This is a genomic window from Deinococcus sp. AJ005, assembly GCF_009017495.1.
Lineage (GTDB): Bacteria > Deinococcota > Deinococci > Deinococcales > Deinococcaceae > Deinococcus.
In genome coordinates, this window is sequence record NZ_CP044990.1 from 1,728,932 (window position 1) to 1,783,703 (window position 54,772).

Sequence of the window (54,772 nt, forward strand, 5' to 3'; positions counted from 1 at the left end):
GCGACAATCCTGGCACTGGTCATCGGCTCCTTGCTGGGGGTACTGGCCGGGTATTTCGGCGGCTGGTTGGACAATGTGCTGGGCTATCTGAGCGACGTGATGCTGGCTTTCCCCAGTATTCTGCTGGCCATCGGGTTTGCCAGCATTTTCAGCGTGGACAATCCGCCGCTCCTGATCGCGGCGATGGACCGACTCTTCGCACTGAACAGTCCGCAACTGGTCACGGCCATGCTGGCGGTGTCGCTGGTGCAGGTGCCAGTGTATCTGCGTCTGGCCCGTGCCGTGGTCCTCAGCGTGCGCGAGCGCGAGTTCGTACAGGCCGCAGGCGCACTGGGCGCGTCGCAGTGGCGCATGATCTTCCGGCATGTGCTGCCCAACAGCCTCTCACCGCTGATCGTGCAGGGTGCGCTGAGCATCGCCACCGCCACCATTGAGGTGGCCGCGCTGGGCTTCCTGGGCATCGGCGCGCAGCCCCCGCTCCCGGAATGGGGCACCATGATCAGCGATTCACGCTCGTACTACGTGGATTACCCGTGGACCATGATCTTCCCCGGCCTCGCCATCTTCCTGACGGTGCTGGGTTTCAACCTGCTGGGCGACGGCCTGCGGGACGTTCTGGACCCGCGCAGCACGCAGTAAAAGGCGTTCCTCCATGCTTCCCCTCTTCTTGACGGAGAGGGGTTTTTCAGTTATGCCAGCGCTTACGCCAGTGCCGCCACGGCTCCAGTCAGTTCCTCAGGATGGAAGCGCTGGCCGGTGGCGTGGGCCAGTTGGCGGACCAGACGGCGGGCGTACAGCTCGGTCATGTCCAGCAGCGTTGCGCCGCCGGGAGCGATGCGAAGCTGGCCGGTCAAATCGATAATCGTGTGGTACGGCTGGGCCAGACCCGCCGGAAGATGCCCGCCCGTCAGCACCAACAGGTCCGCACGTTCGGCCAGTCCCTCCAGCGCAGAGTCCTGACGACTGACGGGAAAGGCGCGCACGCCTGCGGGCAGGTCACGCGCCGCCCGCTCGGCGTCCGGGGTACTGGCCGCCGCCACACCCACCGCCGAGAAGCCCATGCGGGTCAGCGGCAGGGCCAGCGCCAGATCGTGCATGTCAGTGCCCAGCAGCAGCGCACTGGCCCCACGCGAGGCGTAACCGCTGGCCTCCAGCGTGTCTCCCAGGGCGTCGGCCAGGGCAAAGGTGCCGTGCGCGCCCGCCGTGAAGGCCACCGCGTCCACCCGGCCCACGCGGCGGGCACCAGCGTCTGCCTGGGTGGCGTCCAGGACGCGGGCCTCCTGACTGCGGTGGATCAGCGCGCCGCTGAAGCCCAGGGTCATGCAGGCGTCCATGACTTCTTTCAGATGATCCGTGGGGGTAGAAAGTGCCACCAGCCCCAGCTCCCGCAGAGCGCGGGCAGCGGGGGCTGGATAGCCGATCAGGGCCAGGGGCGTGTCAGACGCTTGCATTGTGGGCAGTGTAGCAATGGATAGGACTCAGGGGCGCCGTGGGCCTACAACGCCATCCTTCCCTGACGCATCGCGCGCAGGCCAGCCAGAACCACCAGCACGGCTCCAGCGATCACGCCCACCACCACCAGCAGGGTGTCCGGACGGGCCAGATACACACCCAGGAAGGCCCACAGCAGCACGGCGGCAAACGCGTAATCGCGGTAACGCAGCAGGAAGAAGGTGCCCACCAGACCTGCAATCACCACCAGCAGCGCAGACCACAGTTGCGCGCCGATGCCCAGTACGCCGCCCGTGACGCCCGCGCTGACCAGAAACGCCGTGATATTCGCCATCGTCGCCACGCTGATCCAGGCCAGATACAGGCTGGCCGGGACTTGCAGCGCCCAGAACTCGCCGCTCAGGGGTTGCAGGCCGCGCACGGTCAGGTACAGCGAGATCAGGCTGCCCAGCAGCAGCAACATGATCACCACGCTGATGCCGAAGTTGAGGCTCTGAAAGGCGAACAGCCACGCCACGTTCAGCAGGTTGCCCAGCAGATATGGCCAGAACAGGCGGTCATAGCGCGGGCCACGCTGGGCGGGCAAAGCCTGATACACCGCGAACACCGCCAGCCCCAGGAAGATTGGCCCCCACACCGCGAAGGTCAGCCCGGCAGGCGTGAAGGCATTGGGCAGCGAGTCGCTGATGCCGCCATTGGTATTGCCAAATAGCGGCAGCGCGTTGCTGAGGTAATTCATCACCAGGGTCAGCACTGTTGCCAACACCAGCGTCACTTGCCGCGCGATTCCTGTCATGGACCGATCATACGGGGCGGAACAAAAAACATCCGTCGCATGGATGACGGATGAAGAGGTGAGGATGGGTTGTTCTGGACCTTACGCTGCGCCGGGATAGCTGCTCTCAAACTCCAGTTGATGCTCCAGCTCATCCAGCGCCTGAACGTACAGTTGGCCGCCCAGGTGAGGCAACACCGCCAGAAAAGTCGCGGCCTCGGGCAAGGAGTCGTGGGCGCTGCGGTGCGTCCATCCCGGCCCCTCCGCCATCAGGCAGACACGGCCAGAGGCCAGGAGAAACCGTACGCGGCCCTGGTCTGTCCGCGTGTCGCTGAAGTGGCGGGTAACGTTCATAACACAGCATATTCCGGGCGGCCTGACCGTTTCGTCACCTGAAATGATGAGACCTTTAGATACGGGCAGAGCAGAACCACCTCGCGCACTTTATCTCAATACTTATAGAAGCCTTCCCCACTCTTGCGGCCCAGCAGCCCAGCTTGCACCATCTTCTGCAGCAGCGGTGAGGGGCGGTACTTGTCGTCTCCCAGCCCCGTATGCAGCACTTCCATGATGCTCAGGCAGGTGTCCAGGCCGATGAAATCCGCCAGGGTCAGTGGTCCCATCGGGTGGTTCATGCCCAGTTTCATGATGCCGTCGATAGCTTCGGGTTCGGCCACGCCTTCCATGACGCACTGGATGGCCTCGTTGAGCATGGGCATCAGGATGCGGTTGGACACGAAGCCGGGGAAGTCATTGCAGGTCAGGGGCGTTTTGCCCATCTGCTCGGCGGTCTGCGTGACAAATTGCGCCGTCTCGTCGCTGGTGGCGTAGCCGCGAATCACTTCCACCAGGGCCATCAGCGGCACCGGATTCATGAAGTGCATACCGATAAAACGGTCCGGGCGGCCCGACGCGGAGGCCAGCACCGTGATCGGAATGGAACTGGTGTTGCTGGCGAGGATGCCCGACGGCTTGACGATTCCGCCCAGTTGCTCGAAGAGGGCGTTCTTGACCGCCTGATTCTCCACGATGGCTTCCACCACCAGATCGCAGTCGGCGAAGTCCTGCATATGCGTGGTGAATTTGATGCGTCCCAGCACGTCGGCGAGCGCGTCGCTGAGTTTCCCCTTCTCGTGCAGCCTGGCGAGGCTCTTTTCAATGACGGCCCGGCCCCGGTCCAAGTATTCCTGCTGAACGTCCTGAACGATCACGTCAAATCCACTCTGCGCGGCCACCTGCGCGATGCCGCCGCCCATCTGCCCTGCTCCGATGACTCCGAATTTCATTTGTGGTTCTCCTTATAAATAATCTAAGTAGTCAGGCTGCTCAATCACCCAGTTGCGAATGATCTTGCAAGAAATGAGAAACGAAGGGAGATAACTTTGATCAGTGCCAAAAAAACCATCAAATTTTCCACTATCATATTTAACGGCAAAAGATACGCGGATTTTTCCCGAACCATTACCACTCAACCGCAAGACAATTTCATCCCCAAATTGCGGCATAGGGGCAAGCATGGCCTCTCCCGCCAGACTTTCGTTCAAAGAAATTAAATCATCTACAAAAGCACTGAAGTCGCCAGGATGAAACCAAGTGTCGGCAGATACTTTTGCCCAATTCATATCAACTTGAAAAGCAATGAGAAGTGGGTCAACGCTATCACCCATGATCTCAAAGGTAAGTCCGCCTAAATGAGCGGTTTTCTCATCGTCCATCACTCCACCAGCACCACACCCTCAAGCTCCAGCGCCCGCCCGCGCTTGACGGGCGTAAACGGGGTGTAGGCGTACTCCGAGCAGCCTTCCAGCACGAAGGGATCATCCTTGAAGATATCGCGGAGCTGTTCCTCGCTCTCGGCCTGCGCCACCAGAACGCCGCCCGTGTTGTCCAGCTTGCGCCCGGAGGTCAGGAACACACCGGAGCGGTAATGCTGGTCCAGCCATTCGCGGTGGCGGGGCGTGACGGCGGCCAGCTCGTCGCCGGACTTGGTGTAGCGGCTTTCAATGATCCAGAGGGTAGGCATGGAAGGAAGTCTAAGGGTCAAAGGGTCTGAGGGTCTAAGAAAAGCCCTTGCGCCCTTCCTCAGACCCTTCGACTCTTGATCCTCAGACGCGCCGCACGGCGAGCGCCAGCCCATTGCCCCCGCCCATGCACAGCGTGGCAATCCCAGTTTCTTTGTCCTGCTGCTTCATGGCGTGCAGCAATGTAACCAGAATGCGTGCGCCAGACGCGCCAATCGGGTGTCCCAGCGCCACCGCACCGCCGTTGACATTCACCTTATCGGGATTCAGGCCCAGTTCGTTCATCACGGCGATGCTCTGAACGCTGAACGCCTCGTTGAGTTCCCACAGGTCCACGTCTGCCGCGCTCCAGCCCAGCTTTTGCAGCAGCTTGTTGGTAGCGGGAACGGGAGTCATCATCACCCATTCGGGGGCCAGACCGCCCGTCGCATAGTCCACGATCTCGGCCAGGGGGGTCAGGCCGTGGGCGGCGGCGGCTTCCTCGGACATGATCAGCAGGCTGGCGGCGGCGTCATTCAGGCCGGGCGCGTTGCCTGCCGTCACGGAACCGTCCGTCTTGAAAGCGGGTTTCAGGCGGGCCAGCGTTTCGGGGCTGGTGTCACTGCGCGGCCCCTCATCGGTGTCCACCACTGTGTTGCCCTTGCGGCCCTTGACCGTCACGGGGACGATTTCATCCGCAAAGCGCCCGGCCTGCTGGGCGGCAATGGCCCGCTGGTGGCTGCGGGTGGCGAAGACGTCCTGTTCCTCGCGGCCAATGCCGTACTTGTCGGCCACGCGCTCGCCCGTCAGGCCCATGCCCTCGTCGTTGATGCTGCACCACAGCCCGTCGTGCATGTTGGCGTCCAGCACCTGCGCGTGGCCGAGGCGGTAGCCCTTTCTGGCCCCCGGCAGCAGATACGGCGCGTTGCTCATACTTTCCATGCCGCCCGCCAGCACGGCACTCTGATCGCCCGCGCGGATGCTCTGGGCCGCCAGAATCACGGCTTTGAGGCCGCTGCCGCAGACCTTGTTGATGGTAAGTGCGCCGACTTCATTGCTCAGACCCGCCTTGAGGGCCGCGTGCCGGGCCGGGTTCTGCCCGCTTCCGGCCTGCACCACCTGACCCATGATGACTTCCTCAATCACATCTGCCGGAAGGCCCGAACGCCGGAGGGTTTCGGCCAGCGTGATGCTGCCCAGTTCCACGGCGCTCACGTCGGCCAGCGCCCCCAAAAACTTGCCCGTCGGCGTGCGAGACGCCGCCACGATCACTGCTTTGTTCATACCTCGCAGGATAGCGCGGCCAGCCTAACGGGCGTTAGGTTGAAGGCAGCCATGCCCGCTATCCTCTGCCGATGGGTGTGGACTTCATGGATCAATGAGTGGCGTGTTTCTGGGCCTGCTGGCGGCGCTGGCGTGGGGCTTTGCAGACTATCTGGCGCAACCGGCCTCGCGGCGGATGGGGGCCATGCGGGCGTCCTTTGTGGCGCAGGGCTTCGGCGTGGCGGCGCTGCTAGTCTTTCTGATCGTCACCGGCACAAGCCTATTTCCCACGGACGCGTCAGCATGGGCTTGGGCGCTGGGCGCGTCCACACTAATGACGGCGGGCGGGCTGGCCTTTTACCAGTCGCTGGGGCTGGGGCAACTGGTGGTGGTGGCCCCGATCATGGGCAGCTACGGGGCCGTGACCACCGCGCTGGCATGGCTCAGCGGCGAACGCCTGAGCCTGCTGACCGGCCTGGGTCTGCTGGGCGTGCTGGTGGCCGTAATTCTGGTCTCGCTGCCACAGAAGGCAGAGGGATTCCAGTCTACCCCGGCGCAGATTCAGGGCGCGTGGTGGGCCATCGTCGCCGCCGTGACCCTGGGCGCATGTTTCTTCGTCATCGGCTACGGCCTCACGCCCCGCGTGGGCGGCGTTCAGGCGACGTGGATGCTGCGGCTGTGTACCCTGGTCTTCACCTTCATCACGCTGAGCGTGTGGCAGAAGCGCCGTTCTGGACTCCGCCCCGCCGATGGGCCAGGAGCGCTGAAATACGCCGGATGGTCTGGGTTGCTGTCCACCGGAGCCATTCTCGTGACTGCGCTGGGCCTGGGGCGCGGTGAGGACAGCATCGTGACTGTACTGGGCAGCATGTCCATCGTGCTGACCACGTTGCTGGCGCTGCTGCTGAACCGCGAACGCCTGGGCGGCGTGCAATGGGCAGGGGTGGGGCTGGCCATCCTCAGCACCGTGCTGGTGGGTCTCAAGTAGAAGGAGCTTCCCACCACAGGCGGGCCGCGAAACCGCCACGTTCCTCTGCCTTCTGTGCGCGCATGGCCTCCAACTCTTCCCTACCTACGCCGTCCAGTTTCGCCAGCGTATACACCACTTCCAGCACGTCCGCCAGCTCCAGCACCTCGCCGGATTCCAGATACTCGCCCACCTCCTCGCCCAGTTTTGCGCAAAGGGCAGAACGAAATTCAGCCGGGTTCAGGGGGCGGGATGTGCCGCCGAAGAGGTCTGGAATGTGGTTCCGCACGAGTTTGCTCATAGACCGAGAATAGCGGGCAGCAAGTCTGTCTCCACCTCACTGAAAGCGCCCGCCCCGGCGTGGTAATTTGCCCCCATGTTTGAGTCGCTGGGCAACAAGTTGCAGGACATCCTGGACCGCGTGGGCAAGGAGCGCCAGCTCACCGAGTCACAGGTCAAGGCCGCCATGCGCGAGATTCGGATGGCACTGCTGGAAGCCGACGTGAATTTTGGCGTGGCTAAGGAATTCGTGGCCAAAGTTTCCGAGAAGGCCGTGGGGCAGGAGGTCTCGGGCAGCCTGAACTCCGGGCAGACCGTGGTCAAGCTGGTCCACGACGAATTGATCGAGACGCTGGGCGGCAAATCCATCCAGCCGGAGCTGAAAACCGAGGGCAACGTGTGGTTCATGGTGGGCCTCCAGGGGGCGGGCAAGACCACCAGCACCGGCAAACTGGCCCTGCATTACAAGAACAAGGGCCGCCGCGTGTTGCTGGTGGCCGCCGACACCCAGCGCCCCGCAGCACGTGACCAGTTGGAAGTGCTGGCCAATCAGGTGGGCGTGCCCGTGCTGAAGGTGGCCGACGGCGAAACCCCCGCCGAGACCCGCCGCCGCGTGGACGAACACCTCAAAACCGACTTCCGCGATCTGGTGATCGTGGACACGGCAGGCCGATTGCAGATCGACGAGACCCTGATGGACCAACTGGCAGACCTGCAAACCGCCATGCAACCCACTGAAACGCTGCTGGTGGTGGACGCCATGACCGGTCAGGAGGCGCTGAACGTGGCGCAGACCTTCGACGAGCGGGTGCAGGTCTCGGGCCTGATCATCACCAAGATGGACGGCGACGCGCGCGGTGGGGCGGCCCTCTCGGCGCGCAGCGTGACGGGCAAGCCAATCTATTTCGCCGGGACCAGCGAGAAGATTTCTGGTCTGGACGCCTTCCACCCGGACCGCGTGGCCGGGCGCATCCTGGGCATGGGCGACGTGCTGGGGCTGATCGAACGCGCCGAGATGGCCGACATCAAGGCGATGGAGGTCAAGAAGCCCGGCGACTTTGACCTTGAAGACCTGCTGACGCAACTGCGCCAGATTCGCAAGATGGGACCGCTAGGGGACCTCCTGAAACTGATCCCCGGCATGAGCCGCGCGCTGCCCGAGGGATTCAACGTGGACGAGAAGCAGATTCAGCGCATCGACGCCATGATCTCCAGCATGACCCTCAAGGAACGGCGCAACCCGAAAGTGATCGACGGGCGGCGACGCAAGCGCATCGCAGCGGGCAGTGGCCACAGCGTGCAGGACATCAACAAGCTCCTGAAGATGCATGAGCAGATGAAGGGCATGATGAAGATGCTGGGGGGCATGAGCGGCAAGGGACCGGGGGGCAAGATGCCCAAAATGCCCAACCTGCCGCCGAGCGCACGGCGTTAGGTTCAGTGGGAGGGCAGCTTAACATTGACACCCAGGGCCGCCCTCCGTATACTCATCCCCGCTGCAAAAACGTCCTGCAAAGGTGCGGCGTCAGGATCGTTAGCTCAATCGGTAGAGCAGCTGACTTTTAATCAGCGGGTTCTCGGTTCAAGTCCGAGGCGATCCACCATCATGTTCCTCGCCTAGCGCGGGGAATTTTCCATTTGCCTCCGCTGTTCGCCTGGGCTGACTGGGTCCTGGCCACCACGTTGTCACCACGGCACAAGTTTCCGGTGGGCTGACAGAAGCCGTGTTGAGCGGCTTGAACGAGACCAATCCTGCTCCGTTACGCCCCTAACAGAATCAACCCTGATAGACTCCTTCGGTGACTTCCGTGCCGGACCAGACTGACCCCAACCACAGAGACCTGCTGAGCCAGCTCAACGAGACCCAGGCGCAGGCCGCCGACCATTTTGAAGGTCCAGCCCTGGTCATTGCCGGGGCAGGCAGCGGCAAGACGCGCACGCTGATCTACCGGATTGCCCGCCTGATCACCCATTACGGCGTGGACCCCGGCGAGATTCTGGCCGTGACCTTTACCAACAAGGCCGCCGCCGAGATGCGTGAACGGGCCGCCCACCTGATGCCAGGAGCAAACAAACTGTGGATGAGTACCTTTCACAGCGCAGGCGTGCGGATTCTGCGTCAGTACGGCGAACATATCGGCTTGAAACGCGGCTTCGTGATCTATGACGACGACGATCAACTGGACATCTTCAAGGAAGTGATGGGCAGCATTCCCGGCATCGGCCCGGACACCAGCCCACGCGTGCTGCGCGGTATCGTGGACCGGGCCAAGAGCAACCTGCTGACGCCCGCCGATCTGGCGAGAAGCGGCGATCCATACATCAGCGGTCTGCCACGCGAAGCTGCTGCCGAGGCATACCGCATCTACGAGAGCCGCAAGAAGGGCCAGAATGCCATCGATTTCGGAGACCTGATTACCGAGACCGTGCGGCTGTTTCATGAAGTGCCCGGCGTGTTGAATGCTGTTCAGAGCCGTGCCAAATTTATTCATGTGGACGAGTATCAGGATACGAACAAATCGCAATATGAGTTGACGCGTTTACTGGCAAGCAGGGATAAAAACTTGCTTGTCGTCGGCGATCCAGACCAGTCGATCTATAAATTCAGAGGCGCAGACATTCAAAATATCCTGGATTTCCAGAAAGATTATTCCGGCGCAAAAGTCTATGTTCTGGAACACAACTACCGCTCCAGCGCCAGCGTGCTGAATCTGGCCAATAAACTGATCGAGAACAACACTGAACGCATGGACAAGACCCTGCGGGCGGTCAAGGAAGACGGCCACGCGGTCATGTTCCACCGCGCCACCGATCACCGCGCCGAGGGCGATTTCGTGGCCGAATGGCTGACCCGTCTGCACAACACCGAGGGCCGTAAATTCGCCGATATGGCGATCCTGTACCGCACCAACGCCCAGTCGCGCGTGATGGAAGAATCGCTGCGGCGCGTGCAGATTCCGGCGAAGATCGTAGGGGGCGTGGGCTTCTATGACCGCCGCGAGATCCGCGACATTCTGGCCTATGCGCGCCTGTCGCTGAATCCATCGGACGACGTGGCCCTGCGCCGCATCATCGGGCGGCCCCGACGCGGAATCGGCGATACGGCGCTGGCACGGTTGATGGACTGGGCACGCATCAACAACGCCTCCCTCCTGACCGCCTGCGCGCGGGCCGAGGAAGACCAGATTCTGGACCGGGGGGCGCAGAAACCCGTGGAATTCGCCAAGCTGATGGCTGCCATGAGCGACGCTGCCGAGAACTACGAACCCGCCGCCTTCCTTCGCTTCGTGATCGAGACCAGCGGTTACCTCGATCTGCTGCGCCAGGAAGGTCAGGAAGGCCAGATTCGGATGGAGAACCTGGACGAATTGATCAACGCCGCCGAGGAATGGTCCGGCGACAACGACGGCACCATCGGCGATTTTCTGGACGAGGCCGCCCTGCTGTCCAGCGTGGACGACATGCGCTCTAAAAAGGAAAACAGAGACGTGCCGGAAGACGCCGTGACCCTGATGACCCTGCACAACGCCAAGGGGCTGGAATTCCCGGTGGTGTTCATCGTGGGCACTGAGGAAGGACTGCTGCCCAGTAAGGGGGCGCTGACCGAGGCCGGGGGCATCGAGGAGGAACGGCGGCTGTTCTACGTGGGCATCACCCGCGCAATGGAACGCCTGTTCCTGACCGCCGCGCAGAACCGCATGCAGTACGGCAAGACCAACGCCGCCGAGGACAGCCGCTTTCTGGAGGAAATCGAGGGCGGCTTCGACACCGTGGACCCCTACGGCCAGGTGGTGGAATACCGTGCCAAGACATGGAAACAGTACCGGCCCACCGTGCCCGTCACCCCCAGCTCGGTCAAGAATACCAGCCCGATGACGGCGGGCATGGCGTACCGGGGCGGCGAGAAGGTCAGGCATCCCAAGTTCGGTGAGGGGCAGGTGCTGGCGGTGGCTGGAATGGGCGACAAGCAGGAAGTGACGGTGCATTTCCCGACGGCGGGGACGAAGAAACTGCTGGTGAAGTTCGCCAACCTCAGCGCGGTGTGAAGCCGCGTCTCCCCCGCAAAATGCCGAGCGTCGGCCCTGACCGCCCGCTCACAGCTCATTTGCTATCCTGACCGTTATGAAACTCGTTCTCGCGGTCATTCAGGATGCAGACGCCACGGCGCTGGTGCGCATCCTCTCGGAAAATGCCTTCGAGGTCACCAAGCTCGCCAGCACCGGCGGCTTTCTGCGTGAGGGCAACACCACCCTGATGATCGGCGTGGACGACGCGCGCATGGACGACTTGAAGCGCTTCGTGCGCCAGACCTGCCGCACCCGCAGCCGGCTGGTGGCCCCCAGCGTCCCGATGGGCGAGCAGAACGAGGGTCTGGTCAGCGATCCGGTGGAAGTGCCGGTGGGCGGAGCCGTGATGTTCGTGATGGGCGTGCAGGAGTTCGTAAAGGTCTGATCGCCTCCCCAACTCACTGCACGCCCAGCGCCGCCAGTTCCTCCCGGAGCTGCGCGGCGTCCCGGTAATGCACGGCGCGCATGCCCACCGAGCGGGCGGCCTCAGCGTTCTGGGAGCGGTCATCGATCATGACGGCCTCGTCTGGGCGCACGTTGGCGAGTTGCAGGGCCAGACGGTAAATCCTGGGGTTGGGCTTCATGACGCCCAGGTAGCACGAGGTAAAAAAGCCCAGCAGAAACTCGTGCAGGCCAAAGGTCTGGATGCGGTGGTCGTTCAGGTCATGGCCCTCGTTGTTCAGCGAGTACATGCGCCAGCGCCCGGACAGTTCTCCAGCCAAAGCCAGGGCGCCCCCATGCGGCTGGCTCTCGGCCTCCATCGCGGCGCGGAATTCTTCGGGGGAAAAGTCGCGCGGGGTGTAAAAGAGGGTCTGCTCCAGGTACTCGTCCAGCGTCATGCGGCCCAGCTCCAGCTCCGGCGCAGCCAGTTTGTGGCGCTCGGTGAACTCGGCAGGGTCTAGCCCGAAACGCCCCAGCACATCCGCGCGCTGCTCACGGTCCCAGCCGTTGGTCAGAAGTACGCCACCGATATCCCAGAACACTGCTTTGATGGTCATGAACTTCAGCCTAGAGCATTTGTCCGAATGGCAGCATCAGGAAAAACAGCTTTCGATGCTTCCATTCTCTCCTTCGGAGCTGTGCTGATCACAAATGCTCTGAGTGATAGACAGTGACCGTCTGTCCGACGTGTACTTTTCAGATAGAGATGGTCAGGACGCCGCCGATGCTGCGGAGCGAAATAAGCCCCGCTTCTCAACCTGGAATTTGATAGAGAAATATCAATTCAAAAGATACAAAATCGAGTATCGGAAGCGCTTGCAATTTTCTTTAGGTAAGCCTAAAGTACGCCATGCTTTTTCATGTCTCCGCATCGCCGCCCACTCGCCGCAACACCGCCTCCACCTCCTGCGCCTCCGTGGTGATGCTGTTGCTCGGCTTGCGTCCATGACGGCAAAAGACGGCTGGCGCAAGGAAAGCCTGGACGAGTCGCTGAGCGACGTCACGCGCATTCAGGTGGATTACAGCAAGCCCCCGTGGCGGCGCTTTCTGTCGTTCCTGGGACCGGGAGCGCTGGTTGCCGTGGGCTACATGGACCCCGGCAACTGGGCCACGTCCATCGCGGGGGGCAGCGCCTACGGCTACACGCTGCTGAGCATGGTCCTGATCTCCAGCCTGATGGCGATTTACCTGCAAGCCCTGTCTGCCCGGCTGGGCATCGCCACCGGGCGCGATTTAGCGCAGGCGTGCCGCGATCACTTCAGCAAACCCGCCGCCATGGCCCTGTGGATTTCGGCGGAGATCGCCATTATCGCCACCGATCTGGCCGAGGTGATCGGGACCGCCATCGCCCTGAACCTGCTGTTCGGGTTGCCGCTGATCATCGGCGTGTGCCTGACGGTGGTGGACGTGCTACTGATCCTGCTGCTGCAAAACAAGGGCTTCCGCTACGTGGAGGCGCTGGTCATCACCCTGATCGCCACCATCGCCGTGGCCTTCCTGTTCGAGATGATCTTCTCCAGGCCAGAACTGGCCCCGATGCTGGGCGGTCTGGTCCCCAGCAAGAAACTGCTTGACCCCGCCGTGCTGTACATCGGCATCGGCATCCTGGGGGCAACGGTCATGCCGCACAACCTGTATCTGCACTCGGCCATCGTCAACACGCGCGGTTACGCCCGCACGCCGGAAGGCAAACGTGAGGCCATCAAGTTCTCCACCATCGATTCCACGCTGGCGCTGACCTTCGCCTTTTTCATCAACGCCTCGATCCTGATCCTGGCCGCCGCCGCCTTCAACGTGGCCGGGCGCACCGACATCGCCGAGATTCAGGACGCCTACAAACTGCTCTCGCCGCTGCTGGGAGCCACTGCCGCCAGCGTGCTGTTTGCCGTGGCGCTGCTGGCGTCCGGCCAGAACAGCACCCTGACTGGCACATTGACCGGGCAGATCGTGATGGAAGGATTTGTCAACATCAAGCTCAAGCCCTGGGTGCGGCGGCTAGTCACGCGCCTGATCGCCATCATCCCCACCGTGATCGTTGTGCTGATCTACGGCGAGAAGGGCACCGGGCAACTGCTGATCCTGTCGCAGGTGGTGCTGTCGCTGCAACTGTCCTTTGCCGTCGTGCCACTGATGATGTTCAGCGGCGACAAGACCAAGATGGGCGAATTTGTCATCACTCCCTTCTGGAAGTGGCTGGGCTGGGGCATCACGGCGCTGATCATCGGCCTGAACGCGTTCTTGCTGATCCAGACCTTCTTCGGCGGCTGAAGTCAGATCAGGAAGGGCCGGGTCAGCTTTGTGCGGACGCCCGGCCCTTCTTCAGTTGCTTCCAGGTGGAAATCCCACCAAGGGTGAGCATGGCGGCCATGAAAAGGTAAACCCAGACTGGCAGATTGCGCCCGGCCACCAGCACGTACAGGTAGGCGGCAATGAACAGCACTCCCGTCACGGCAGCCGGAAGCGTGGTGGATTCCCCCCGCCGGAAACTGCGAATCCACCACGCCATCGACAATGCGAACAGTGGCATGGTCCCGAAGTACAGCACCCCGAAGATGGCCGGATTGACGCCGTACTGCTCGCTGAGGGTCACGGTGGTCATGGAGACCCAGTCGATCAGCGATTGCAGCACGGCCTGTTCCTCATGCCAGAGGTACGCGAAGACAGGGTGAAAGGTTCACCTTATGGGCGACTCAATCCTCATTTGGTGTCGTACCAGTTTGGCCCCACCCCGGCCTCCACGGCCAGCGGCACGCTCAGGCTGGCCGCGCCCTCCATGATCTGACGGGTAATGGCTGCCACCTCATCAGAACGGTCTTCGGGGGCCTCGATCAGCAGTTCATCGTGAACCTGAAGCAGCAGCCGTGCGCCCAGCGCATCTAGCTCCTTGTCCAGCTTGACCATCGCCAGCTTGATGATGTCCGACGCCGTGCCCTGAATGGGCATGTTGTAGGCCAGCCGCTCGCCCGCCTCACGCACGTTGCGGTTGGTGGCGGTCAGTTCGGGAACGTAGCGGCGACGGCCATACATGGTTTCCACGTAGCCACGCGTGCGGCCAAATTCCAGCGTCTCGTCAATGTATTTGCGGATGCCGGGATAGGTGCTGAAGTAGATCTCGATGAACGAGGCCGCCTCCGCGTAAGGAATACGCAGATCGTTGCTGAGGCGGTGGGCACTCATACCGTACAGCACGCCGAAATTGACAGTCTTGGCCGCACGGCGCTGATCCGGGGTGATGCCGCCCTCGTCCAGCCCCAGCACCTGCGCGGCGGTGCGGCGGTGAATGTCCGCCCCTTCCTGAAACGCCTGCTGCATCAGGGGATCGCCGGAGATGTGGGCCAGCAGCCGCAGCTCAATCTGCGAATAATCGGCGGCGATCAGGCAAAAACCCTCGTCGGCAATAAAGCCCTTGCGAATCTCGCGGCCCACTTCCGAGCGGATCGGGATGTTCTGGAGGTTGGGGTTCAGACTGCTCAGGCGTCCAGTGGCCACCGCCGTCTGCGCGAAGGTGGTGTGCAGGCGGTTCGTGCGCGGGTTGACAAGGTTGGGCAGCGGTTCCAGATACGTGCCACGCAACTTATCCAACTCGCGGTATTCCAGCAGCAAGGGAATCACCGGATGCTCGTCGCGCAGGGGTTCCAGGGCGCTGATGGCGGTGCTGCGTTTGCCGGTCAGCTTGGTCTTCTTGCCGCTGGCGAGGCCCAGTTCGTCGTATAGTACGGTTTCAAGCTGCTGTGGGCTGCGGATGGAGAATTCACGCCCAGCATGCGTAAAAATCTCGGCCTCCAGCGTTCCCAGGCGGGCGGCAGTGGAGGCCGCCAGTCCACGCAGATATTCGGAATCCAGACGCACGCCGCGCACTTCCATGCGGGTCAGGACGGCGGCCAAGGGCTTCTCCATCTCCTCGTAAAGTTTGGTGCGAGCCTCGTCCAGTTGGGGGGGCAAGTCGGTCAGCAGGCGAGCGGTGATGGCCGCGCGCCCTGCTGCGTCGTCGGGCCACGCCATATTCAGATACCGTTTTGCCACCAGCGCCATATTCATGTTGGCGGGGTCCAGCAGGTAGGCCATCAGCAGCGGATCGTCCCCCGGCTCCACCACGGTTCCGCGCACGCTCAGGTGGGCGGCCAGGGCTTTGGCTCCCGCCGCGTTCACCTGCCGCTGGCCTACGAATTCGGTGTCATCTACGGTGGCAGGAAACTGTTCGTGCAGTTTGGCAAGGGCTTTCTCGGCATCCTTGGTCGCTTTCTCGGCAGCCTTCTGCTCCTTCTTGGTCAGCGGCTCATTGGAATCAAAGAGCCTCGGCGCGGGCGTACCAGCCTCCGCCTTCTTCCACTCCTCCGGCTCGTTGACTGGGGTTGCACGGGTAATGCCAGCTCCATCTCTCGTCGGCTCGAAGGTGGCGGCTCCGGTCAGCGCGGCGGTCAGGTCATCCTCGCGCGACAGAACGTAGCCCCAGATCGCGCCTTCTTTCGGGGTGCGCCACGCTTCCACTCTGGGCGGCTCGAAGTCGGCGATGGGTTCGGCTGCCTCATCCACATCGGGAACCACTTCCTCTGCACCATCCAGCCCGGCAATATCGCGCCCGATGGCGTGCAGACCCAATTCCTCGATCAATTCTGCAAGGCGTGCAGGATTGCCCGGCAGACGGCCCGTCCCGAATTCCACGTCCAGCGGCAGGTCCGTGACCATGCACGACATCTGGTGGCTGAACTGCACGTTTTCCTCGGAGGCCAGCAGCTTCTCGCGCGTGCCCTTCGGCTCCAGCGTTCCGGCGTGGGCGGCCTCGAAAATCTTTTCCAGCGTGCCGTAATCCTGGAGCAGCTTGGAGGCGGTCTTGGGGCCAATCCCCTTCGCGCCGGGGATGTTGTCGCTGGCGTCCCCGGTCATGGCGCGGTAATCCACCCACTGGCGCACGGTCACGCCGTATTTTTCCAGCACCTCGGCGGGGCCGATCAGACGGAAATCGTTGGTGATGACGCGCACATGGTCATCCAGCAGTTGATAGGCGTCGCGGTCACTGGTCACGATCCGCACCTGCATGCCGTTGCCCTCGGCCTTGCGGGTCAGCGAGGCAATCACGTCGTCGGCCTCGTAACCGGGTTCCTCCAGGCGCGGAAAGCCGATGGCATCGACAATTTCGCGGATGCGGTTGATCTGGCCGGGCAGATCACTGGGCATCTCGGCGCGGCCCGACTTGTAGCCGTCAAACTGCTCGTGCCGGAAGGTCTTCACGGGCGGATCGAACAGCACGATGATCTGGTTGCTGCGCTGACGGGCGAGGCGCAGGGTCAGGCGCAGAAAACCGACGATGGCGTTGGTGGCCTCGCCCTTGCTGTTGCTCAGCGGCGGCAGCGCGAAATACGAGCGGAATGCCAGCGCGTGGCCGTCGATCAGCACCAGCGTGTCTGGTGTGGGCCGGTCTGGGGCCGGTTGGTCGGTGGCGGGAGAGGTCATGGGGGCAATTCTACTCTGGACGTAATGGGCGAATCAGCGGAGGCGATTCCCTTTGCCCAGCCACACCTGAATCTGCCGCCCCATCGCGTCCAGCACCGGGCGGCTTTTCAGGCAGGCCACCAGAGCGCGGGTGGCGTGGTGTTCATCGCCGTGGACTGCGTCTTGCAACTGCGTTCTCACGACTGGATTCAGCACGCCACGCAGAAACAGCAGATCGCGCAGCAGATCGTCCACGGTTAAAGCGGCGTTCAGTTCACCGTCCGCTGTGACTGTCTGGACCACCGCCCGCCCACGTTCATCCAGACCCAAGACCGCGTGCAGAGGCACTCCGGCCCGCACACTCACATGTTCAACGGTGGGCAGGAAGGCGCGCACCAGATTCAGCGCGAGACTACGGCCCAGGAAAATCAGGCGCGGCTGATCGTGCAGCCCAGCGTCCAGCGTCTGCGCCAGATGGCGGGCCAGGCGGTCTCCCTCGTCCATCAGAGCCTGGGTTTCGGGGTCCAGCTCCGCGTTCGGTCCAGTCACGGCCAGAGGTTAGCGCCATAAGAGGTGCAGTGTCGGGGCGCAGAGTCGGAATAGGGGGCGGCGCTGCCCCGCTTCTGTGAGATCAACCACCCCCAGATTGATGTTCGCCCGCTTCACGGTGGGCATCCGCATCTGGGGAAAATAAGACGGGAACACTGCCAACAGCCTCCCGGCATCTGTCTGGACAACCCTTATTTTCAGCGTCCACAGCGCGGTCTCCAGATGGGTCTGTGGGGTAAGCTCTGAGCCATATGAACGTCATTGGCAAAGTCACGGTGCTGCCCCAGTTGCCGCCCTCCATCGCGCGGCTCTCGGAGCTGGCCTACAACCTGTACTGGTCCTGGACCCCGCACGCGCAGGCGCTGTACAGCGAACTTGATCCGCAGGTGTGGGAAAACTTCGGGCAGAACCCGGTGCGGACGCTGCTGGAAGTGCCACAAGCACGGCTGGACGAGGTGGCTACCGACAAGGGTTATCAGACCCGTTACAAGGCTGTGATGGCCGATTTCGACGCCTACATGAACCTGAAGAAGACCTGGGCCAGCAAAAACGCCCCGGAGATGAAGCCGGTGGCCTATTTCAGCATGGAGTACGGCTTCCACGAGTCGCTGCCGATCTACAGCGGCGGCCTGGGGGTGCTGGCCGGGGACCACTGCAAAAGTGCCTCGGATCTGGGGCTGCCATTTACCGCTGTGGGCATGCTATTTCACCAGGGTTACTTCCGGCAATTGTTCGACAAGGACGGCTGGCAGAACGAGGCCTACGACGAGATGGACCTGACCACCTTGCCCATCACCCCAGCTCGCACGCCGGACGGTCAGGAGGCGCGGGTCTCAGTCCGCATCGGCAACCGCGAGATTCAGGTGCGCGTGTGGAACCTGATCATCGGGCGCATCCGGGTGCTGCTGCTGGACACCAACGTGCCGGAAAACTCCGAGGAAGACCGCAAGCTCACGGCCCGTCTGTACGGCGGCAACCAGGAACTGCGCGTGCAGCAGTACGTGTTGCTGGGCGTGGCGGGCATCCGTGCGCTGCGTGCATTGGAAGTCCCCGCCGCCGTCTACCACATGAACGAGGGCCACGCCGCCCTGCTGGGCCTAGAGCGCATCCGCGAGGACGTGGAAAAGGGCTTGGACTTCCGCACTGCGCTGGAAACGGTTGCCAGTTCTACCCTTTTCACCACGCATACCCCGGTGGCCGCCGGGAACGACGCCTTCGCCTATGACCTGATGGACCGCTATCTGGCCGACTGGCCCGCGCTGCTGTCTACCACGCGCGAGGAACTGTACGAGCTGGCCCGCCACGATCAGAACTGGGACGGTCAGACGGTGCCAGCCTTCTCCATGACGGTGTTTGCCCTGCGGATGAGCCGCGCGGCCAACGGCGTCTCGGAGCTGCACGGCGAGGTCAGCCGCGACATGTGGAAGTTCCTGTACCCCGGCGCGGAAGCGGAGGAAGTGCCGATTGGACACGTCACCAACGGCGCACACAACCTGACCTTTACCTCTCAGGCCATGCGGGATCTGCTGTCCACGGTGCTGCCGAAAGACTGGACCGAGCGGCTGGAAGACGAGCAGATGTGGAAAGCGGTAGACCAACTCAGCGACGCGCAACTGAGCAACGTGCAACTGGAAACCAAGCGCGAGATGATCGCGTTTATCCGCGTCCGCATGCGTGAGCAGATGCTCCGCAACGGGGCCGGGGCCGCCGACGTGGCCGCCACCGATTCGCTGATGGATGAGAACGCCCTGACCATCGGCTTTGCGCGACGCTTTGCCACCTACAAGCGCGCCACGTTGCTGTTCCGAGACCGCGAACGGCTGGCCCGCATCGTCAACAACCCGGAGCGCCCGGTGCAGTTCGTCTTCGCGGGCAAGGCGCACCCCGCCGACAACCCAGGCAAGGCGTTTATTCAGGAAATCTACAAGATGTCGCAGGAGCCAGAGTTCCGGGGCAAGATCGTCATTCTGGAAAACTACGATATGAACGTGGCCCGCCATCTGGTGCAGGGTGTGGACATCTGGCTCAACAACCCGCGCCGCCCGCTGGAGGCTTCGGGGACCAGCGGCATGAAGGCCAGCTTCAACGGCAGCCCCAATTTCAGCGTGCTGGACGGCTGGTGGCGCGAGGGCTACGATGGCACCAACGGCTGGCCGATTGGCGAGGAACGCGAATACGCGGACCTGAACGTTCAGGATGACGCCGACGCCTACAGCCTGTACCAGACCCTCGAAGACGACATCGTGCCGCGCTACTACGGCGAGGCCAAGGGTGAGGACTCGTGGGCCTACTCGGTGCGCCGCTCCATCGAAACCGTCAGCCCGCGCTTTTCCATGCAGCGTCAGGTCATTGATTACGTGCAGAAGTTCTACCTGCCGCTGGGCACGCGTGGGCAGGAAGTGGCGGCCAACGGCAGCGCGCAGGCCCACGCGATTGCCGGGTGGAAAACCTGGGTGCGCCAGCAGTGGCCGTACACCAGTCTGTCCGCCCACGCCGAGTTGCCCGCCACCTGTCACCCCGGCCAGACCGCGCCAATCAGCGCCAGCGTCAACCCGGCAGGCATCTCGCTGGATGAACTGCGCGTGGAAGCCGTCCTGAGCCGCGCCGGACACCTGACGCGCTTCGAGCTGGAAAACCGGGGCGACGGCACCTTTAGCGCCGACGTGCCGCTGGCAGAAAGCGGGCTGTATTCGGTGGGCGTGCGAATGATTCCCGAAATGGATGGCCTGAGCAACGAGCTGGAAGCCGGACTGATCAAGTGGGCCACGGCACGCTGAGGCTGACCTCTTGAAGATAAAAGACATGGCCCGCAATCTGCACGGCCCATGTCTTTTGCCCATCGGGAGGCCGCTCCACAGACATCTGCTCCCGCTTCGGCGGGCTTTTTTTACCCTGTTCATACAGACTTCGATTGAATCGTTTGCAAAAACGATGAAATCCGAGCGGGAGGAATAGCGTCCTCCTGGGCGTCTGTTCATGATGAAAGCGAGAAGGAGAATGACGGGTTCCGGGCGTGGAGTGAACGAACCAGAGCTTTCCCAGTTTGTTCACGAAACAGACGGAACCCGTATCAGTCAGGTCAGATCGTTGCCGTTCATCCAGCCCAGTGCGGCCCCATAATGCCCCCGATGCGCTCGTTTCCCCTTCCGCCCATTCCGGCGCTGCTGCTGTCCATGCTGAGCATTCAGGCCGGGGCGGCCTACGCCAAGTCGCTGTTTCCGCTAATCGGCCCGCTGGGAACCACGGGCCTGCGCGTGGGGCTGGCCGCCGCGATCCTGATGCTGATCTTCCGGCCCAATCTGCGCCTGCTGACCCGTGACGACTGGCGGGCGGTGATTCCCTACGGCGCGGTGCTGGGCCTGATGAACCTAACGTATTACCTGTCGCTGGAGCGGCTGCCGCTGGCCATTGCCGTGACGCTGGAGTTCCTGGGGCCGCTGCTGCTGGCGGCGGCGCTGTCGCGGCGGGCACTAGATTTTCTGTGGGTGGCGCTAGCCGGGCTGGGCATCGCGCTGATCTCGCCCCACGGCACCGGGGCCGCGCTGGACCCCATTGGCGTGACGCTAGCGCTGGTGGCGGGGGCATTCTGGGCGGCTTATATCCTGCTGGGCGGGGCGGTGGGGAGGCGGCTGTCCGGGACCACTGGAGTGGCGGTGGGCATGCTGGTGGCCGCCGTCGTCTGCGTGCCGTTCGGGGTGGCTCAGGCAGGGACGGCGCTGCTGGCTCCGGGAGTCCTGCTGACCGGTCTGGGCGTGGCTGCGCTGTCCAGCGCCCTGCCCTACAGCCTGGAAATGCGTGCCCTGCGACTGGTGCCGCCGCGCATCTTTGGCGTGATGATGAGCATCGAACCCGCGATGGGTGCGGTGTGCGGTCTGCTGTTTCTGGGTGAGGCGCTGCTGGGCCTGCAATGGCTGGCGATTGCCTGCGTGATCCTGGCCAGCGCAGGCATCAACCTGACCACCCCACGCCCTCCGCCGATGGTAGAACCAGTGAGCTGAGTCAGGCAGGCTTCTGCGCCACGAACAAAATCCGTGTGAAGGCATAGAACACGCGCGCACCTGGAAAGGCCTCTGTCAATTTCTGGAGATACACCGTCTCGAAACGCTTTCCATCTTCCTCGCCCAGGCGCGAGAGATAAGGCACCAGCGCTGTGCCGCGCGTCCAGTCCAGCAGACCTGCCGCACCTTCCAGAACCACAGGATAGACCTTGCTGATGGCCGTGATTTCACTGGCTCCCAGCGCGTCCAGCGTTTCGGCGTATTCAGCGGGCGTCAGCACCGGGGAGGAGCCGTGGGCCGGGCCAAAGCGCGTATAGCCGCCCAGTTCAGCGCGGAATTCATCTGCCGTCTCGGACAGCAGGCGGTGGGAGACATGATCGTGATTGGCCGGAACCTGCACCGCCAGCACGCTGCCGGGCCGCAGATGGCTCCAGAGCTGGGCCAGCAGCGCCGGATGATCGGGCAGCCATTGCAGCGCCGCGTTGGAATAGATCAGATCAAAGTCGCCGCACAGATCCAGAATGCTGCCCTGTTCAAATCGGAGATTCTGGATGCTGTGTTCACCTGCCCGCGCCAGCATTTCCGGGCTGCTGTCCAGTCCCAGGACACATGCCGCCGGGAAACGTGCCGCCAGTTGCGCGGCCTGTTCGCCTGTGCCGCAGCCCAGATCAACAATATCGGCGTATTCCCGCTCTGGAATCATGGCCTGAAGATCACGGGCGGGGGCGCTGCGGGCGTCTTTGAAGCGGTGATACTGGTCAGGATTCCAGGTCATGCGCCGAGACTATTCCACGAGATTGCCCAAGTGTACGTACTCTGGTAGTGACATCAAACGAGAAGATTGTTCAGCCGCAGATACGATCCTGTGATCTGACGGGCGGTCCAGTCCTCCTTCTCAAACCAGCGCCCACCAATGCTTTACACTCCACAACAATGTTGGCAATTATCGGCGCGATGGACGAAGAAATCGAGTTGTTGCTGGGCGATCTCCAGGGGAGGCAGGACCTCCCGTATCCCGGCGCAACACTGTACCGGGGCCAGTTGGACGGCGTGACCGTGCTGCTTACGCGCGGCGGCATCGGCAAGGTGAACGCAGCGCTGACTACCGCGCACCTGCTGGCAGCGGGGGCCACGAGGATCATCTTTACAGGGGTGGCGGGTGGAGTTCACCCGGACCTGCGCGTGGGCGACATCGTGATCAGCACTGACTGCGTGCAGCACGATGTGGACGTGACCGCGCTGGGCTACGAATTGGGAACTGTGCCGGGAGAATCGCCCACCTGGGCCGCCGACAAGACGTTGCGCGCGGCGGCAGTGGCGGCGGCTGGCGAGGTCTCTGGCGTGCGCGTGATCGAGGGCCGCGTTGCCAGCGGTGATCAGTTCATCGCCTCCCCCGAAGGCGTGCAGCGGCTTCAAACCACATTTAATGCCGCCTGCGCCGAGATGGAGGGGGCGGCGGTGGCCCAGGTCTGCGCCAAGGCGGGGGTGCCGTTCGTGATTATTCGCAGCGTCAGCGACACGGCAGACGGCAGCGCCGGGGTGGATTACCGCGAGTTCATGCCGCAGGTGGCCCGCCATGCCAAGGCCGTGGTGCGCGGCATGCTGGCCCGGCTGACGGCCACCACAGATGACCGCATCTGAACCGTCCACCACGGCCCGCCTGAATGCCCCGGTGCGTTTCGTGCTGGGGCTGGGCATTCTGGTGGCATTCTCCGCCGCCGGACAGGCCCTGGTGACGGTCACGGGCCTGCCACTGCCGGGTTCGGTGGTGGGACTGGCGCTGCTGTGGGCGGCGCTGGGCCTGAAAATCGTTCGTCTGCACTGGATCGCGGACGCCGCCGACGGGCTGCTGGGCATCCTGGGCCTGCTATTCGTCCCGGCCACGGTGGGGTTTATCGGGTACCTGTCCGCCGGGGCCGACTGGGGGCTGTGGCTGCTGGTGATGACGGCGGGCCTGCTGCTGGGCGGCGGCGTGGCCGGGGTGCTGGCCTCGCGGCTGGCGCGCTCAGAAACCGGCACAGAGGCAGAGGTTTAGAGTGGCCTGGATCGCCCTGACCCTGATCGCCTTCGCGCTGGGCGTGGTCTTGCAGACGCGCGTACGCTCGCCGCTGGCCAACCCCACATTGATCGCCACGCTGATCGTCGCCGGAGTGTTGCTGGTGGGCGGCGTCTCACACGCCAGTTATCTGAAGGAAGTCCAGCCGCTGACCGCGCTGCTGGCCCCGGCCATCGTGGCGCTGGCGGTACCGATGTACCGTTTGCGGGCGCTGCTGGCGCGGCAATGGCGCTCGCTGATCATCGGCGGCCTGAGCGGCACGCTGGTGGGCGTGGGGGCCGACGTGCTGTTCTCGCGCCTGCTGGGGCTGAGCGGCGAGGCGCAGCGCTCGCTGCTGACCGCCCCCGCCACCAGCCCCGTGGCCCTGCAACTGGCGCAGTTCACGGGTGCGCCGCCCGCGCTGGCCGCCACGCTGGCGGTGCTCTCGGGACTGGTGGGGGCGCTGATCCTGCCCGGATTCCTGACCCTGATCGGCGTGAGGCATCCGCTGGCGCGTGGACTGGCAATTGGCGCAGTGTCGCACGGCGTCGGCACCGCCCGCGCCCGCGAGGAAGGCGAATTGACCGGGGCAGCTAGCTCGATTGGCATGGGACTGGCCGCGCTTCTGGTGACCGTGGTGGTGGCAGGGGTCAGCCGGGGCTAGAAGCCCGAAGACTGGCTGGCGAAGAAGACTTCAAAGTTGTCAAGAACCGTGGGGGCAGCGTTTGCAACAGCATTGGCGAAGGTCACCTTATCGCCTGCCCCCACCTCGCCTTGCTGAATGACGCGGGCGTACATGCCGGGTCTGCGCGCTTCGCGGAAACGCCGCACGAAGCCAGGATCGCCCATACGCTCGGCCAGGGTTACGCAGGGGATGCGGGCGAAAGTGATTTCCAGCAGCGCGCCGCCCACCGCAAACTGCTGCCCCAGCCGCACGGACGCCGATTCCAGGTCCGAAAACAGCAGATTTTCCCCAAACGTTCCCGGCTCCAGCTCCCTTCCCAGTTCCGCTGACCAGAATTCATAATCCGGTTGGGTGTAGATGTACACGGCCTGATCAGGTCCACCATGGTTTTCGGTGTCCAGGATGTGATCGCCGCTCAGGCCCAGTCGCCCGATCAACACGGCACCCTCCACGGGCTGCTTGTGGATGCCTGTCCAGCCGGATTTGCTGCGAATGGCACGCGGGATGCCGACGCAGACGCTCAGGAGTTGCATGAACAGAAGTATGGCAGCGCCCGAACGTCATCCGTCCGGGCGCTGCCTCAAATCAGGGTCTAGCGAACGGCATCACCGGGCCTTCGGTGGGACGCCAGTTCAGCAGGGGCGGCAGCAAGATGCTCGCTGACGCCGAAGCGGGCGAGGACCCAGCGGTCCAGGCCCCACCAGCCAGCCACGCGCCAGCCCAGCACCAGCCACGTCGCCAGGATGAACAACAATGGATTGGTGCTGACCGTGCCAGCCAGCAGGTAACTGGCATTCATCACCCCGCCAAAGAACGCCGCGATGCCCGTGAACAGCCCCACGATCAGGGCCACACCAACGAAAACCTCGCCGTAGGCCACCAGATAAGAGAAGGCGGCGGCATTGGGCAGCGCCACATGTTGCAGGAACCAGGCGTACCAGCCCTGCACATCCGGGTGGTCACCGCCCGTCTTGGCCAGCGCGCCAGTCAGAAAGCCGCTGACGGCAGCTCCGGCTTTCTCGCCCACCCAGACTCCAGCGGGGTTGGTGATCTTTTCCCAGCCTGCGCTGAGCCACTCGTAGCCCACGTAGACGCGCAGGATCAGCCACAGTGGGGCCAGACGCGGATCGCCGAACAGCAGGCGGGAGATGGCGGGTTCTCTGAGGGTGGCGGGCGTGGGTGAAGTGGGGAGGGTGGTCATGGGCAAGTCTCCTGGGCGCGGCGGCGGGAGAGGTTATCGGGCTGTGGCCTCCGCTGCACCCCTCAAGTTCTACCTGCCGTATTACGGCGGCATTACGGGAGCCGAAAACTTGCGTGCGCCTTGACTCCCCGCGCCCCAGCCCCGATGCTGAGAGGCCCTATGGCCCGCACCGTCAACCCCATTCAGGACCGCACCCGGCGCGCTGGTCTGGAAAAGGCGGCCTATCTGGCGCTGTACGAGCGCGGCTACGCAGGGGTCACGCTGGCCAACATCGCCGAACACGCCGGGGTCAGCCGGGGCACGCTGGTGTATCACTTCGGCAGCCGGGCGGGGCTGCTCTCGGCGGTGATGCGGCGATTTACCCGCACCATCACGGTGGCGACGCGCCGGGCGCTGAGGCAGGCCGAGACACCAGACGCCAAGCTGCAAGCCTTCGTCGAAAACCAGTTTTACGGGGTCCAGAACACCCGGCGCTTCTACACGGTTTCACTGGACTTTCTGGCAGCAGCAACGCGTGACCCGGAGTTGATGGCCGTACAGCGCGACTTCCTGGGTCAGACGCTGGAGCTGGACCTGGAACTGGCGCGGCTGGCCGGTGAGAACGGCGCGGGGGCACGGGCGCGGCAACTCCGCGCGCTGGTGGAGGGTCTGAGCGTGCGCTTCCTGGCCGATCCCGAACCGGATCTGGCGGCCTACCGCGCCGACTGTCTGGGCGGACTGCGGGCGATTCTGGGCTGGGATTAGGCGTTCTGGCCGATGCTTTGCGGGGTGTCAGGGCGCAGGATGACCACATGACCAAACCATTACCCAACTACCGTTCCCGTGCCGCGCGGGCACTGGTGCTGCTGCACGACGAGAAGATGCGCGAGTTTCTGGATATCTGGCAGCGGGCGAAGGCGGCACAGGTAAAGCTGCCCGCCACGCCAGACGCGCACTACCAATCGCTGGAGCATTTGCTGTGGCATGTGCTGAACTCGTCAGCTACCTACATGGTCCGCATGTGCGCGCATCTGAATGTGCCAGACCCGCAGCCACAACCCATGCCCGAGATCGAAAATGTGGAGGCGCAGGCTGGAGCCTATCTGGACCGTCTTCTGGGCTGGTGGCACGTACCGCTGGCCGGGATTTCAGATGCCGACATGGAACCCGAAACGTACACGCCGGGAATGCACTACTGGATCGACGCCATGCTGGAACATGCGGTGATGCATCCGGTACGCCACAGCTTTCAACTGCGGGAACTGCTGGAAGCCCAGAGCCAGACAGGCTCAGGCACGCGCTAAAGCCAGCCCCTCCAGCGCCGCGGCGATCTGCCGCGCCCCTTCCAGCAGGCGGGGTCCGGGGCGGCCCAGCCCACTTTCAGGCACGGCAATTACGGGAATCCCCAGACCACGCGCTTCGATGACCTCGGGCCGCAGTTTTTTAGCGCCACACCACGAACACACGATCAGGTCCGCCTGTGCGCCCCGCACCTCGGCCAGGGTGAGCGGCGTGCTGCGTCCGGGACGCGTCTCCAGGGCATTCACCGCGCCCATTCCAGCCAGCAGTTCCGTGACCCAGGATTCGCGCGTGGCGGCGATGATCGGGCGGGGCCACCATTCCACCAGCACGCGCGGCGGGCGCGCATACACGGCGCGCAGGCTGGACAGGTCCGCCTCTAGCTGGGCAGCCACCTCCCGCCCCTTTTGCTCCAGCCCAATGGCCTTGCCGATCAGGCGAATATCATCCAGCGTGTCGGCCACCGTCACCGGATCGAGGATCAGGGTGGGCAGACCGCGCTCGTGCAGACCGTCCACCACACGTTCCATGCCCGGCACGCTGAGGCTGGCGAGGACCAGATCAGGTTTTGCCCCGGCCACCGCGTCCAGATCGATGTTCAGATCGGGGCCGACACGGCAGGCAGCCTCCAGACCCGGCGCGTCGCTGTGCGAGTCGGCGGCCACCACCCACGACGCGGCCCCCAGTGCGGCAAGAATGTCCGAATTGCTGGATACCAGCGAGGCCAGCCGCAGTGGAGGAGAGGCAGGGAAATCCATGCTGGACAGTCTAGCGGCGCATGACCGCACCGGGAGACGATCATGCCCCATTCATATTGTGTGGTCAGCCCACTTTGCCCCGTCCAGCGCGGTCAAAAGCCCCCTGACCGTGTGGTAACCTCTGGGCCATGAAGAACACGTTCGCCGTCACCATGACGCTGCTGCTGGCCCTGACGCTGGCCGGAGGGGTTACCGGATACCGCATCGCCACCACTCCACACGAGGAAAAGAAGGCGGAATCTGCCATCGTACCGTCTGAAGCCGCTCCCAGCGCCAACGTGGCGGCCACGGGTGCAGCAGGCGCTCCCGAAGCACTGGGCAACGTGAAACAGGATCAGGCGGGCGGCACCGCCAGCGGCCCTAACGGCGCGGTGGCCCTGCCCGGCGGAGCCATGAGCGGCGAGGGTGCGCCCAGTGGTGACGGAACCACGGCAATGGCCGGAACACCTACCTCCCCCGACACGGCCAGCAACGAGCAGGCGGCCACGGGCGCGCCCCCTGCCGCAACGGCCACCGCCGCCGAGACCCAGGGCGACGCCTCTGCGGGCAAGGAACTGTACGCGGGCAACTGCGCAGGCTGCCACGGTGCGGACGGCGGCGGCGGCATCGGCGCGAACCTGAAACTGCCCAATGGTCCCAAGTCGTGGACCGAGACCCAGTTCCATACCGTACTGCGCGAGGGCAAACTGCCCGAGGGCCGTGAACTGAACGCCATCATGCCGCGCTTCGCCGAGACCCAGGTGACCGACTCGGATATCGCCAACATCTTCGCCTACGTCAAGACCTTCTGAGCCTTCAAGGCTGACGCTCTGGCCTGCCCACGTGGCAGGCTTTTTGATCTTGGTGGGCAACGAGATCAAAAGATCCTCAACACGTGAACGGCCTCACCGGGAACCAACTCACGCCGGGGAGCGTAGTTTACGGATATGGCTCCCCTCAACATCCCGTTTCTGAACAAGGATTCCAAGCTGCCCGGCGGCATGACCCACCCCACCTGGATCGTGCTGGACGTGACCGGCCCCTACCCGGAACTCAATCCCAGCAACCCGATTGCCGCGCTGCTCAGCCGCACCGAGACGCTGGAGGCGCTGGAAGCCCGGCTGCAAAAGCTGAGTGACGCCGAGTGGCTGCATGGCGTGCTGGTGCGGATCAGCGAATTCACGGCCTCTCCCGCTGCCGCACACGCCATCCGGGGCATGCTGGGACGACTGGCGCAGAACAAACGCGTGGTGGCTTTCCTGCCTCAACTGACCATGACAGCGCTGATCGCCGCCAGCGGAGCGAACGAAATCGCTGCCCCAGAATCGGCAGACGTGCTGCTAGGCGGTTTTGGCCTGGAGCAGACCTACCTGGGCGAATTCCTCAAGAAGCACGGCATCGAGTTCGAGAACCTGCGAATCCGCGAGTACAAGGCCGCCCTGACCCGCTTCTCGCAGGACCACATGGACGATGCCAACCGCGAGCAGCTCACGGCCTACATCAACGGGCTGGAAGCCGCCTGGGCCGATGATCTGGCGCAGGCGCGCGGTGTGGACCGTGAGGTGGCGCAGACGTGGCTGGCCGGGGACCTGACCAGCGCGCAGGGAGCGTTGGAAGCGGGCCTGATCACCAAAGTCGCCTACGAGGACGAACTCGTCGGCCCCGGCACCCGCCCACTGGCCGCCGTGATCGATCTGCTGATGCCGCGTAAATTCGGCAGCCCGAAAGCGGGCAAGGTGGCGATTGTGCCCGTCATCGGCACCATCGTCACCGGCAAGAGCCGCAACAATGCGCTGCCCCTGCCGCTGCTGGGCGGCCCGATGGCCGGGTCAGACACGGTGGTGGCGGCCCTCAAGCGCGCCAAGGAGGACAAGGACACCCGCGCCATCGTGCTGTACGTCAACAGCGGCGGCGGCAGCGCGCTGGCCTCGGACCTGATGTGGCGGGAGGTTTCCACCTCTAAAAAGCCCGTGGTGGTGGTCATGGGCGAATACGCGGCCAGCGGCGGGTATTACGTCGCCACGCACGCCAAGCACATTGTCGCCTCGCCCTACACCCTGACCGGCAGCATCGGTGTGGTCAGCGGCAAGCCAATCTTGCAGGAATTCAACAGCCGCCAGGGCCTGAATCCCGAACGGGTGGGCCGGGACCGCGCGCTGATGTATAGCTCCAGCCGTCCCTACAGCGACGACGAACGCCAGCACGTCGAGCGCGGCATTCTGGAAGTCTATGACCGCTTCACCTCGCGCGTGGCCGAGGGCCGCAAGCTGAGCAAGGAACAGGTCAACGAGATCGGGCGCGGGCGCATCTGGAGTGGCAGGGACGGTCTGGAACGCGGTCTGGTAGACGAGCTGGGCGACCTGCGAACCGGTATCGAGCGCGCCTGTGAGTTCGCCGGGCTGCCCTATGACGCCCCCGTCTACACCGCCACCCCCAAGAACGCTGGACCCCTCCCCGAATTCGTGCAGGAGGCGGGCCGTGCCGCCCAGGTCAACGTGTGGCCCTTTGGCCGTGAGCGCGTGCTGACGTGGTTTGATCAGGAAGTGAAGGTGCGCTGAGAAGAAGCACCTTGACCCAACGAAACGCCCCTCTTCCACAGTCGGAGAGGGGTGTTTCGTCGTCTCCAATTGAGGAGATTCAGCTTTTCAGTACCACCTGAATCTCCTTGTAGATGGCGCGGCTTTCTTCCACGTTCTCGCCGTAGCCGCGCATCATGAAGCGGGTGGCCTCCTTGCCCCGGCCCAGGGCGCGGAGTTGCTCCAGCAGATCGTTGATGTGATCGCGCGCCTTTTCCATCTGCGGATCGCGGGGCGGTTCGGGGGGCAACGCGGCGGCAGCGGGCGCGGTGGGCAGCGGCGTCACCTCGTCCAGATCACTGGTGTTGGGGCCGTCCTCGGCATCGTATTCCACCCAGGGGATTTCCCCGGCGGGGGCCACACCAAAGGTGCGGGCAGCGTCGGCCAGGGCGGCCCATTTGGCATCGTCGAGGGTGTGGCCTCCTGACAGGCCCTCGCGGGTTACGCCCAGCAGGGTCAGGCGGGCGCGGACCACCGGGGGCTGCACGCTGTCGCAGGCCCAGGTCAGGCTCCAGTGCGGATCGGCGGTTTCCAGGTGCAGGGCCATCTGGTCCAGGTCCGGGGCAGGAATCACGCGCGCCTGATCCCCCCGCACTTCCAGGGTGGCCCAGGCGCTCATGCTGGCGCGAAGGGCCTCGCGCACACGGTCAAATTCAGGCATGTCTGGAAGTCTAAGGGTCTGAGGGTCTGAAAGTCTAAGGGCGAGGTTTTGCTTTCGTTTCCCTAGTTTCCAGGCGTCAGCGTCAGCGTGCTGACCTTGCCCCAGTCCTTCGCGTCGGTACTCATGGGCAGGTATTCCCCGGCGATCCACATGGGCTGCTGATCGCTGACATGCGCGCCCAGCGGGTTGCCGCCCTGCCCCAGACTGCCGACGAAGACGCTCTTGTTGAGATCACTCAGATCGACGATCTGGCGGTAGCTGGGGCCGTGCGTCTGGTTAAAAGTGCCCTGTTCGGGGCGGGCGACGTTCACGGTATTGGTGCCGCCGTTGGTGGGGGCGCGGTGGTTGAACAGCCACGCCAGCGCCTTGACGTTGCCGAACGCGCGGTGGTTGCTGGCGACGTGGTGCAGCTTGCCATAGGTCCAGGCCGACGGATCGTTTCCCACACGCACGCTCAGGCCATTCACCGCCGTTTTGAGGCTGGCGCTCAACTCAGCGGCACAGTTCTGAACTTTCGCGGCCTCGTCGCGGCACAGCTCGCCGTCGCCCTGAAGCTGCTTCAGCACACTCAGGCTGTTGAGTGTGGTGGTATTGCCCAGCTCATCCTGGGCCATTTTCTGCAACTCCATCAGCCACGCCTCGAAGATACTGGGGGCCACCCCATCCATACGCTCGTTGCCGTCCCAGCCGCGCAGCAGCTCCAGCGCCTTTCGGCTGAGGTCCCCGTCGGGCTGGGTGGTGAGCAGGGCGTCCTTCATGTCCTGCCACACCAGACTGGTGGTATCGAGCTGCACGGCTTTCACGTCCTGCACGGTCAGACCCTCGGGTTTGGCGGTCAACAGTTCGGTGATGCGGGCGGCGCGGTACGGCTCGGCCCAGTTGCGGATATTGCCCAGGTTGTAGGCGTAGCTGTCCGGCACGACTTTGTTGTTGGCCGTGACCACCAGACCATCGGCGGGATTGTAGGTATGGGGCAGGCCCTCGAAGGGGATGTACCCCGTCCATTCGCGGCTGCCGTCGCCACTGACAGGGAGACTGCCGTCCCAGCCGTCGCGAATCGGCACCCTGCCCGGCGCGTAATAGCCCGTGTTGCCGTCCACGTCGGCGTAGACAAAATTCTGGCTGGGGGCCACATAGGTGGTCAGGGCCGCCTTGAAATCGTCCCAGTTCTTCGCGTAGTTCAGGCCCATGAAGGCGTCCATCGTGGTGTCGCCGGGTTGCAACGCGGTCCACTTGAGCGCCACGCGCGGCCCCACGTCCGCCGCGCCCGCGTCGCTGACCACAGGGCCGTGCTTACTGGTGCGGACGGTCAGGGTCACGTCGTCGCCGCCCTTGACCTTGATGACTTCCTGGCGCTGGGTGAACGAGGCGTCGGCGGGTTCGATGTACAGGTCCTGCACATCGGGGTTGGTGTTCGTCACGCCCCAGGCCACCCGCTCGTTGCGCCCGATCACGATGGCGGGCAGGCCAGGGATACTGGCCCCGATGGCCTTCAGAGTCGGCCCCTGGATGTCGGCCAGATACCACAGCATCGGACTGGTCAGGGCCAGGTGCGGATCGTCAGCCAGGATCGGCTTGCCGCTGGCGGTGCGGCTGCCGCCGATCACCCAGTCGTTGCTGCCCTTTCCGGGAACGGCTTGCAGGCCAAGCTCGCGGGCGGCGTTCAGGTGGGCTTGCAGGGCGTTCAGAGCCGATCTGGAAAGGGTGGCCGTGTCCAGTGCAGCCCCCGGCTTGACGCCCGTTTTCGCCAGCTCATCGCCGCTGAGGATGGTGGGGCCGTCCGCCGGATACGGGGCCGTGACCTCGTCCAGACCCTGCTGGCCCAGGCGCTGCATGACGCGGGTGTTCAGTACCTCGTCGTCCATGTTCCCGCCCAGATCGTAGGCCATCAGCTTGCTCCAGGACACGCTGTCCACCTCTTTCCACGGTTCAGGCGTGTAGCCCAGGATGCGGAATTCGGGGGCCATCTTGCCCTGCTGCATGGCCGCGTTCACGCCTGCCGTGTAGGCCTTCACCAGACTGCGCGAGCGCTCGGAGAGGGCGGGCAAGATCGACTCGGCAGCCCCCTGAAAGCCCCAGGTCCGCAGGAATTTATCTTGGGCCAGCGCGGGTTCGCCCAGCACTTCAGACAGTCGGCCCGCCACCACACGGCGCTGGAAGTCCATCTGCCACGCACGGTCCTGCCAGTGGACATAGCCCAGCGCGTACACGGCATCCTCGTCGGACTGTGCGCGGATGTGCGGCACGCCCCACTGGTCACGGCTCACCGTGGCAGGACCACTCAGACCGCTCAACGTCACTTCCCCACTCGTCTGAGGCGTGGATGTCGCCTTGACCCACACCACCACGCCCAGCACCACCGCCAGCACGATCAGCACCAGCCACAGCACCCCCCGTCCTATTCCCGCCACCGCATGTCCAACCGATCCACGTCGCGCCATTGGTCCTCCCTTCTAGATTGAATGTTTGGATTGAGTGCAATTTGATGACGTGCAGCATAACGGCTGGCGGGACAGGAGGGGTGAATCGGTGTCCTGAGCAGGTTCTGGCCGCCCATCTGATACGGACTCCGATTGAATCGTTTGCAAAACGATGAAGAGCCGAGCGGCTGCGAAAAGGAGAAGAACGGGTTCCGGGCGTGGAGTTGGCCAACTGGCGCTTTCCCAGTTTGTTGACGAAACAGACGGAATCCGTATGAAGCCAGCAGCCAGGAGAGTTTTCGCTCCCTAGCCCAGCTCGCCCGCCATCGCAGCACGGTACAGCTTGGCGGGCCGCCCGGACTGGCCGTAGACGTGGTCCAAACTGGCCTCCCCCACCCGCACCAGATGTTCCAGATAGCGCCACGCAGTCACGCGGCTCAGGCCGACGCGCTCGCCCAGATCCTCGGCACTGACGCTGGCCCCAGCCTCCCGCAGCGCGGCAGACACCCGTTCCAGCGTATGTGGATCGATGCCGCGCGGCAGGCTCTCGCTGGCGCTAGGTGTCACGCCCAGTAGGCGGTCCAATTCTGTCTGATCCAGACGCGGACCGCCTTCGGCTGCTGGGCGGCGAGAACGGTGACGGGCCACCAGTTCGGCCAGCCGCGCCCCGGTGAACGGCTTGATCAGGTAATCGAAAGCCCCATGCGCCAGCGCCAGCCGCACGCTGGATTCGTCGTCGGCGGCGGTGATCAGGGCCACATCGGTCAGGATGCCCGCCGCACGCCAGTGGTACAGCAGGCCCAGACCGCTGCCATCGGGCAGATGCACATCCAGCAGGATCAGGTCCGGCGCGAGGGCGCGGGCCAGCGCGTCGCCCTGGGTGCAACTGGCGGCGCTGCCCACCACATGCACGCCAGGATCACGCTCCAGTAGATCGCGGTTGACGCGGGCCACGCGTTGATCGTCCTCGACGAGCAGCACGCGTACGGGCAGTGCAGGACTCATCCGCCCACCTGTTCAACCTGCGCGGGAGGGGTGGACAGCGCGGGCAACGGTGAGGGCAGACTGACCTCGAAAACGGTCATGGAACCGCGCCGACGGTGGCGAATCTGCCCGCCCAGCGCACCCACGCGGGCCAGCACCCCGGCCAGTCCATACCCCCGGCCCTCGCCCTTGCTGCTCACGCCACGCACGAAGACCTGCCCACCCAGACTGTCGGGCACGCCGGGGCCAGAGTCCTCCACCTCGATCTGCACGCCCTCGGGGTCTTCACCGATGGAGACGGTCACGCAGCCCGGCTGCCCCGCCAGCGCCTCGAAGGCGTTCTCGGTCAGGTTGCCCACCGCCGTGACCAGGGTATCGGCGTGCCGCTCCCAGACGGGCGAGAGACTGCTGCCCCCGGCCACCGCGAAGTCGATGCCCAGCTCCTGCGCCCGCTCGCGCTTGCCCGCCAGCAGGGCCACCAGACGCGGCACCTGCACGTCACGCAACAACTGCCGGAACTGGGCGTCCGCCTGAATCTCGGCGTTCAGCACGCGCAGGGCTTCTTCCGGGCGCTCCAGTTGCAGCAGGCCGGAAATGACGTGCAGGCGGTTCTGGTACTCGTGGGTCTGGGCGCGCAGCACGTCCACGAAACCGCGCGCGTGCGTGAGTTCCTCGGCCAGGGCCAAGGCCTGTGCTCGATCCCGGAAGCCGCAGACGAAGCCTCCACCCTCTAACGGCTCGATGTTCGCCAGCAGCGGGTCGCCGTTCAGGGTCAGTTCCAGATTCTGCTGCCGGGCCGCCACGCCGCCGCGCGTGAGCTGGGCCAGTTCGGGCCAGACTTCCGACAATAGATACGGCGTGGCCTGTTCGCCCAGCAGTTCGGCGGCCCGGTCACTGACTAGCGTGACCTTCCCGGACGCGTCCACTGCGATCACCCCTTCACGCAGGGCGGCCAGCACCGCGCGTTGCTGGCGGGCCAGGGTGGCGATTTCCTCGGGCTCCAGATTCAGAATTTCGGCGCGCAGGCGGCGGGCGGCCCACACTGCGCCCAGTGTGCCCAGCCCCAGCGCCAGCACGAACCACGGCAACAATCCAGTCAACGCCTCGCCCACCAGGGACCACACCTGCGGCATCAGGTAGCCGGTACTGACCACGCCCACCACCTCACCGTCCTCCCAGATCGGCACCTTGCCGCGCACGCTGACCCCCAGACTGCCGCGCGCCACGCTCACGATCTCGCGGCCCGCAAAGGGTTCAATGTTGTCGCCGCCCTCCATCGGCTGACCCAGCCGTTCGGGCACCGGGTGCGCCAGCCGGATGCCCATGCGGTCCCCCACCACGATGAAATCGGCCTCTGCCGCGCCACGCAGCGAATTGACCCGCGCATTGAGTGCCGGATTGGGCTGGCCCGACGCCGCGCCGCCCACCACTTCCGGCAGACGGGCCACCAGACGGCTGGTGGTCAGCGCCCGCTCGCCCAGGCGTTCGCGGGCCTCGCCGTACAGTTGCCAGCTCTGCACACCCACCAACAGCGCGGTCATCGCGCACAGCACCGCCAGATGCCACCGCACCAGACGGCCTTGCAGCCCTCCTCTGGGAAAGTTGGGACGGGAATGAAGGATGACAGTCATCAGGATAAAACCATCTTAGAACTTCCGCCTCTCGCCTACCGTGCCGAGCGGCGTGGTGACCCCGGCTGCGAGAGTCCCGTCCCGTGTTCGGCAGACCGCGCCGACTTGCGTGCATTGTGTTCACGGCTGTGCATTGCGCTCATCAAAAACTGCGTGCCAGACGGCCCTTCCCCCTTGCTAAGTTTTCGGTGAGAGGCTAGGCTTCATGTTACGCACAATCTATATCCGCGCCTCACCGCGCCTTTCCACGGAGGTTCCACCATGAAGAACAAGAAGATTGTCCTGACCCTTGCCGCGCTGCTGCTGGCCGCGCCCGCCACCCTGGCCCAGAACATCAACAACCTGCGGATCATGGCCCCGGCCAGCCCCGGCGGCGGCTGGGACCAGACCAGCCGCGCCATCCAGACCGTGTTGCAGGAGCAGAGCATCGCCAAGCCCGTACAGGTCTTCAACGTACCCGGCGCGGGCGGCACCATCGGTCTGGCGCAGCTTTCCAACGCCAAGGGTGACGGCAGCCTGATGATGACCATGGGCCTGGTGATGGTGGGCGCGATCCAGACCAACGGTTCCAAGGTGGACCTGAGCCGCGTGACCCCGCTGGCCCGCCTGACCGGCGAGTACGAGGTCATCGTGGTCCCCGCCGCCAGCCCCTACAAGAATATGGCCGATCTGGTGGCCGCCTGGAAAGCCGATCCCGGCAAGACGGCGTTTGCGGGCGGCAGTGCGGGCGGCACCGACCACATGCTGGTGGGGCTGGTGGCCAAGGCCGCCGGCATCGATCCCAGGAAGATCAACTACGTGCCCTTCAGCGGCGGCGGCGAAACGCTGGCGGCCCTGCTGGGCAACCAGGTGGCGGCGGGCGTGGCTGGCTACGGCGAGTTCGAGGCCCAGATCAAGGCGGGCAAACTGCGTGCCATCGGCATCAGCTCGGCCAAGCCGCAGCCCGGAATCGACGTCCCCACCATCAAGTCGCAGGGCCTGAACGTGGAACTCGCCAACTGGCGCGGCATCGTGGCCGCCCCCGGCATCAGCGCCAGCGACAAGGCCGCGCTGGTGTCTGCTCTGGACAAGATGCACGCCAGCAAACAGTGGAAGGACACCCTGAAGACCCGCAACTGGACTGACCTGTACCTGAGCGGCAGCAAGTTCGACGTGTATCTGAAGCTCGAAGCCGCCCGCACCAAGGAAGTGCTGCAAAGCATCGGCCTGGTCAAGTAAACAGGGCAAGTAAACCGCTGAACAAGGGTGAGGCTGAGGGGAGATCGAACGCCCTCTGCCTCACCCCTTTTGGGGCCGGGACACGACTTATTTTTGCTCTCAGCCTGCCCGGTGGCCCCCTCACTCCTTACTTCGCAAGGCCCTCTCCCACGGGGGGAGAGGAAAAAGCCCTCAAACCCTTAGACCGCTCCACAGGAGACCCCATGACCCAACCCCCGCCCACCTCCCCCGCACGGCCCAGCATCAGCATTCCCGATTTGCTGGTGGCGCTGGCGATCACCGCGCTGGGCATCGCGCTGTTTATCGGCAGCAACGAGATTCCCTACGGCATCAATGCGGTGGTGGGGCCGCGCGTGTTTCCCCTGATCGTCAGCGTGGGTCTGACGGCGCTGGGGGCGTTCATGATCGTCAGCGTGCTGCGGGGTGACCGCGCCGAACCCGCCGCCGAGGAAGACACCGATATGGAAGCCCCGGTCAATCTGGCGGCCCCCGGCATCATTCTGGGCGGCTTTCTGCTGGGCGCGGCGGTGCTGACCTCGGCGGGCTTCGTCATCGGCACGGCCATCATGTATTTCAGCGTGGCCTGGGCCTTCGGTGAGCGCCGAATCGGGCTGATGGCCTTCGTGGCGCTGGCGGTGGCCCTGGTCACGTATCTGGCCTTCACGCGCGGCCTGGACCTGAGCCTGCCCGCTGGCGTGCTGAAGGGGATTCTGTAATGGACTCCCTGACTTCCCTGCTGGCGGGCTTTGAAACCGCCCTAACCCCGCTGAACCTGCTGTGGGCGCTGGTGGGCGTCACGCTGGGCACGCTGGTGGGCGTGCTGCCCGGTATTGGCCCAGCGCTGACGGTGGCGCTGCTCCTGCCAGTGACGGCCAAGCTGCCGCCCGTCAGCGCCTTCATCATGTTTGCAGGCATCTACTACGGCGGGATGTTCGGGGGGTCCACGACTTCGATTCTGCTCAATACGCCCGGCGAATCGGCCAGCATCATCACCGCGCTGGAGGGCAACAAGATGGCGAAGAAGGGCCGGGCCGCCGCCGCCCTGGCCACCGCCGCCATCGGCTCGTTTATCGCGGGCACGATTGGCACGCTGCTGCTGACCTTCGCCGCGCCTGCCATTGCCGACATCGCCGTGCAGATCACGCCCAGCGCCAAGTTTGCGCTGATCATGGTGGCGTTCGTGACCATCAGCGCCACCTTTGGCGGCAGCCCCTTGCGCGGCCTGCTGAGTCTGGCGCTGGGGCTGGCTGTCGGACTGGTAGGCACCGATTTGCAGAGCGGACAGGCGCGCTTCACGCTGGGCCGCCCGGAACTGCTGGACGGCATCGACTTCATTACGGTGGTGATCGGGCTGTTCGCCATCGGGGAAACGCTGTACGTTGCCAGCCGCTTACGCAAGGGCAAATCCAACGTGATCAAGCTGGAGGGCGGCGCAACCATGAGCAAGGAGGACTGGCGCAGAAGCTGGGGGCCGTGGCTGCGTGGCACGGCGCTGGGCTTTCCCTTCGGCGCGATTCCGGCGGGGGGCGCGGAGATTCCCACCTTCCTGAGCTACACGCTGGAAAAACGCCTGTCCAAGCACCCGGAGGAATTCGGCAATGGCGCTATCGAGGGTGTGGCCGGGCCGGAAGCTGCCAACAATGCCAGCGCGGCGGGCGTGCTGGTGCCGCTGCTGACGCTGGGGCTGCCCACCAGCGCTACCGCCGCCATCTTGCTGGCCGCCTTCCAGCAGTACGGCCTCCAGCCGGGGCCGCTGCTGTTTCTGACCAACGGCGATCTGGTCTGGGGACTCATCGCCAGCCTGTACATCGGCAACGTGATGCTGCTGGCACTGAACCTGCCGCTGGCCCCAGTCTGGGCCAAGCTGCTGCTGATTCCGCGCCCGTTCCTGTACGCCGGGATTCTGGTCTTCAGCACCGTGGGCGTGTATTCCCTGAACAACAGCGTCTTTGACCTGGGGCTGCTGGCGTTGTTCGGCGTTATTGGCTACGGCATGCGCCGCTTCGATTTCCCAGTCACACCCGCGATCATCGGCGTGGTGCTGGGGCCAACCGCCGAGGCGCAGTTCCGCACCGCTTTGCAGCAGAGCAACGGCGACTTCTCCATTTTCGTGACCCAGCCCTTCACCGCCTTCCTGATGCTGTGCGCGCTGGCCGCGCTGGTGGTGCCGCAGATTCTGAAGTTCCGGGCACGCCGGGCCTCCTGAGCCACACCTCCCCCTTCACGCGGCCCTCTTCCCAGCGGAGAGGGCTTTTTTCTGTCTTGCCATCCAAAGCCCATCCTGGTAAATGAACGGAGCGGGCAGGCGTCCTCCTGAGCAGGATTCGCTTCATCCAGGTGCGCTCTCGCAGCGACAGACTGTTCTGCCCAGCACCGCGAGAGCGTATGGCCCGGCAGAGCATCGAGCCGTCAGGTCAGCCCCTCAGTCTGATGGAGGATTGTCATTCAGGGGCGGGACGGGGGGATCGCTGGGGGAGATTTCCGGCAACGGCTCAGGTTGGGCAGGAACTTCGGACCCACCTTCGGGCGGCACGTCGGGCAGGGCTTGAGGTAGGGCTTCAGGCGGGGCCACTTCGTTCCCATCCGTCACGGGGGTAGAGGGGATGTCCTGAACCTCCGGCGTAAGGGGAAGGTCCTGTGTCGGCTCGGGCGCAGGAGGCACGGACTCAGGTTGCGTCACGGTCTGAGAGGCGGGCTGAACCGTTTCCGGGGCCGTGGCCGGACGGCGGCGAAAAAAGCTGCTGCCGCTGTTGCCAGTGCCATCGCGGGCGGTGGGTTCGTCATCGGCCTGGGCAGTGCGGAAGGCCATGTCCACCTGCCGGATCACGCGGTAGGTGATTCCGCCCGGTTCCCTGAAACTCTGCGCGGGCTGACCCGCCAGTGCGCCGTCTACCGCCTGCTGCCACACCGGAGTGGGAATCTCGCCGCTGTAGGCCCAGCCCGGCAGCGCACCGCCCTCCTGTTTGCCCACCCACACGGCCCCAGAGACGGTAGGGGTCACACCTGCAAACCACAGGTCCTTGATGTCGTTGGTGGTGCCGGTCTTGCCGCCCACCTGACGCCCACCAATCTGCGCGCGGGTGGCAAGGCCGCCCTGATACTCGGTCAGGTCATTGACCACGCCCCGGATCATGTCCAGCCCCAGCCACGCGGTCTGTGGGTCCCAGACCCGTTTGGGGGTGGGGTTGGGGCGGGTGTACAGCACCTGACCCCGTGCGTCCTCCACGCTGCGGACCAGACTGGGCGCGTAGTACAGACCGCCGTTGGCGAAGGGGGCGTAGGCAGCGGCCATCTGGAGGGGACTGGCCTCCAGCGTGCCGATGCTCAGAGACAGTCCGGCTTCGGGCGGCGGGGTCAGGCCCAGTTGCCTCAGCTTGGCCTCGAAGTTCTGCACGCCCAGTTCCTGCGCGATTCGCACGGTGGGCAGGTTCAGGCTGTGGTCCAGCGCATAACGCATGGTCACGTAGCGCCCGGTCCAACGTCCGTCATAATTCTGCGGCTGGTACGAGGTGCCCACCAGCGGCGAGTCCAACACCGTATCACTCTGCTTCCAGCCGGTTTCCAGTGCCAGCGTGTACAGCAGCGGCTTGATAGAGCTGCCCACCTGCCGCCGCGCCTGAATGGCGTTGTCCCAGTCACTGGGCCGCCCCCCGGTCAGTTTCTGACCCACCAGCGCCAGCACCTCGCCGTTCGCCGGGCTGACCAGTGCGATGCCCAGGGTTGCGCCGTCGGGGAGCTTGGCATCCAGACTGGCCTGTTCTGCCGATTGCTGCGCGGCCACGCTCATGCCAGTCACGATCTTGCCGCCGCCGTACAGCGCCCTCCGCCCGATGATCGGCAGCAATTCCTTCTCGACAGCCTGAAGGTAATACTGGTAGGCGAAGCGGCCTGTGCCCTGTGCGGCCTCCAGCGCGTTCATGTTCTGCTGCAACCGGTCCGTGTTTTCCAGCACCGCACTTCGCAGGGTGCCGTCAGCGTTCCAGCCGATGCGCCAGCCTGCCGGATAGATCGGGGTTTTCCAGGCGGCTTCGGCTTCGGCCTGGGTCACGCGCCCGTCTTCCACCATGCGGCCCAGCAGGTCCTTCATCAGCGGGCGGTAGGCGGCAAAAGCTTTGTAACGGCTGTTGGGCGCGGGAATCAGCGTCGTCAGATACACGCTCTCGGCCAGATTCAGATTGGCCGCAGACTTGCCGAAGTACGCCTGCGCCGCCGTTCCGGCCCCCACGATGTCGTCGCGCCCGCCGTCTCCCCAGTAGATGATGTTGAGGTAGGCGTTAAGAATCCGGTCCTTGTCGTAATTGCGGTCCAGTTGAAAGGCCAGCACCGCTTCCTTGAACTTGCGCTCGGCGGTGCGGGCACTCTGGAGATCGGAGAGCAGCGTGTTCTTGACCACCTGCTGCGTGATGCTCGATCCGCCTTCCAGATCGTTTTGCAGCAGCCCCTTGATCAGCCCGCGCGCGATACCGATGTAATCGACGCCGTGATGCTCGTAAAAGCGTCGGTCCTCGCTGGTCACGGCGGCCTTCTGCAACCACGGACTGATCTGCCCCAGCTTCAGCAGGTTGCGGTTGGTGCCGCCCGAGCCGCCCAGACTGGGCGTCAGGGTGCCGATCAGCGTGTTCTGGCGGTCATACACGCGGGTCTGCCCACTGACCTCCAGCACGTCCAGGTCAGTCACGCTGGGCAGATCGCGGCCCCACATCCACCACAGAACCAGCACGCCCAGCAGCGCCAGCAGCAGCGCAATGGCCACAAAGCGGCTCAGACCGACCAGAAATCTCACTGCGCAAACCTCATCGGCAACACTCTACCGGGGCGGGAAGGAGAACGCCGAAAGGGGCGTTACGGTCTGAGCAGGGGCCAGTCATCGCAAAGCAGTCTGATGCCAGGGCCAGGACTGAGGCGTCCGTCATAAGGGGGAGGCGGGCGCTACCATGACACGCACGCCCATGAGTCATCTTCCCTCCACCACCCCACCCGCCAACCTGTTCAAACCCATCGTCAGGGGAGCTGCGCGGGCCATCGCCGACTTTGCCATGATCGAGGACGGGGACCGCGTGATGGTCTGCCTGAGCGGCGGCAAGGACAGTTACACGCTGCTGGACGTGCTGCTGCACTTTCAGAGGCGTGCGCCCATCCGGTTTGGGCTGGTGGCGGTCAATCTGGATCAGGGGCAGCCGGGCTTCCCGAAACACGTCCTGCCCGAGTATCTGAGCGCTTTGGGCGTGGAGTTCAGCATTCTGGAGCGCGACACCTTCAGCACGGTCATAGAAAAAACCAAACCCGGCCAGACCACCTGTACGCTGTGCAGCCGCCTGCGCCGGGGCCACCTGTACGCACACGCCCGCCGCCTGGGGGCCAGCAAGATTGCGCTGGGCCACCACCGCGAGGACCTGCTGGAAACGCTGTTCATGAACATGTTTTTCGGCACACGCCTGAAAGCGATGGCCCCCCGCCTGTCCAGCGATGATGGGGGGAACGTGGTGATTCGCCCGCTGGCCTACGTGGCCGAGGCCGACATCGTGCGCTACGCCGACGCCCGCGCCTTTCCCATTATCCCGTGTACGCTGTGCGGCTCTCAGCCCAACCTCCAGCGCGTGGTGGTGGGCGAGATGCTGGCCGGGTGGGAACGGGATCATCCGGGCCGCCTGAACAACATCCTGCGCTCGCTGGGCCGCGTGACCCCCAGCCACCTGCTGGACCGCGAGTTATACGACTTCGCCGGGGCTGGGCCGGAAGGCGATACCGCCTCCGATTCGGATGAATTTGCGGAGCGGGAATTTCTGGTGGGGCTGGAAGAGCTGACGGTGGTGGATGGTTGAACGGAATGGGCGACTCCCCGACTCACGGGGCCTGCCTGATGGTTCCCTCCCAACCTTCCCTCTGCGGGGGCGGGAACAACAAACGCCAGCCCAGACACTTCCAGAATATCCAATCAAACGGCATCTGAAGACCGTCGGGCACGCAGCGGACGGGCCGCATTCAGCTTGACGGAGCAGGGCATCAGACCCGGAAGATGCCGCCCTCCCCCACCGACAACGCCCATATTTCATGCCCACTGCAACGCTGGCTCCCCCCTGCGCCTCTGGGAGAGTGAATTGGGGCCACAGGCAAAAACCCCAGCCCATTCAGCCTTCAGCCGCCTCCGGCTCCCGCACCCAGCCGGGCAACTGCACCCAGACCACGAAGTGCATCACTGCGGCCAGCACCAGAAACAAAACCAGCGACAGCCCTTGAGACAGCGTGGCGCAGGCCAGAAGCAGCGGCACACCCGGCGCGGTGGCCGCCTGAATGGCCCCGGTCAGGGCGGCCTGCCGTGCGGGCTGCACGATGTTGTGGGCAGCCTTGCGGGCAAAGTGCAGTGCCCCCAGCGAAAGCAGCAACGCCACTCCTAGCAGCAGCAACAGCGCGGACAGAGGGACCGGGGCCGGACGCGTCAGCAGCAACAACGCCCCCAGTACGACGCCGGGCAGGGCCAGCGCCGCCAGCCCCAGCAGGTAAGCGCGGCGGGCAGCGCGGACCAGACCCTCGCGGCCAGAGCGCACATCGCGCACGAAGGCTTCCAGCATGCGGTTCAGGTGCGGGCGGTCAGGGATTGCAGGCGGGCCGGGGTGCCGCCCACCTCCACCTCCGCACTCTCGGGCAGGTCCTTGCGGAGACGGGCCAGACCCAGGCCGCCCGCGTTCAGGCCCGCCTGCCCCACCACTTTCCCGGCGTGGGTCACGTCTGCGCCCACGTCCCAGCCGTCTCCAGCCAGTTGGGCAAGGTGATAGCGGGTGGTTCCGCGCGCCTCCAGCCGGGCCATGATTTCCTGGCCCACGTAACAGCCCTTGCGGTAGCTGATGGCGGGCAGCGGGCCGCCCACGTCCAGCCCGACTTCCTGCGGCAGCACCCCCAGAAAACCGTCGCGGGCGATGTCGGGAATCCCGGCGCGGATGCGGGCGGCGTCCAGCGTGTCCAGGGAGGCTTCCTCACCGCCCAGAGCAGCCAGAACTTCCGCTTCATGACGCGCCAGAAAATGCAGGTCCACGCCGGGCGTCCCCGTGCGGCTCACGTGCCCAGCCAGCACCACGCCGCCGCCCAGCTCGAAACTCTGCGCGTCGGGGCCGTCCGCGTTCCAGCCGGGCACCCCATCTGCCTCCCAGATATGAACCGTGTGGAGGGTGTCGGACACGTCCTGAACCTCCACCTGATCGAAGATGATGTAGCGCTTCAAGCGGGCGATCAGCGGCGCGGCCTGTCCAGCGTCCAGATGCAGGTACACGTCGTCAGCACGTTTATAGGCCCGCGCAAACTGTTCGATCTGGCCGCGCACGTTCAGGAAAGCGCAGGCCACCAGTCCGGGCGTTGCCGCGCCGCGCAGATCGCCGGTCATCTGCCCCTGCACAAAGTCCACGCGGTCCGCGCCCGTCACGCGCAGGCTGCTGGAAGGAAATAGAGTCCACATGGAATTCAGGGTACGGGAATCGGGGCGCAGGGATTGGGGGAAAGAGGGTTAGATAGGTGCAACGTCCAGAAGCGCGAGTGGCAGGAGAAAGAACGTCTCCCAGAATATGTTTTGAAAGGCAATTCACTTTTGGCGGATAATGTCTGGGAGGCGTTTGCCCTCAACGTCCAAACCTTCCAGGCTTCGGGCCACTCTGCTCATTTACTCAGCACCCATTTGCTCAGTCGCTCGCCACCGCCAGCGTCCGCCCTGTCCGGTGAAGCTGCGCGGCGCGCGTCAGATACCAGCGGCTCAGGTCAGAGGCGGCCTCGCGGATGATGGCCCCGGCCTGCGGCAAGGCGGCGCGGCGGCCCTGAAGGTTGTGGTGGACCACGGCGGTCAGGTCATCCAGATTGAGCAGGTGCGCGCCCGGTACGTCGGCAATATTCGGGTCCAAGATGCGCGGCACGCTGATGTCGATCAGGAACATGGGACGGTCCGCGCGTGTGGCCAGGGCAGCAGCCACCGCCTCACCGTTCAGCACGTAATGCGGCGCGGCGCTGGAGGCGATCACCACGTCGGCCTCCGGCAGCGCTTCGTGCAGGAATTCGGCGGCGCAGACCCGGCCCCCCAGCTTGGCGGCAAGCTGGCGGGCGCGTTCGGCGGTGCGGTTGACCACGATCACGTCCTCGATGCCAGCAGCGCGCAGATGGATCAGGGTCAGCTCTGCGGTTTCGCCCGCACCGATGATCAGGGCGGTGCGGCCCGCAAGCCCGCCCAGCGCCAGTTCCGCCAACTCCACGGCAGCGCTGGACACGCTGACCACACTGTCACTGAGGCCGGTTTCGGTGCGGACCCGCTTTCCGGCGGCCAGCGCGCCCTGGGCAACCTTGTTCAGCAGCGCCCCGCTCAGGCCACGCGCGTTGGCAGCCTGCCAGGCGCGTTTGACCTGACCCTGAATCTGGGTTTCGCCGATGACCAGGCTATCCAGCCCGGCGGCGACGCGGTACAGGTGGGTCACGGCTTCCTCGCCGGAGTAGCTGTAAAGGTGGTCTTCCAAATCATGGCCCCAGGCCCCCTGAAAGGCAGCCAACGGATCACCGGTCAGCCCGGCTAGATACACCTCGGTACGGTTGCAGGTGGCCAGCAGCATGACCTCGCGAGCGTGGCGGGACAGGTGCGAGAGCAGCGCGTCTTCCTCGCCCGCCCGCACGGCGGCGCGCTCGCGGACCTCCACGGGCGCGGTGTGGTGGTTCAGGCCCACCACCACGAAATCCAGCGGACCAGGGGCGGGCAGCGGAGAGCGGGCCACGAAACGCCGCGCGGTGGGGCAGGCCAGCGTCATGCTGGACCTCCCAGCGCGGCCTGAATCTCGGTCTTCAGGCCATGCATGGCGATCTCGCGGCCCGGTCCGTCCAGCATCAGGGCCTGTTCGCGCGCCGCAGTCCAACCGTCGATCTGGGCTTCATGCGGAAGCAGGGCGGCAATCCGGCGGGTCAACGCCTGCGCCAGCATCGGCAATTCGCGCCCGGTGTTCACGGCCACTTGCACCCCCGCGCGCCGGGCCGTGGCCGCGAAGCGCAGATTGCCCGATCCAGCCTCTCCAGCGTGGTTGACCAGTGCGCCGATCTGGCGGGCTTCGGTCACCACGGCGTCATTGATCTCGGGGCAATCCGTCGCCGCCACCACCACACGCGCGCCAGCCAGATCGCCCCCACGGTAACCACGTTGCTCGGACTGAACAGGCAGGTCAAGCAACTCCCCACTGATGTCGGGCGCGATGACGGTCACGTTCAGTCCGGCGTCCAGCAGAGTCCGGCTCCGGCGCAGGGCCACCGCGCCGCCGCCAATGACAACGGCGCGTTCGCCGCTCAGGTTCAGGAAGACGGGCAACAGACTCACGGGGCGCAGCATACCCCCGCACCGGCGGGGCAGGCGTCCCAGACCGAACGGTCAGAAAGGCGGCCAGGACGCAATTCCAGCCCGTCTCAAGCCTGCTTCCCTGATTCTTGCGAGGAAAGCACCATGGGGTCTTGATCATCGGGATGGGCGTCGTCGTAAAGAACCGAATAATGTTCGCCCAGGCCCACCAGAAAATCCATCTCCTCACGGGTGGTGCGTGCGCTCAGCCGGGTCTCGAAGCTGAGCAGCAGGGCCGCGTAAGCCAGCGAGGCCGATCCCGCCACCGCCAGCAGCACCGGCAGCACGCCCGACAGTTCGCCCAGCAGCCCAGCTCCCAGCAATGCAGAGCCGCCGATCAGGATGCTGGTCAGCACCAGCAGGGCCACCGCCACATACAGCGCCGTCATGGCCCGCACCAGCAGCCGGGTTCGCCGGGCCAGACGCGGCAGTTGGCGCACGATCAGCCGCTTTTCCTCGCGGGCGCGGGGTTCCTGCTGGCCCTCCGCCGACACCAGCAGGCGGAAACGAGCGGTCTGTTGCCGCACCCGGTCCGTGGCCCGGCCCACCCGCGTGCTGGTACTCATGATCAGCGTGCCGGCCCCACTGATCAGCACGGCAGGCGTGATCATGGCGCTCAGGACGCTGAGGCTGGTATCGGCCATGCGGGCAGGCTAGCGCCTGGGGCACGGCTCGCCTTCGCCGTTTCTGCACATTTGGGATCAGTAAGAGGCTGACAGCCGTGTCTGACGGCATTTTTACCATACTGGCACATTCGCAAAACTTACACGGACCCTGAACTTTCCCTGCACACACTAGGCGGACACTGATCTCAAGACGGGCAAACAGAAGGCCACCGGGCCACACCCAAGGAGAACCATCATGAAAAAGAACATGCTATCCGCCGCATTCAGCCTGAGCCTGATTCTGGCCCCCGCCGTCCTCACCACCGCTTTCGCCGCCCCCACGACGGTACAGGTCACCGCCAGCGACAGCACCGGCGACCTGAGCTACCCGGCGCTGTACACCGAAAGCTCATGGATGTCGCTGGCCGTGCCGCTGGCCGATCTGGGAGGCAGCATCCCCAGTGACCTGAGCCTGGATGCCGGAACGCTGGCCGCCGGAACCACCATCACCCTGGACGGCGTGACCCAGACCGGCGACACGGCTCTGCTGCACGTCACGGTCAGCCGCGCGGATACCGGCGTCAGCATCGATCAGATGGTCACCATCAACGTGATGTCCGGCGGTCAGACCGTGGCCACCCTGAGCATCCCGGTGATCGGCGCGGCCAGCAGCGACTGAACGGTCAAAAAGGAACACAAAAAAAGAATGGCCCCCGGCTCCTCTCCCTCACGGGCGGGGAGTTTTTTATTGGTGGGCAGGACAGCAAAGCCCGCCGTCCTCAGATCTCCCAAATGCTCAGCGAAATTCACTCCCTGTCGCAGCACAGATGCCCATCAGCACATTTGCCCGCCCGTTCAGTCCAAAGGCAACAACTCGTTCAACAGATCCCCTAGACCTCTCCCGTTCGCGCCCGACGTTTCTGAAAGGCCCCGGTCAGCAACTCCGTGACGTACTCGCGGGTAAAGGGCATCCCGCTGGCCTCGGCGGCGCTGATTTCCTCGTCGCGGTTGTAGGTCAACCGGACATAGCTGGCGCTGTAGCCGGGGCCGGACTCGTCAAATTCCAGGATCAGGTAACACGGCAAAGTGCTGTCCAGCGGATTGCCCACGCTGCCGCAGTTGATCAGCGGGCGGCCCTCCACGTCCAGCAGCAGGGCCTCGTGCATGTCGGCATACACCAGGGCGTCGGCGTACTGGATCAGGCCCAACTGCGGGTTGGGCGCGAACGCCTCGATCTGGTCCGAGAGGCTGCTGTGCGGGTACAGGCGGTGAAACAGGCCCCGGCTGCTGGCATGGACAAAGCGCCACCACGCGCCGCCAAACTGTTCCTCGATGCCGTAGGGCAGCGCCTCCAAGTACGTGAGTTGATCTGGGGTCAGCTTGCTGCGCGGCCACAGGTCCTGCGGGCGGTGGCTGGCCCCGGCGACACGGGCGTCCCAGTTGCCCTGGATCACCCGGCTGGCGTATTCCTGGGTCCAGTCCAGCACCTCGCGGGGGCGCGGGCCTTTGCCCACCACGTCGCCCAGCACCCAGAACTCGGTAATCCCGCGCCGCGCCGCGTCCTGATGCACCGCGAGCGTGGCCGCCAGATTGGCGTGCAGGTCCGCGAGAATGGCGAGGCGTGTCATGCCCGGAAGTCTAGACCACTGCGGCTGACCGCTTTGGCACAGAGCGTAAGGAGGTCTTTAGGTGGCGGGAGTGCGGGATGCCGCCCGCCCTTCTAGCCCAGTTCGTGGTACTGGCTGCGGAAGTACAGCAGCGGATCGTCGTCGGTATAGCGGCTGTACTCCACATAACCCAGGTACAGGGTATGGTCCCCGGCCTCAATCACCTGATGCTTGCGGCAGACCAGTTGCGCCACGCTGCCGCCGATCAGCGGCAGACCCTCGTGGGCAAACCACGGCACGGCTTCCTCGGGGCCGGGGCGTCCGGCGAAGTGGTCACTCAGGTGCTTTTGCGTGCTGCTCAGGACGTTGACACCGAAGTGGGTCACCCTTTCCTGAGACAGCAGGGCGTACATATGGGCGCGGTGGTCCACGCTGACCAGAATCAGCGGCGGCGTCAGGCTGACCGAGACGAAGGCGCTGGCGGTCATGCCCCGGCGGGTTTCGCCGTCGGTGGCGGTGATCACGGTCACGCCGCTGGCAAAGCGTCCCAGCGTCTCGCGGAATTCCAGGGGCGTGACGCCCGCCTGCGCGCCGGAAGTTGAATCGGTGGAGGTCATGGAGTGAGTTTACCCGCACATGCGGGGGAGGAGGCTCAGGGTTTGGATGGAGAAAGAATCGCGGGGGTTACGGGCATGGGCACAGCCGTCACAGGTTTCAGGTCACGCACCGTCAGATCGGGCAGCCGCACGATGCCGCGTTCGGGCACGGTGTCCACCCAGCGCTGGCCGCTGACGCGAACCTCGGTCTTGCCGGGAGGCAGCGCCGCGAAACCGTAGTAGCCGCTGCCGTCGGTCAGCGAGTAGGCCAGCACCTGACCATTTTGCAGGGCCTCCACGACACGGAATCCGGGAACGGGCGTGCCGGTGATGCGGCCCATCAGCCCGCGCGAGGTGGGCGGCTTTTCCTTCCACGGGGCGGGCGAGGCGAGGGCCGCGCCAGGGGCTGTCAGCAGTTTCTGAATGGTGTTCAGGCCCTGCGCGGTGGTTTCCTTCGCGCCGTACACGTCCAGCGTGGGGGTGCGGTAAGAGTAGCCCACCCAGCCCAGGCCCGCGCCCACGCTGCGCCCCGCCTGATCGGCGGTCACGGGCGCGCCGTTCAGGTACATGGCGGTCCCGGCGGCCACGCCCGCGTTCAGGCCGTCGGGCCGCGCCCGCACACTGCCCGCGAAGGCGTTCCAGCCGTCGAACCACTGCCCCTGCTCGCCCACCGCGTCGCGTTTGTAATTCATCAGCACGTTCAGGTCCAGCAGTCCGCTCTGCATCCAGGTGGGCCAGTCCTGAAGCACGTCGCTGTAGGTGCGGGTGCGGCGGAAGGCTGGCATGTCGCCGGGCGCGGGCGGCTGGCTGTAGGTGATGGTGGCCGCCGTAATCCAGGCGTCCGGGCGCAGGGATTTGATCTCCAGCGCGATGCGCCGCACCACATTGGTCACCTGCTGGCGCTTCCAGTCCTGCCACACCGGATCAGTCACGGCAGGCGTGCCCGTGCGGCCTGTCTCGGCGCGGTAACGGGATAGCACCTTGGGATCGTAGCCCCACACATCGCCGTCCGGGTAGCGGATGCGGTCCAGTTGCACGCCGTCTACGCCGTAGTTTTTAACCAGACTTACCACACCCTGAATGGCGTACTCGGCGGCCTCGGGGATGCCCAGGTCCAGCCAGCCGTCGTTGCCCTCCTGCCAGGTGCCGTCGGGGCGGCGGGCCATCCACGACGCCGCGCCGGAGTTCGGCCCATGCGTGCGCGAGATATGCGCGGGGTTGGTGTTGGGCGCAGCCGCGTTGGCGATGCCCGTCACCGCCACCCAGGCGATCACCCGAATGCCGCGCGCGTGGGCCAGCCGCACCGTGAGACCCAGCGGGTCCAGCCCCTTTTCCAGATCGGCGTCTGTCGCCCTGGGCACGCTGGCCTTGAGACACAGGCAGTCGGCGCGGCGAATGGCCTGCACGAACAGCGTATTGACGCCCATGCGCGCGGCGTCGTCCACCATCTGCGTGACCTGCGCCCTCGTCTTCAGGCCCGGCCCGAAGGCGTCCACCCACAGGCCCCGAACGCCACTGCCGACGGGTGGTCTGGGCGGCACGGGTAAAGGAATGATCGGCGCAGGCACCACCGGCTGAGGCAGGGCGGGCATTGGCAGTTGCGGCACAGTTACTGGGGGCACAGGCACTGGGATCAAAACCGGCTCTGGTGCGGGTTGCACAGGTTCGGCGGACGGGGCCGGGATGGGCGTCGGCGGCAGCTCTGGCACGGGAATTGGCACAGGGTCTGACGGGGGGGCGGTGATCGGCACAGCGGGGACAGCGGGAAGATCACTGTCCTGCGCGCCGCCCGGACCACCCAGACCCGTTCCCAGGATGAGCGTGAGGGTCAGCAGCGCCGCGCGGCGGGAAAATGAAGGCGTCATGATGTCGCCTTGCAGGCTAGCGCAGGTGGGCGCGGGGGAGGTGAAGACGGCTCTGTGCCTGCCCCACACCGGAGGAAACGCGCTTTAGCCCGGCCTCGAAATATGTTAATCTCGCTGGCGCACCACCCATCCCCAGGAGGTTTTACATGAAGAAAATTGCACTGATAGCCCTGATCGGCACCCTCGCCCTCGCGTCCTGCGGCAAGAACACGGCCCCCGAAGTGACCGGCACCAGCAAGACCATCGCTTTCAAGGCCATGCTGCCCAACGACGCGGCCTACAAGGGATCGGCAGGCACCGCCAAGTACATCGATCTAAGCAGCGGCGACCGCGCCACCACCCTGACGGCCACCGGCCTGAAGGCCAACACCAAGTACCTGGCCCACTACCACACGATGGGCGCTGCCAGCACGACCGACGCCTGCGCGTCGAGCGGCGACGTTCTCAACGGCATGATCGGTGACGCCATGACGAGCGACGCCAACGGCGCCCTGACCCTCAAGGGCCTCCAGAACATCGCGGCCCTGAATGGTGCGGCGTACATCAACATCCACGAGGCCGCCGCCCTGAGCGTCGTGCCCCTGTGCGCCCCTCTGAAGTAATTGCAACAGAGGACCAACAGAAAGGAGCCGTCGAATCTGACGGCTCCTTTTTTTGTGGCGACCTGGGCCGTACAGGAAGCCGCCAGTCTCCCCCTGACGAAGCTGGAAACCCGTGTGTGAGCGATCTGGCGACGGCTTCTCGCCCCAGTCCATCTCCAGCCCATGCCCCCGTGTCAGCTTTCTCACATCTCCCCCTTATTCTGCCGGGCATGAATTCCCGCGCCGCCCTGCTGCTCTCCTTTTCCCTGCTGTTCGGCGTGGCCGGGGCCTATACCGTCAGGAAGGGCGACACCCTGTACTCGATTGCGCGGGCCAACAACACCAGCGTCAGTTCCATCGTCCGTCTGAACAGCCTGAAGGGCACGACGCTGGAAATCGGGCAGGAGTTGCGGATTCCCGGCGTGGCCCCCATATCCAGCGCGCCAGCCACCAGCAAGCCCGCCCTGCCTGCGCCACTGCCCGCCGAGCAACTCACGCCCACGTCCCCCACCTCCAGCATCTCTGGCGTGACCGTGCGCGTGCCGCAGAGCCTGCGGATGGGCGAGGCGTTCACCGTGCAACTGTCCGGCGCGCGGGCGGCCCAGGCCACCGTGCGTTTTCCCAGCGAGGTGGGCGAGGACGTGCGGATGCCCAACGAAGTTCTCAAGCCCATCGGCGCGGCGGGCGAGTACGTGGTGCTTGGCCGCGTGGTGCTGGGCAAGACGACACCCGTGGTCTATGAAGTCAACCTGGGCGGCGAGCTGATCCGGGGGCGCATTCCGGTGGTGGGTCTGGACCAGCCGATCCAGCACCTGAACCTGCCCGCGCGCGTCAGCGCCGTCTTGCAGGACCCCGGCAAGGCCGCCGAGGACGCCGCCGTGGACAGGGCGTACATGTTGCGGACCCCGCAGGTCTGGACTAAACCTTTTGCCCCCGCACTAGTAAAGGCCAAGGCCACCAGCAGCAGCTTCGGGCAGCCGCGCACCTACGTGGCCGGGGGCGAGGTGGCCTATCACTTCGGCACCGACTACCCGGCTCCAGTGGGCACCCCGGTGCTGGCGGTCAACGACGGCAAGGTCATCCTGGCAGGCAAATACCCGGTGCGCGGCGGTCTGGTCCTGATCGACCACGGCGCAGGCGTGACCAGCCTGTATTTCCACCAGAGCAAAATTGTGGTCAAGGCCGGGCAGACCGTCAAGCGCGGCCAGAAACTGGGCGAGGTAGGCACCACTGGCCTCAGCGCCGGGCCACACTTGCACCTGGAAATGCGGGTACGCGGCGAGGGGACCAATCCGGCGGGCTGGGTGGACCGCCTGTGGCCGCAGTAGGTTGTGGATTATGGGCACCGGGAAAATGAGCTGCTACTTTAAGCCCCATGTCTGAACCCTCCACCCGCCCCATTCCCACACTGGACGAGCTGAACCGTCAGGGCGAGGGCAAACTGCCCGGCCTGATCGGCATTCGCTTCACGCACGCCGAGCGTGGGCTGATCCGCTCTGAACTGACGCTGCGCCCTGAACTGCTGGCCCCCAACGGCTTTCTGCATGCCGCGAGTGTGGTGGCGCTGGCCGATACCAGTTGCGGTTACGGCACGCGCCTGCTGCTGCCCGAGGGGGCCACCGGCTTTACCACCATCGAACTCAAGAGCAACCACCTGGGCACGGCGCGCGAGGGCGCGATTACCTGCGAGGCCCGCAGTGTCCACGCCGGGCGCACCACCCAGGTCTGGGACGCCGAGGTACGCGGGCCACAGGGCAAGATCATGGCGCTGTTCCGCTGCACGCAGGCGGTGCTATATGCGAAATAGGCGGGATGTGGTGGTAAACCTTCGCCCCGTCTCGCCCACCCGCTGAGATGCCGACTGCCACCCATTTCCTGAGGCACCCGGACCCCCTGACCCGCGAAGTCGCGCAGGGCTATGCGGGCGGCGGCTTTCTGATGGACAACGGCGACGGCGTGCAGTGGTACAGCGTGCCGGGCCGCGCACTGGTGCCGCTGACAGAAGAGGCGGGCCTGCATGTAGCCCGCCGCTTGCGCCGGGAGCTGCCGCGTTTCGAGGTCCGCGTGGACACTGCGTTTGAGGACGTGCTGGAAGGCTGCCGGGGCCACCTGGCAGGAACGCCGGAGCGGGACGGCGAGTGGATCAGCCCGGAACTGACGGACCTGTATGGGCATCTGCATGAAACCGGGCTAGCCCATTCCTTTGAGGTCTGGCAGGACGGCAAGCTCGCCGGGGGCATCCTGGGCCTCGCGCTGGGCGGCGCGTTCATTGCCGAAAGCAAGTTTCACCGGGTCACCAACGCCAGTAAGGTGGCCGTGATCCGTCTGGCCGAGTATGTGCGGGCCAGAGGTTTCATTCTGCTAGACGCCCAGATTCAGAATCCACATCTGGAAACGCTGGGGGTTTACGAGGTGAGCGACGCAGAATACGCGCCGTTGCTGGCGGCGGCCCTGAAGGTGAGTGCCTCACTCTAAAGGACCGCTGGACCGCGCCGTCATCTTCAACGGGCTAGATAAACCGCCCCCCGCCCGGCCCGCGCGGCTTACCCTGCGGGCATGAGCGCCCCTGCTTCCGCCCCGACTGACCAGAATCCACAAGCGCAAGTGCTGCGCGTGCTGATCTGCGACGAGATGAACCCCGGCAACCTGGACCACGACGGCTTTCAGATCGATTACGAGGGCAACATGGACCGTGCCGAGACGCTGCGCCGCCTGCCCGAATACGACGCGCTGATCACGAGGAGCCGCACCAAGGTGGACCGTGAGCTGATCGACGCCGCCGGACCGCGCCTGAAGGTGATCGGACGCGGCGGCGTGGGCGTGGACAACATCGATCTGGACTATGCAAGCCTGCGCGGATTGCTGGTGCTGAACGCCCCGGAAAGCAACAACGTCTCGGCGGCGGAACTGGCCGTAATGCACCTGATGGCGGCAGCGCGTGGCCTGACCCGCTCGGACCGCAAAACCCGCGCGGGCGAGTGGGACCGCAAATTCCTGGGTCTGGAGCTGAAGGACCGCACGCTGGGCATCGTCGGTCTGGGCCGGATTGGCAGCATGGTGGCGGACCGCGCACAGGGTCTGCGGATGAATGTGGTGGCCTATGATCCCTACGTGCCCGACAGCAAATTCGAGCGTCTGGGCGTGACCCGCGCCGCCACGCTGGACGAACTGCTGGCCCAGGTGGAGTTTTTGACCGTCCACACCCCGCTGACCGAGGAAACCACGGGCATGGTGGGCGCACGCGAATTGGCGCTGATGAAACCCGACGCAATCGTGGTCAACGCGGCGCGCGGCGGCATCATCGAGGAACAGGCGCTGGTGGACGCCCTGCACAGCGGGCACCTGTTCGGGGCCGGGGTGGACGTGTTCGTGGACGAGCCGCCCACCGCCGATCATATTTTCCTGGGTGCGCCGAATCTGGGGATCACTGCCCACCTGGGCGCGAACACCCGTGAGGCGCAGGAGCGCGTGGGCGCGGAGATCGTCTCGCGCGTGCTGGCCGCCTTGCAGGGCGACGTGAGCAAG

At 64.9% G+C, this 54,772-nt stretch carries 55 protein-coding genes and 1 tRNA gene (2 of these 56 cut by a window edge); 27 read left to right on the forward strand and 29 right to left on the reverse strand.

The annotated features are described in order from the left end of the window. Positions 1-639, forward strand: partial view of an ABC transporter permease gene (locus DAAJ005_RS10110; protein WP_151847010.1) — the 3' portion only. It extends 366 nt beyond the left edge of the window; 639 of the gene's 1,005 nt are visible here — the last part of the coding sequence; its start codon lies off the left edge, out of view; its stop codon occupies positions 637-639. A 62-nt stretch (positions 640-701) separates the two neighbouring features. On the opposite strand, the gene DAAJ005_RS10115 is transcribed toward DAAJ005_RS10110, so the two are convergent. The 7 genes from DAAJ005_RS10115 to DAAJ005_RS10145 all read right to left on the reverse strand — a co-directional run bounded on the left by DAAJ005_RS10115 (position 702) and on the right by DAAJ005_RS10145 (position 5,511). Further along, positions 702-1,451, reverse strand: a complete 750-nt coding sequence (locus DAAJ005_RS10115; RefSeq protein WP_151847011.1) for a shikimate dehydrogenase — start codon at positions 1,449-1,451, stop codon at positions 702-704. Positions 1,452-1,495: 44 nt separating this feature from the next. Next, positions 1,496-2,248, reverse strand: a complete 753-nt coding sequence (locus DAAJ005_RS10120) for a tryptophan-rich sensory protein (RefSeq protein ID WP_151847012.1) — start codon at positions 2,246-2,248, stop codon at positions 1,496-1,498. 81 nt (positions 2,249-2,329) lie between these two features. Then, positions 2,330-2,581, reverse strand: coding sequence for a hypothetical protein (locus DAAJ005_RS10125; protein WP_151847013.1), 252 nt, complete (start codon positions 2,579-2,581; stop codon positions 2,330-2,332). 95 nt (positions 2,582-2,676) lie between these two features. Then, on the reverse strand, positions 2,677-3,513 hold the full coding sequence (locus tag DAAJ005_RS10130) for a 3-hydroxyacyl-CoA dehydrogenase family protein (protein WP_151847014.1): 837 nt from the start codon (positions 3,511-3,513) through the stop codon (positions 2,677-2,679). Positions 3,514-3,525: 12 nt separating this feature from the next. Next, positions 3,526-3,942 (reverse strand): hypothetical protein, encoded by a 417-nt coding sequence (locus DAAJ005_RS10135; protein WP_151847015.1) that lies wholly within the window; start codon positions 3,940-3,942, stop codon positions 3,526-3,528. Next, complete coding sequence (locus tag DAAJ005_RS10140) at positions 3,942-4,250, reverse strand: YciI family protein (protein ID WP_151847016.1); 309 nt, start codon at positions 4,248-4,250, stop codon at positions 3,942-3,944. The genes DAAJ005_RS10135 and DAAJ005_RS10140 overlap by 1 nt, the downstream gene beginning before the upstream one ends. Before the next feature lie 82 nt (positions 4,251-4,332). Then, positions 4,333-5,511, reverse strand: a complete 1,179-nt coding sequence (locus tag DAAJ005_RS10145) for an acetyl-CoA C-acetyltransferase (protein ID WP_151847017.1) — start codon at positions 5,509-5,511, stop codon at positions 4,333-4,335. A gap of 94 nt (positions 5,512-5,605) precedes the next feature. Here DAAJ005_RS10145 and DAAJ005_RS10150 point away from each other — a divergent pair, with 94 nt between their 5' ends. Next, positions 5,606-6,478, forward strand: a complete 873-nt coding sequence (locus tag DAAJ005_RS10150) for a DMT family transporter (protein WP_151847018.1) — start codon at positions 5,606-5,608, stop codon at positions 6,476-6,478. Here the strand turns inward: DAAJ005_RS10150 and DAAJ005_RS10155 are convergent. After that, the gene (locus DAAJ005_RS10155) at positions 6,471-6,758 is read right to left on the reverse strand and encodes a nucleoside triphosphate pyrophosphohydrolase (RefSeq protein WP_151847019.1); all 288 of its coding nucleotides are present in this window, start codon (positions 6,756-6,758) and stop codon (positions 6,471-6,473) included. The genes DAAJ005_RS10150 and DAAJ005_RS10155 overlap by 8 nt on opposite strands. Before the next feature lie 75 nt (positions 6,759-6,833). Here DAAJ005_RS10155 and ffh point away from each other — a divergent pair, with 75 nt between their 5' ends. The 4 genes from ffh to DAAJ005_RS10175 all read left to right on the forward strand — a co-directional run bounded on the left by ffh (position 6,834) and on the right by DAAJ005_RS10175 (position 11,188). Next, positions 6,834-8,171, forward strand: a complete 1,338-nt coding sequence (ffh, locus tag DAAJ005_RS10160) for a signal recognition particle protein (protein WP_151847020.1) — start codon at positions 6,834-6,836, stop codon at positions 8,169-8,171. A 93-nt stretch (positions 8,172-8,264) separates the two neighbouring features. Continuing rightward, positions 8,265-8,340, forward strand: a tRNA-Lys gene (locus DAAJ005_RS10165). Positions 8,341-8,535: 195 nt separating this feature from the next. After that, positions 8,536-10,782, forward strand: coding sequence for an ATP-dependent helicase (locus DAAJ005_RS10170; RefSeq protein ID WP_192930725.1), 2,247 nt, complete (start codon positions 8,536-8,538; stop codon positions 10,780-10,782). A gap of 76 nt (positions 10,783-10,858) precedes the next feature. Beyond that, positions 10,859-11,188, forward strand: coding sequence for a cyclic-di-AMP receptor (locus DAAJ005_RS10175; protein ID WP_075835598.1), 330 nt, complete (start codon positions 10,859-10,861; stop codon positions 11,186-11,188). Between the two features lie 13 nt (positions 11,189-11,201). Here the strand turns inward: DAAJ005_RS10175 and DAAJ005_RS10180 are convergent, their stop codons facing one another. After that, a complete protein-coding gene (locus tag DAAJ005_RS10180) occupies positions 11,202-11,801 on the reverse strand; it encodes an HAD family phosphatase (RefSeq protein WP_151847021.1) in 600 nt (199 codons plus the stop codon). Between the two features lie 388 nt (positions 11,802-12,189). On the opposite strand from DAAJ005_RS10180, the gene DAAJ005_RS10185 reads away from it, so the two are divergent. Continuing rightward, positions 12,190-13,512 carry an Nramp family divalent metal transporter gene (locus tag DAAJ005_RS10185; protein ID WP_192930726.1) on the forward strand — a complete coding sequence of 441 codons (1,323 nt, stop codon included), beginning with the start codon at positions 12,190-12,192 and terminating at the stop codon, positions 13,510-13,512. Positions 13,513-13,534: 22 nt separating this feature from the next. Here the strand turns inward: DAAJ005_RS10185 and DAAJ005_RS10190 are convergent, their stop codons facing one another. From DAAJ005_RS10190 to DAAJ005_RS10200, 3 genes are all read right to left on the reverse strand, one after another. Next, complete coding sequence (locus DAAJ005_RS10190; RefSeq protein ID WP_151847022.1) at positions 13,535-13,873, reverse strand: hypothetical protein; 339 nt, start codon at positions 13,871-13,873, stop codon at positions 13,535-13,537. Positions 13,874-13,941: 68 nt separating this feature from the next. Further along, the gene (polA, locus tag DAAJ005_RS10195) at positions 13,942-16,695 is read right to left on the reverse strand and encodes a DNA polymerase I (protein ID WP_151847023.1); all 2,754 of its coding nucleotides are present in this window, start codon (positions 16,693-16,695) and stop codon (positions 13,942-13,944) included. A 33-nt stretch (positions 16,696-16,728) separates the two neighbouring features. Beyond that, the gene (locus tag DAAJ005_RS10200; RefSeq protein WP_226342375.1) at positions 16,729-17,223 is read right to left on the reverse strand and encodes a hypothetical protein; all 495 of its coding nucleotides are present in this window, start codon (positions 17,221-17,223) and stop codon (positions 16,729-16,731) included. Positions 17,224-17,474: 251 nt separating this feature from the next. Here DAAJ005_RS10200 and glgP point away from each other — a divergent pair, with 251 nt between their 5' ends. Next, complete coding sequence (gene glgP / locus DAAJ005_RS10205; RefSeq protein WP_151847024.1) at positions 17,475-20,000, forward strand: alpha-glucan family phosphorylase; 2,526 nt, start codon at positions 17,475-17,477, stop codon at positions 19,998-20,000. 342 nt (positions 20,001-20,342) lie between these two features. Continuing rightward, positions 20,343-21,221, forward strand: coding sequence for a DMT family transporter (locus DAAJ005_RS10210; protein ID WP_192930727.1), 879 nt, complete (start codon positions 20,343-20,345; stop codon positions 21,219-21,221). A 1-nt stretch (position 21,222) separates the two neighbouring features. On the opposite strand, the gene DAAJ005_RS10215 is transcribed toward DAAJ005_RS10210, so the two are convergent. Further along, positions 21,223-21,996, reverse strand: coding sequence for a methyltransferase domain-containing protein (locus tag DAAJ005_RS10215; protein ID WP_151847025.1), 774 nt, complete (start codon positions 21,994-21,996; stop codon positions 21,223-21,225). A 158-nt stretch (positions 21,997-22,154) separates the two neighbouring features. Between DAAJ005_RS10215 and DAAJ005_RS10220 the strand changes: the two genes are divergently transcribed. From DAAJ005_RS10220 to DAAJ005_RS10230, 3 genes are read left to right on the forward strand one after another with little or no spacing between them, the layout of a single operon-like run. Continuing rightward, positions 22,155-22,862, forward strand: coding sequence for a 5'-methylthioadenosine/adenosylhomocysteine nucleosidase (locus tag DAAJ005_RS10220; protein WP_151847026.1), 708 nt, complete (start codon positions 22,155-22,157; stop codon positions 22,860-22,862). Next, a complete protein-coding gene (locus DAAJ005_RS10225; RefSeq protein WP_151847027.1) occupies positions 22,849-23,256 on the forward strand; it encodes a CidA/LrgA family protein in 408 nt (135 codons plus the stop codon). The genes DAAJ005_RS10220 and DAAJ005_RS10225 overlap by 14 nt, the downstream gene beginning before the upstream one ends. A 1-nt stretch (position 23,257) precedes the next feature. Further along, positions 23,258-23,920, forward strand: a complete 663-nt coding sequence (locus DAAJ005_RS10230) for an LrgB family protein (protein ID WP_151847028.1) — start codon at positions 23,258-23,260, stop codon at positions 23,918-23,920. Here DAAJ005_RS10230 and DAAJ005_RS10235 read toward each other — a convergent pair. Both DAAJ005_RS10235 and DAAJ005_RS10240 read right to left on the reverse strand, forming a co-directional pair. Beyond that, entirely contained in the window at positions 23,917-24,474 is a 558-nt protein-coding gene (locus tag DAAJ005_RS10235) for an MOSC domain-containing protein (RefSeq protein ID WP_151847029.1), read from the reverse strand. The genes DAAJ005_RS10230 and DAAJ005_RS10235 overlap by 4 nt on opposite strands. Before the next feature lie 59 nt (positions 24,475-24,533). Then, complete coding sequence (locus tag DAAJ005_RS10240) at positions 24,534-25,142, reverse strand: DoxX family protein (RefSeq protein ID WP_151847030.1); 609 nt, start codon at positions 25,140-25,142, stop codon at positions 24,534-24,536. Between DAAJ005_RS10240 and DAAJ005_RS19300 the strand changes: the two genes are divergently transcribed. From DAAJ005_RS19300 to DAAJ005_RS10250, 3 genes are read left to right on the forward strand one after another with little or no spacing between them, the layout of a single operon-like run. Continuing rightward, the gene (locus tag DAAJ005_RS19300; RefSeq protein WP_255447961.1) at positions 25,141-25,266 is read left to right on the forward strand and encodes a hypothetical protein; all 126 of its coding nucleotides are present in this window, start codon (positions 25,141-25,143) and stop codon (positions 25,264-25,266) included. The two genes, DAAJ005_RS10240 and DAAJ005_RS19300, sit on opposite strands and share 2 nt — an antisense overlap. 35 nt (positions 25,267-25,301) lie before the next feature. Continuing rightward, positions 25,302-25,886, forward strand: coding sequence for a TetR/AcrR family transcriptional regulator (locus tag DAAJ005_RS10245; protein WP_151847031.1), 585 nt, complete (start codon positions 25,302-25,304; stop codon positions 25,884-25,886). Positions 25,887-25,933: 47 nt separating this feature from the next. After that, positions 25,934-26,425 carry a hypothetical protein gene (locus DAAJ005_RS10250; RefSeq protein WP_151847032.1) on the forward strand — a complete coding sequence of 164 codons (492 nt, stop codon included), beginning with the start codon at positions 25,934-25,936 and terminating at the stop codon, positions 26,423-26,425. Here the strand turns inward: DAAJ005_RS10250 and DAAJ005_RS10255 are convergent. Next, the gene (locus tag DAAJ005_RS10255; RefSeq protein WP_151847033.1) at positions 26,411-27,178 is read right to left on the reverse strand and encodes a helical backbone metal receptor; all 768 of its coding nucleotides are present in this window, start codon (positions 27,176-27,178) and stop codon (positions 26,411-26,413) included. The genes DAAJ005_RS10250 and DAAJ005_RS10255 overlap by 15 nt on opposite strands. Positions 27,179-27,306: 128 nt before the next feature. Here DAAJ005_RS10255 and DAAJ005_RS10260 point away from each other — a divergent pair, with 128 nt between their 5' ends. Both DAAJ005_RS10260 and DAAJ005_RS10265 read left to right on the forward strand, forming a co-directional pair. Next, entirely contained in the window at positions 27,307-27,969 is a 663-nt protein-coding gene (locus DAAJ005_RS10260) for a c-type cytochrome (RefSeq protein WP_151847034.1), read from the forward strand. Between the two features lie 135 nt (positions 27,970-28,104). After that, positions 28,105-29,715, forward strand: a complete 1,611-nt coding sequence (locus DAAJ005_RS10265; protein ID WP_151847035.1) for a S49 family peptidase — start codon at positions 28,105-28,107, stop codon at positions 29,713-29,715. A gap of 79 nt (positions 29,716-29,794) precedes the next feature. Here DAAJ005_RS10265 and DAAJ005_RS10270 read toward each other — a convergent pair whose 3' ends face one another. The 4 genes from DAAJ005_RS10270 to DAAJ005_RS10285 form a co-directional block, all read right to left on the reverse strand. Next, positions 29,795-30,394 (reverse strand): single-stranded DNA-binding protein, encoded by a 600-nt coding sequence (locus tag DAAJ005_RS10270; protein ID WP_151847036.1) that lies wholly within the window; start codon positions 30,392-30,394, stop codon positions 29,795-29,797. A 62-nt stretch (positions 30,395-30,456) separates the two neighbouring features. After that, positions 30,457-32,835, reverse strand: a complete 2,379-nt coding sequence (locus DAAJ005_RS10275; RefSeq protein ID WP_151847037.1) for a penicillin acylase family protein — start codon at positions 32,833-32,835, stop codon at positions 30,457-30,459. A gap of 285 nt (positions 32,836-33,120) precedes the next feature. Then, positions 33,121-33,819 carry a response regulator gene (locus tag DAAJ005_RS10280; protein ID WP_151847038.1) on the reverse strand — a complete coding sequence of 233 codons (699 nt, stop codon included), beginning with the start codon at positions 33,817-33,819 and terminating at the stop codon, positions 33,121-33,123. Beyond that, the gene (locus DAAJ005_RS10285; RefSeq protein ID WP_151847039.1) at positions 33,816-35,429 is read right to left on the reverse strand and encodes a sensor histidine kinase; all 1,614 of its coding nucleotides are present in this window, start codon (positions 35,427-35,429) and stop codon (positions 33,816-33,818) included. Before DAAJ005_RS10285 ends, DAAJ005_RS10280 begins: the two co-directional genes overlap by 4 nt. A 261-nt stretch (positions 35,430-35,690) precedes the next feature. Here DAAJ005_RS10285 and DAAJ005_RS10290 point away from each other — a divergent pair, with 261 nt between their 5' ends. The 3 genes from DAAJ005_RS10290 (at position 35,691) to DAAJ005_RS10300 (ending at position 38,853) form a co-directional block, all read left to right on the forward strand. Beyond that, a complete protein-coding gene (locus DAAJ005_RS10290; RefSeq protein ID WP_151847040.1) occupies positions 35,691-36,647 on the forward strand; it encodes a tripartite tricarboxylate transporter substrate binding protein in 957 nt (318 codons plus the stop codon). Between the two features lie 203 nt (positions 36,648-36,850). Next, the gene (locus DAAJ005_RS10295) at positions 36,851-37,363 is read left to right on the forward strand and encodes a tripartite tricarboxylate transporter TctB family protein (protein ID WP_151847041.1); all 513 of its coding nucleotides are present in this window, start codon (positions 36,851-36,853) and stop codon (positions 37,361-37,363) included. Then, entirely contained in the window at positions 37,363-38,853 is a 1,491-nt protein-coding gene (locus DAAJ005_RS10300; RefSeq protein WP_151847042.1) for a tripartite tricarboxylate transporter permease, read from the forward strand. Before DAAJ005_RS10295 ends, DAAJ005_RS10300 begins: the two co-directional genes overlap by 1 nt. Positions 38,854-39,069: 216 nt before the next feature. On the opposite strand, the gene DAAJ005_RS10305 is transcribed toward DAAJ005_RS10300, so the two are convergent. Beyond that, a complete protein-coding gene (locus DAAJ005_RS10305; protein WP_370519700.1) occupies positions 39,070-41,430 on the reverse strand; it encodes a transglycosylase domain-containing protein in 2,361 nt (786 codons plus the stop codon). 166 nt (positions 41,431-41,596) lie between these two features. Here DAAJ005_RS10305 and ttcA point away from each other — a divergent pair, with 166 nt between their 5' ends. Beyond that, positions 41,597-42,469, forward strand: coding sequence for a tRNA 2-thiocytidine(32) synthetase TtcA (gene ttcA, locus DAAJ005_RS10310; RefSeq protein WP_151847043.1), 873 nt, complete (start codon positions 41,597-41,599; stop codon positions 42,467-42,469). A gap of 306 nt (positions 42,470-42,775) precedes the next feature. Here the strand turns inward: ttcA and DAAJ005_RS10315 are convergent, their stop codons facing one another. From DAAJ005_RS10315 to DAAJ005_RS10335, 5 genes are all read right to left on the reverse strand, one after another. Beyond that, entirely contained in the window at positions 42,776-43,216 is a 441-nt protein-coding gene (locus tag DAAJ005_RS10315) for a hypothetical protein (protein ID WP_151847044.1), read from the reverse strand. Between the two features lie 5 nt (positions 43,217-43,221). After that, positions 43,222-44,094: a folate-binding protein YgfZ gene (locus DAAJ005_RS10320; RefSeq protein ID WP_151847045.1), complete on the reverse strand. Its 873-nt coding sequence runs from the start codon at positions 44,092-44,094 to the stop codon at positions 43,222-43,224. Between the two features lie 220 nt (positions 44,095-44,314). Further along, entirely contained in the window at positions 44,315-45,418 is a 1,104-nt protein-coding gene (gene hemA / locus DAAJ005_RS10325; protein WP_192930728.1) for a glutamyl-tRNA reductase, read from the reverse strand. After that, the gene (locus DAAJ005_RS10330) at positions 45,415-45,975 is read right to left on the reverse strand and encodes a bifunctional precorrin-2 dehydrogenase/sirohydrochlorin ferrochelatase (protein ID WP_226342376.1); all 561 of its coding nucleotides are present in this window, start codon (positions 45,973-45,975) and stop codon (positions 45,415-45,417) included. Before DAAJ005_RS10330 ends, hemA begins: the two co-directional genes overlap by 4 nt. Positions 45,976-46,061: 86 nt before the next feature. Continuing rightward, positions 46,062-46,637 (reverse strand): DUF2721 domain-containing protein, encoded by a 576-nt coding sequence (locus DAAJ005_RS10335; protein WP_151847047.1) that lies wholly within the window; start codon positions 46,635-46,637, stop codon positions 46,062-46,064. A 217-nt stretch (positions 46,638-46,854) separates the two neighbouring features. Between DAAJ005_RS10335 and DAAJ005_RS10340 the strand changes: the two genes are divergently transcribed. Then, a complete protein-coding gene (locus tag DAAJ005_RS10340) occupies positions 46,855-47,277 on the forward strand; it encodes a hypothetical protein (RefSeq protein WP_151847048.1) in 423 nt (140 codons plus the stop codon). A gap of 211 nt (positions 47,278-47,488) precedes the next feature. On the opposite strand, the gene DAAJ005_RS10345 is transcribed toward DAAJ005_RS10340, so the two are convergent. The 3 genes from DAAJ005_RS10345 to DAAJ005_RS10355 all read right to left on the reverse strand — a co-directional run bounded on the left by DAAJ005_RS10345 (position 47,489) and on the right by DAAJ005_RS10355 (position 50,666). Beyond that, positions 47,489-48,226, reverse strand: a complete 738-nt coding sequence (locus tag DAAJ005_RS10345) for a metallophosphoesterase (protein WP_151847049.1) — start codon at positions 48,224-48,226, stop codon at positions 47,489-47,491. A gap of 92 nt (positions 48,227-48,318) precedes the next feature. Beyond that, positions 48,319-48,822: a flavin reductase family protein gene (locus DAAJ005_RS10350; RefSeq protein ID WP_151847050.1), complete on the reverse strand. Its 504-nt coding sequence runs from the start codon at positions 48,820-48,822 to the stop codon at positions 48,319-48,321. Positions 48,823-48,857: 35 nt separating this feature from the next. Further along, positions 48,858-50,666 (reverse strand): glycoside hydrolase family 10 protein, encoded by a 1,809-nt coding sequence (locus tag DAAJ005_RS10355; RefSeq protein ID WP_226342377.1) that lies wholly within the window; start codon positions 50,664-50,666, stop codon positions 48,858-48,860. 146 nt (positions 50,667-50,812) lie between these two features. Here DAAJ005_RS10355 and DAAJ005_RS10360 point away from each other — a divergent pair, with 146 nt between their 5' ends. From DAAJ005_RS10360 to serA, 5 genes are all read left to right on the forward strand, one after another. Next, positions 50,813-51,268 carry a hypothetical protein gene (locus tag DAAJ005_RS10360; protein ID WP_151847051.1) on the forward strand — a complete coding sequence of 152 codons (456 nt, stop codon included), beginning with the start codon at positions 50,813-50,815 and terminating at the stop codon, positions 51,266-51,268. Between the two features lie 209 nt (positions 51,269-51,477). Then, positions 51,478-52,575: a M23 family metallopeptidase gene (locus DAAJ005_RS10365; RefSeq protein WP_151847052.1), complete on the forward strand. Its 1,098-nt coding sequence runs from the start codon at positions 51,478-51,480 to the stop codon at positions 52,573-52,575. Between the two features lie 47 nt (positions 52,576-52,622). After that, the gene (locus tag DAAJ005_RS10370; protein ID WP_192930729.1) at positions 52,623-53,054 is read left to right on the forward strand and encodes a PaaI family thioesterase; all 432 of its coding nucleotides are present in this window, start codon (positions 52,623-52,625) and stop codon (positions 53,052-53,054) included. Positions 53,055-53,101: 47 nt separating this feature from the next. Continuing rightward, positions 53,102-53,722, forward strand: coding sequence for a leucyl/phenylalanyl-tRNA--protein transferase (gene aat / locus DAAJ005_RS10375; protein ID WP_151847053.1), 621 nt, complete (start codon positions 53,102-53,104; stop codon positions 53,720-53,722). Positions 53,723-53,803: 81 nt separating this feature from the next. Further along, on the forward strand, positions 53,804-54,772 hold the 5' portion of the coding sequence (serA, locus tag DAAJ005_RS10380; protein ID WP_151847054.1) for a phosphoglycerate dehydrogenase. Its footprint extends 660 nt past the window's final position; the window shows 969 of its 1,629 coding nt (coding positions 1-969); its start codon is at positions 53,804-53,806; its stop codon lies off the right edge, out of view.

Excerpts from the sequence above, each read along its gene's own strand:
- DAAJ005_RS10295 (WP_151847041.1), top strand. The coding sequence starts at position 36,851 with ATGACCCAACCCCCGCCCACCTCCCCCGCACGGCCCAGCATCAGCATT.
- DAAJ005_RS10120 (WP_151847012.1), bottom strand. The coding sequence starts at position 2,248 with ATGACAGGAATCGCGCGGCAAGTGACGCTGGTGTTGGCAACAGTGCTG.
- DAAJ005_RS19300 (WP_255447961.1), top strand. The coding sequence starts at position 25,141 with ATGGGCAAGTCTCCTGGGCGCGGCGGCGGGAGAGGTTATCGGGCTGTG.
- DAAJ005_RS10370 (WP_192930729.1), top strand. The coding sequence starts at position 52,623 with ATGTCTGAACCCTCCACCCGCCCCATTCCCACACTGGACGAGCTGAAC.
- DAAJ005_RS10300 (WP_151847042.1), top strand. The coding sequence starts at position 37,363 with ATGGACTCCCTGACTTCCCTGCTGGCGGGCTTTGAAACCGCCCTAACC.
- polA (WP_151847023.1), bottom strand. The coding sequence starts at position 16,695 with ATGACCTCTCCCGCCACCGACCAACCGGCCCCAGACCGGCCCACACCA.
- DAAJ005_RS10235 (WP_151847029.1), bottom strand. The coding sequence starts at position 24,474 with ATGCAACTCCTGAGCGTCTGCGTCGGCATCCCGCGTGCCATTCGCAGC.
- DAAJ005_RS10115 (WP_151847011.1), bottom strand. The coding sequence starts at position 1,451 with ATGCAAGCGTCTGACACGCCCCTGGCCCTGATCGGCTATCCAGCCCCC.
- DAAJ005_RS10135 (WP_151847015.1), bottom strand. The coding sequence starts at position 3,942 with ATGGACGATGAGAAAACCGCTCATTTAGGCGGACTTACCTTTGAGATC.
- DAAJ005_RS10145 (WP_151847017.1), bottom strand. The coding sequence starts at position 5,511 with ATGAACAAAGCAGTGATCGTGGCGGCGTCTCGCACGCCGACGGGCAAG.
- DAAJ005_RS10320 (WP_151847045.1), bottom strand. The coding sequence starts at position 44,094 with ATGTGGACTCTATTTCCTTCCAGCAGCCTGCGCGTGACGGGCGCGGAC.
- DAAJ005_RS10365 (WP_151847052.1), top strand. The coding sequence starts at position 51,478 with ATGAATTCCCGCGCCGCCCTGCTGCTCTCCTTTTCCCTGCTGTTCGGC.
- hemA (WP_192930728.1), bottom strand. The coding sequence starts at position 45,418 with ATGACGCTGGCCTGCCCCACCGCGCGGCGTTTCGTGGCCCGCTCTCCG.
- DAAJ005_RS10175 (WP_075835598.1), top strand. The coding sequence starts at position 10,859 with ATGAAACTCGTTCTCGCGGTCATTCAGGATGCAGACGCCACGGCGCTG.
- DAAJ005_RS10250 (WP_151847032.1), top strand. The coding sequence starts at position 25,934 with ATGACCAAACCATTACCCAACTACCGTTCCCGTGCCGCGCGGGCACTG.
- DAAJ005_RS10260 (WP_151847034.1), top strand. The coding sequence starts at position 27,307 with ATGAAGAACACGTTCGCCGTCACCATGACGCTGCTGCTGGCCCTGACG.
- DAAJ005_RS10275 (WP_151847037.1), bottom strand. The coding sequence starts at position 32,835 with ATGGCGCGACGTGGATCGGTTGGACATGCGGTGGCGGGAATAGGACGG.
- DAAJ005_RS10355 (WP_226342377.1), bottom strand. The coding sequence starts at position 50,666 with ATGACGCCTTCATTTTCCCGCCGCGCGGCGCTGCTGACCCTCACGCTC.
- DAAJ005_RS10255 (WP_151847033.1), bottom strand. The coding sequence starts at position 27,178 with ATGGATTTCCCTGCCTCTCCTCCACTGCGGCTGGCCTCGCTGGTATCC.
- DAAJ005_RS10130 (WP_151847014.1), bottom strand. The coding sequence starts at position 3,513 with ATGAAATTCGGAGTCATCGGAGCAGGGCAGATGGGCGGCGGCATCGCG.
- DAAJ005_RS10140 (WP_151847016.1), bottom strand. The coding sequence starts at position 4,250 with ATGCCTACCCTCTGGATCATTGAAAGCCGCTACACCAAGTCCGGCGAC.
- DAAJ005_RS10155 (WP_151847019.1), bottom strand. The coding sequence starts at position 6,758 with ATGAGCAAACTCGTGCGGAACCACATTCCAGACCTCTTCGGCGGCACA.
- DAAJ005_RS10225 (WP_151847027.1), top strand. The coding sequence starts at position 22,849 with ATGACCGCATCTGAACCGTCCACCACGGCCCGCCTGAATGCCCCGGTG.
- DAAJ005_RS10335 (WP_151847047.1), bottom strand. The coding sequence starts at position 46,637 with ATGGCCGATACCAGCCTCAGCGTCCTGAGCGCCATGATCACGCCTGCC.
- ffh (WP_151847020.1), top strand. The coding sequence starts at position 6,834 with ATGTTTGAGTCGCTGGGCAACAAGTTGCAGGACATCCTGGACCGCGTG.
- DAAJ005_RS10360 (WP_151847051.1), top strand. The coding sequence starts at position 50,813 with ATGAAGAAAATTGCACTGATAGCCCTGATCGGCACCCTCGCCCTCGCG.
- aat (WP_151847053.1), top strand. The coding sequence starts at position 53,102 with ATGCCGACTGCCACCCATTTCCTGAGGCACCCGGACCCCCTGACCCGC.
- DAAJ005_RS10280 (WP_151847038.1), bottom strand. The coding sequence starts at position 33,819 with ATGAGTCCTGCACTGCCCGTACGCGTGCTGCTCGTCGAGGACGATCAA.
- DAAJ005_RS10125 (WP_151847013.1), bottom strand. The coding sequence starts at position 2,581 with ATGAACGTTACCCGCCACTTCAGCGACACGCGGACAGACCAGGGCCGC.
- ttcA (WP_151847043.1), top strand. The coding sequence starts at position 41,597 with ATGAGTCATCTTCCCTCCACCACCCCACCCGCCAACCTGTTCAAACCC.
- DAAJ005_RS10290 (WP_151847040.1), top strand. The coding sequence starts at position 35,691 with ATGAAGAACAAGAAGATTGTCCTGACCCTTGCCGCGCTGCTGCTGGCC.
- DAAJ005_RS10245 (WP_151847031.1), top strand. The coding sequence starts at position 25,302 with ATGGCCCGCACCGTCAACCCCATTCAGGACCGCACCCGGCGCGCTGGT.
- DAAJ005_RS10150 (WP_151847018.1), top strand. The coding sequence starts at position 5,606 with ATGAGTGGCGTGTTTCTGGGCCTGCTGGCGGCGCTGGCGTGGGGCTTT.
- DAAJ005_RS10270 (WP_151847036.1), bottom strand. The coding sequence starts at position 30,394 with ATGCCTGAATTTGACCGTGTGCGCGAGGCCCTTCGCGCCAGCATGAGC.
- DAAJ005_RS10210 (WP_192930727.1), top strand. The coding sequence starts at position 20,343 with ATGCCCCCGATGCGCTCGTTTCCCCTTCCGCCCATTCCGGCGCTGCTG.
- DAAJ005_RS10180 (WP_151847021.1), bottom strand. The coding sequence starts at position 11,801 with ATGACCATCAAAGCAGTGTTCTGGGATATCGGTGGCGTACTTCTGACC.
- DAAJ005_RS10350 (WP_151847050.1), bottom strand. The coding sequence starts at position 48,822 with ATGACCTCCACCGATTCAACTTCCGGCGCGCAGGCGGGCGTCACGCCC.
- DAAJ005_RS10265 (WP_151847035.1), top strand. The coding sequence starts at position 28,105 with ATGGCTCCCCTCAACATCCCGTTTCTGAACAAGGATTCCAAGCTGCCC.
- DAAJ005_RS10315 (WP_151847044.1), bottom strand. The coding sequence starts at position 43,216 with ATGCTGGAAGCCTTCGTGCGCGATGTGCGCTCTGGCCGCGAGGGTCTG.
- DAAJ005_RS10185 (WP_192930726.1), top strand. The coding sequence starts at position 12,190 with ATGACGGCAAAAGACGGCTGGCGCAAGGAAAGCCTGGACGAGTCGCTG.
- DAAJ005_RS10345 (WP_151847049.1), bottom strand. The coding sequence starts at position 48,226 with ATGACACGCCTCGCCATTCTCGCGGACCTGCACGCCAATCTGGCGGCC.
- DAAJ005_RS10240 (WP_151847030.1), bottom strand. The coding sequence starts at position 25,142 with ATGACCACCCTCCCCACTTCACCCACGCCCGCCACCCTCAGAGAACCC.
- DAAJ005_RS10340 (WP_151847048.1), top strand. The coding sequence starts at position 46,855 with ATGAAAAAGAACATGCTATCCGCCGCATTCAGCCTGAGCCTGATTCTG.
- DAAJ005_RS10215 (WP_151847025.1), bottom strand. The coding sequence starts at position 21,996 with ATGACCTGGAATCCTGACCAGTATCACCGCTTCAAAGACGCCCGCAGC.
- DAAJ005_RS10285 (WP_151847039.1), bottom strand. The coding sequence starts at position 35,429 with ATGACTGTCATCCTTCATTCCCGTCCCAACTTTCCCAGAGGAGGGCTG.
- DAAJ005_RS10220 (WP_151847026.1), top strand. The coding sequence starts at position 22,155 with ATGTTGGCAATTATCGGCGCGATGGACGAAGAAATCGAGTTGTTGCTG.
- glgP (WP_151847024.1), top strand. The coding sequence starts at position 17,475 with ATGAACGTCATTGGCAAAGTCACGGTGCTGCCCCAGTTGCCGCCCTCC.